The 54,805-nt window shown below is 62.8% G+C and carries 54 protein-coding genes, 1 pseudogene and 1 riboswitch (2 of these 56 only partly in view); of the genes and pseudogenes, 26 read left to right on the forward strand and 29 right to left on the reverse strand.

Going from position 1 to position 54,805, the window contains the following annotated elements; translation table 11 throughout:
- The 3 genes in view from ACZ3GY_RS06255 to ACZ3GY_RS06265 are tightly spaced (at most 19 nt apart) and all read right to left on the reverse strand, a layout consistent with a single transcriptional unit that may run on beyond the window.
- Nucleotides 1-1,092 carry the 5' portion of an LLM class flavin-dependent oxidoreductase gene (locus ACZ3GY_RS06255; protein ID WP_465909349.1) on the reverse strand. It extends 243 nt beyond the left edge of the window, so 1,092 of the gene's 1,335 nt are visible here — the first part of the coding sequence; it begins with the start codon at nt 1,090-1,092; its stop codon lies beyond the left edge, outside the window.
- A gap of 19 nt (nt 1,093-1,111) precedes the next feature.
- Nucleotides 1,112-2,095, reverse strand: coding sequence for an ABC transporter substrate-binding protein (locus ACZ3GY_RS06260; RefSeq protein ID WP_465909351.1), 984 nt, complete (start codon nt 2,093-2,095; stop codon nt 1,112-1,114).
- A gap of 12 nt (nt 2,096-2,107) precedes the next feature.
- Nucleotides 2,108-2,296 (reverse strand): hypothetical protein, encoded by a 189-nt coding sequence (locus tag ACZ3GY_RS06265; RefSeq protein WP_465909352.1) that lies wholly within the window; start codon nt 2,294-2,296, stop codon nt 2,108-2,110.
- 360 nt (nt 2,297-2,656) lie between these two features.
- On the opposite strand from ACZ3GY_RS06265, the gene ACZ3GY_RS06270 reads away from it, so the two are divergent.
- Nucleotides 2,657-3,979 carry an LLM class flavin-dependent oxidoreductase gene (locus ACZ3GY_RS06270; protein WP_465909353.1) on the forward strand — a complete coding sequence of 441 codons (1,323 nt, stop codon included), beginning with the start codon at nt 2,657-2,659 and terminating at the stop codon, nt 3,977-3,979.
- Between the two features lie 412 nt (nt 3,980-4,391).
- On the opposite strand, the gene ACZ3GY_RS06275 is transcribed toward ACZ3GY_RS06270, so the two are convergent.
- From ACZ3GY_RS06275 to ACZ3GY_RS06330, 12 genes and pseudogenes are all read right to left on the reverse strand, one after another.
- Nucleotides 4,392-6,026, reverse strand: coding sequence for a dipeptide ABC transporter ATP-binding protein (locus ACZ3GY_RS06275; protein ID WP_465909354.1), 1,635 nt, complete (start codon nt 6,024-6,026; stop codon nt 4,392-4,394).
- Nucleotides 6,023-6,925: an ABC transporter permease gene (locus ACZ3GY_RS06280; RefSeq protein WP_465909355.1), complete on the reverse strand. Its 903-nt coding sequence runs from the start codon at nt 6,923-6,925 to the stop codon at nt 6,023-6,025. Before ACZ3GY_RS06280 ends, ACZ3GY_RS06275 begins: the two co-directional genes overlap by 4 nt.
- A gap of 2 nt (nt 6,926-6,927) precedes the next feature.
- Nucleotides 6,928-7,878, reverse strand: coding sequence for an ABC transporter permease (locus tag ACZ3GY_RS06285; RefSeq protein WP_465909356.1), 951 nt, complete (start codon nt 7,876-7,878; stop codon nt 6,928-6,930).
- A complete protein-coding gene (locus ACZ3GY_RS06290; protein ID WP_465909357.1) occupies nt 7,875-9,503 on the reverse strand; it encodes an ABC transporter substrate-binding protein in 1,629 nt (542 codons plus the stop codon). The genes ACZ3GY_RS06285 and ACZ3GY_RS06290 overlap by 4 nt, the downstream gene beginning before the upstream one ends.
- A gap of 87 nt (nt 9,504-9,590) precedes the next feature.
- A complete protein-coding gene (locus ACZ3GY_RS06295) occupies nt 9,591-12,098 on the reverse strand; it encodes a TonB-dependent receptor plug domain-containing protein (RefSeq protein WP_465909359.1) in 2,508 nt (835 codons plus the stop codon).
- Nucleotides 12,099-12,300: 202 nt separating this feature from the next.
- The gene (locus ACZ3GY_RS06300; protein ID WP_465909360.1) at nt 12,301-12,432 is read right to left on the reverse strand and encodes a hypothetical protein; all 132 of its coding nucleotides are present in this window, start codon (nt 12,430-12,432) and stop codon (nt 12,301-12,303) included.
- 15 nt (nt 12,433-12,447) lie between these two features.
- On the reverse strand, nt 12,448-13,242 hold the full coding sequence (locus tag ACZ3GY_RS06305; protein ID WP_465909361.1) for an ABC transporter ATP-binding protein: 795 nt from the start codon (nt 13,240-13,242) through the stop codon (nt 12,448-12,450).
- 3 nt (nt 13,243-13,245) lie between these two features.
- Nucleotides 13,246-14,004, reverse strand: a pseudogene (locus ACZ3GY_RS06310) (ABC transporter permease); the annotation flags it as partial.
- A gap of 82 nt (nt 14,005-14,086) precedes the next feature.
- Entirely contained in the window at nt 14,087-14,881 is a 795-nt protein-coding gene (locus ACZ3GY_RS06315) for a class II aldolase/adducin family protein (protein ID WP_042552534.1), read from the reverse strand.
- A 31-nt stretch (nt 14,882-14,912) separates the two neighbouring features.
- Nucleotides 14,913-15,863 carry a D-isomer specific 2-hydroxyacid dehydrogenase family protein gene (locus ACZ3GY_RS06320; RefSeq protein WP_465909362.1) on the reverse strand — a complete coding sequence of 317 codons (951 nt, stop codon included), beginning with the start codon at nt 15,861-15,863 and terminating at the stop codon, nt 14,913-14,915.
- Entirely contained in the window at nt 15,860-17,059 is a 1,200-nt protein-coding gene (locus ACZ3GY_RS06325) for an acyl-CoA dehydrogenase family protein (RefSeq protein WP_465909363.1), read from the reverse strand. The genes ACZ3GY_RS06320 and ACZ3GY_RS06325 overlap by 4 nt, the downstream gene beginning before the upstream one ends.
- 433 nt (nt 17,060-17,492) lie before the next feature.
- On the reverse strand, nt 17,493-18,386 hold the full coding sequence (locus tag ACZ3GY_RS06330) for a LysR family transcriptional regulator (protein WP_463564991.1): 894 nt from the start codon (nt 18,384-18,386) through the stop codon (nt 17,493-17,495).
- Between the two features lie 223 nt (nt 18,387-18,609).
- On the opposite strand from ACZ3GY_RS06330, the gene ACZ3GY_RS06335 reads away from it, so the two are divergent.
- The 8 genes from ACZ3GY_RS06335 (at nt 18,610) to ACZ3GY_RS06370 (ending at nt 25,994) form a co-directional block, all read left to right on the forward strand.
- Nucleotides 18,610-19,359: a GntR family transcriptional regulator gene (locus ACZ3GY_RS06335; protein ID WP_465909365.1), complete on the forward strand. Its 750-nt coding sequence runs from the start codon at nt 18,610-18,612 to the stop codon at nt 19,357-19,359.
- A 2-nt stretch (nt 19,360-19,361) separates the two neighbouring features.
- Nucleotides 19,362-21,086, forward strand: a complete 1,725-nt coding sequence (locus ACZ3GY_RS06340; RefSeq protein ID WP_465910009.1) for a fumarate reductase/succinate dehydrogenase flavoprotein subunit — start codon at nt 19,362-19,364, stop codon at nt 21,084-21,086.
- A 129-nt stretch (nt 21,087-21,215) separates the two neighbouring features.
- Nucleotides 21,216-21,461, forward strand: coding sequence for a 4Fe-4S dicluster domain-containing protein (locus ACZ3GY_RS06345; protein ID WP_042552539.1), 246 nt, complete (start codon nt 21,216-21,218; stop codon nt 21,459-21,461).
- Nucleotides 21,462-21,633: 172 nt separating this feature from the next.
- On the forward strand, nt 21,634-23,052 hold the full coding sequence (locus ACZ3GY_RS06350) for an ABC transporter substrate-binding protein (protein ID WP_465909366.1): 1,419 nt from the start codon (nt 21,634-21,636) through the stop codon (nt 23,050-23,052).
- A 50-nt stretch (nt 23,053-23,102) separates the two neighbouring features.
- On the forward strand, nt 23,103-23,885 hold the full coding sequence (locus ACZ3GY_RS06355) for an ABC transporter permease (protein WP_465909368.1): 783 nt from the start codon (nt 23,103-23,105) through the stop codon (nt 23,883-23,885).
- Entirely contained in the window at nt 23,885-24,739 is an 855-nt protein-coding gene (locus ACZ3GY_RS06360) for an ABC transporter ATP-binding protein (RefSeq protein ID WP_465909369.1), read from the forward strand. The genes ACZ3GY_RS06355 and ACZ3GY_RS06360 overlap by 1 nt, the downstream gene beginning before the upstream one ends.
- Nucleotides 24,736-25,704: a HEAT repeat domain-containing protein gene (locus ACZ3GY_RS06365; protein ID WP_465909370.1), complete on the forward strand. Its 969-nt coding sequence runs from the start codon at nt 24,736-24,738 to the stop codon at nt 25,702-25,704. The genes ACZ3GY_RS06360 and ACZ3GY_RS06365 overlap by 4 nt, the downstream gene beginning before the upstream one ends.
- The gene (locus ACZ3GY_RS06370) at nt 25,701-25,994 is read left to right on the forward strand and encodes a DUF971 domain-containing protein (RefSeq protein ID WP_465909372.1); all 294 of its coding nucleotides are present in this window, start codon (nt 25,701-25,703) and stop codon (nt 25,992-25,994) included. Before ACZ3GY_RS06365 ends, ACZ3GY_RS06370 begins: the two co-directional genes overlap by 4 nt.
- 349 nt (nt 25,995-26,343) lie before the next feature.
- Here the strand turns inward: ACZ3GY_RS06370 and ykgO are convergent, their stop codons facing one another.
- Nucleotides 26,344-26,499, reverse strand: coding sequence for a type B 50S ribosomal protein L36 (ykgO, locus tag ACZ3GY_RS06375; RefSeq protein ID WP_225832077.1), 156 nt, complete (start codon nt 26,497-26,499; stop codon nt 26,344-26,346).
- Entirely contained in the window at nt 26,496-26,756 is a 261-nt protein-coding gene (locus tag ACZ3GY_RS06380; protein ID WP_225832079.1) for a type B 50S ribosomal protein L31, read from the reverse strand. The genes ykgO and ACZ3GY_RS06380 overlap by 4 nt, the downstream gene beginning before the upstream one ends.
- Before the next feature lie 279 nt (nt 26,757-27,035).
- A riboswitch (cobalamin riboswitch) is annotated at nt 27,036-27,231 on the forward strand.
- 174 nt (nt 27,232-27,405) lie between these two features.
- On the opposite strand from ACZ3GY_RS06380, the gene ACZ3GY_RS06385 reads away from it, so the two are divergent.
- From ACZ3GY_RS06385 to ACZ3GY_RS06415, 7 genes are all read left to right on the forward strand, one after another.
- Nucleotides 27,406-28,422 carry an ABC transporter substrate-binding protein gene (locus tag ACZ3GY_RS06385; RefSeq protein WP_465909373.1) on the forward strand — a complete coding sequence of 339 codons (1,017 nt, stop codon included), beginning with the start codon at nt 27,406-27,408 and terminating at the stop codon, nt 28,420-28,422.
- A complete protein-coding gene (locus tag ACZ3GY_RS06390; protein ID WP_465909374.1) occupies nt 28,419-29,453 on the forward strand; it encodes a FecCD family ABC transporter permease in 1,035 nt (344 codons plus the stop codon). The genes ACZ3GY_RS06385 and ACZ3GY_RS06390 overlap by 4 nt, the downstream gene beginning before the upstream one ends.
- The gene (locus ACZ3GY_RS06395) at nt 29,450-30,217 is read left to right on the forward strand and encodes an ABC transporter ATP-binding protein (RefSeq protein WP_465909375.1); all 768 of its coding nucleotides are present in this window, start codon (nt 29,450-29,452) and stop codon (nt 30,215-30,217) included. Before ACZ3GY_RS06390 ends, ACZ3GY_RS06395 begins: the two co-directional genes overlap by 4 nt.
- Before the next feature lie 13 nt (nt 30,218-30,230).
- On the forward strand, nt 30,231-30,665 hold the full coding sequence (locus tag ACZ3GY_RS06400) for a pseudoazurin (RefSeq protein ID WP_465909376.1): 435 nt from the start codon (nt 30,231-30,233) through the stop codon (nt 30,663-30,665).
- A gap of 7 nt (nt 30,666-30,672) precedes the next feature.
- A complete protein-coding gene (locus tag ACZ3GY_RS06405) occupies nt 30,673-31,884 on the forward strand; it encodes an MFS transporter (RefSeq protein ID WP_225832089.1) in 1,212 nt (403 codons plus the stop codon).
- A 187-nt stretch (nt 31,885-32,071) separates the two neighbouring features.
- Nucleotides 32,072-32,590: a DUF5677 domain-containing protein gene (locus tag ACZ3GY_RS06410; protein ID WP_463564978.1), complete on the forward strand. Its 519-nt coding sequence runs from the start codon at nt 32,072-32,074 to the stop codon at nt 32,588-32,590.
- A gap of 72 nt (nt 32,591-32,662) precedes the next feature.
- A complete protein-coding gene (locus ACZ3GY_RS06415) occupies nt 32,663-33,055 on the forward strand; it encodes a hypothetical protein (protein WP_225832093.1) in 393 nt (130 codons plus the stop codon).
- A 79-nt stretch (nt 33,056-33,134) separates the two neighbouring features.
- Here ACZ3GY_RS06415 and ACZ3GY_RS06420 read toward each other — a convergent pair whose 3' ends face one another.
- From ACZ3GY_RS06420 to ACZ3GY_RS06430, 3 genes are all read right to left on the reverse strand, one after another.
- Nucleotides 33,135-34,274: a mechanosensitive ion channel family protein gene (locus ACZ3GY_RS06420; RefSeq protein WP_225832095.1), complete on the reverse strand. Its 1,140-nt coding sequence runs from the start codon at nt 34,272-34,274 to the stop codon at nt 33,135-33,137.
- A 472-nt stretch (nt 34,275-34,746) separates the two neighbouring features.
- Nucleotides 34,747-35,154 (reverse strand): hypothetical protein, encoded by a 408-nt coding sequence (locus ACZ3GY_RS06425; protein ID WP_465909377.1) that lies wholly within the window; start codon nt 35,152-35,154, stop codon nt 34,747-34,749.
- A 190-nt stretch (nt 35,155-35,344) separates the two neighbouring features.
- Nucleotides 35,345-36,349 carry an NADP-dependent oxidoreductase gene (locus ACZ3GY_RS06430; RefSeq protein ID WP_225832099.1) on the reverse strand — a complete coding sequence of 335 codons (1,005 nt, stop codon included), beginning with the start codon at nt 36,347-36,349 and terminating at the stop codon, nt 35,345-35,347.
- 196 nt (nt 36,350-36,545) lie between these two features.
- Between ACZ3GY_RS06430 and ACZ3GY_RS06435 the strand changes: the two genes are divergently transcribed.
- Nucleotides 36,546-37,442, forward strand: coding sequence for a bile acid:sodium symporter family protein (locus ACZ3GY_RS06435; protein WP_465909379.1), 897 nt, complete (start codon nt 36,546-36,548; stop codon nt 37,440-37,442).
- Here the strand turns inward: ACZ3GY_RS06435 and dapF are convergent.
- From dapF to ACZ3GY_RS06455, 4 genes are all read right to left on the reverse strand, one after another.
- On the reverse strand, nt 37,439-38,302 hold the full coding sequence (gene dapF / locus ACZ3GY_RS06440; protein ID WP_465909380.1) for a diaminopimelate epimerase: 864 nt from the start codon (nt 38,300-38,302) through the stop codon (nt 37,439-37,441). The genes ACZ3GY_RS06435 and dapF overlap by 4 nt on opposite strands.
- A gap of 29 nt (nt 38,303-38,331) precedes the next feature.
- Nucleotides 38,332-39,525 carry a benzoate/H(+) symporter BenE family transporter gene (locus ACZ3GY_RS06445; RefSeq protein WP_463564972.1) on the reverse strand — a complete coding sequence of 398 codons (1,194 nt, stop codon included), beginning with the start codon at nt 39,523-39,525 and terminating at the stop codon, nt 38,332-38,334.
- The gene (locus ACZ3GY_RS06450; protein WP_225832106.1) at nt 39,525-40,139 is read right to left on the reverse strand and encodes a LysE family translocator; all 615 of its coding nucleotides are present in this window, start codon (nt 40,137-40,139) and stop codon (nt 39,525-39,527) included. The genes ACZ3GY_RS06445 and ACZ3GY_RS06450 overlap by 1 nt, the downstream gene beginning before the upstream one ends.
- A 96-nt stretch (nt 40,140-40,235) precedes the next feature.
- The gene (locus ACZ3GY_RS06455) at nt 40,236-40,682 is read right to left on the reverse strand and encodes a MarR family winged helix-turn-helix transcriptional regulator (RefSeq protein WP_463564971.1); all 447 of its coding nucleotides are present in this window, start codon (nt 40,680-40,682) and stop codon (nt 40,236-40,238) included.
- An 81-nt stretch (nt 40,683-40,763) separates the two neighbouring features.
- Here ACZ3GY_RS06455 and ACZ3GY_RS06460 point away from each other — a divergent pair, with 81 nt between their 5' ends.
- Together ACZ3GY_RS06460 and ACZ3GY_RS06465 are read left to right on the forward strand one after the other, a co-directional pair.
- Nucleotides 40,764-41,930 carry an aminotransferase-like domain-containing protein gene (locus ACZ3GY_RS06460; RefSeq protein ID WP_465909381.1) on the forward strand — a complete coding sequence of 389 codons (1,167 nt, stop codon included), beginning with the start codon at nt 40,764-40,766 and terminating at the stop codon, nt 41,928-41,930.
- 38 nt (nt 41,931-41,968) lie between these two features.
- Nucleotides 41,969-42,571: a glutathione S-transferase family protein gene (locus ACZ3GY_RS06465; RefSeq protein WP_465909382.1), complete on the forward strand. Its 603-nt coding sequence runs from the start codon at nt 41,969-41,971 to the stop codon at nt 42,569-42,571.
- Nucleotides 42,572-42,810: 239 nt separating this feature from the next.
- On the opposite strand, the gene ACZ3GY_RS06470 is transcribed toward ACZ3GY_RS06465, so the two are convergent.
- Nucleotides 42,811-45,015 carry a heavy metal translocating P-type ATPase gene (locus ACZ3GY_RS06470; RefSeq protein ID WP_465910010.1) on the reverse strand — a complete coding sequence of 735 codons (2,205 nt, stop codon included), beginning with the start codon at nt 45,013-45,015 and terminating at the stop codon, nt 42,811-42,813.
- Between the two features lie 324 nt (nt 45,016-45,339).
- Between ACZ3GY_RS06470 and cadR the strand changes: the two genes are divergently transcribed.
- A complete protein-coding gene (gene cadR, locus ACZ3GY_RS06475; RefSeq protein WP_463564968.1) occupies nt 45,340-45,786 on the forward strand; it encodes a Cd(II)/Pb(II)-responsive transcriptional regulator in 447 nt (148 codons plus the stop codon).
- Between the two features lie 79 nt (nt 45,787-45,865).
- On the opposite strand, the gene ACZ3GY_RS06480 is transcribed toward cadR, so the two are convergent.
- A complete protein-coding gene (locus ACZ3GY_RS06480; protein WP_465909383.1) occupies nt 45,866-46,234 on the reverse strand; it encodes a glutathione S-transferase N-terminal domain-containing protein in 369 nt (122 codons plus the stop codon).
- A gap of 114 nt (nt 46,235-46,348) precedes the next feature.
- Between ACZ3GY_RS06480 and ACZ3GY_RS06485 the strand changes: the two genes are divergently transcribed.
- Complete coding sequence (locus ACZ3GY_RS06485; protein WP_042552673.1) at nt 46,349-46,582, forward strand: DUF3820 family protein; 234 nt, start codon at nt 46,349-46,351, stop codon at nt 46,580-46,582.
- Here ACZ3GY_RS06485 and uspL read toward each other — a convergent pair whose 3' ends face one another.
- Nucleotides 46,583-47,446, reverse strand: a complete 864-nt coding sequence (gene uspL / locus ACZ3GY_RS06490; RefSeq protein ID WP_465909384.1) for a universal stress protein UspL — start codon at nt 47,444-47,446, stop codon at nt 46,583-46,585. It lies immediately after the preceding gene.
- Between the two features lie 154 nt (nt 47,447-47,600).
- Here uspL and copM point away from each other — a divergent pair, with 154 nt between their 5' ends.
- A complete protein-coding gene (gene copM / locus ACZ3GY_RS06495; RefSeq protein WP_465909385.1) occupies nt 47,601-48,275 on the forward strand; it encodes a CopM family metallochaperone in 675 nt (224 codons plus the stop codon).
- Between the two features lie 108 nt (nt 48,276-48,383).
- Nucleotides 48,384-49,043, forward strand: coding sequence for a MiaE family protein (locus ACZ3GY_RS06500; RefSeq protein WP_465910012.1), 660 nt, complete (start codon nt 48,384-48,386; stop codon nt 49,041-49,043).
- Nucleotides 49,044-49,094: 51 nt separating this feature from the next.
- On the opposite strand, the gene lpxH is transcribed toward ACZ3GY_RS06500, so the two are convergent.
- Together lpxH and ACZ3GY_RS06510 are read right to left on the reverse strand one after the other, a co-directional pair.
- Nucleotides 49,095-49,817 carry a UDP-2,3-diacylglucosamine diphosphatase gene (gene lpxH, locus ACZ3GY_RS06505; RefSeq protein ID WP_465909387.1) on the reverse strand — a complete coding sequence of 241 codons (723 nt, stop codon included), beginning with the start codon at nt 49,815-49,817 and terminating at the stop codon, nt 49,095-49,097.
- Nucleotides 49,814-50,308 (reverse strand): peptidylprolyl isomerase, encoded by a 495-nt coding sequence (locus tag ACZ3GY_RS06510; protein WP_465909388.1) that lies wholly within the window; start codon nt 50,306-50,308, stop codon nt 49,814-49,816. Before ACZ3GY_RS06510 ends, lpxH begins: the two co-directional genes overlap by 4 nt.
- Before the next feature lie 180 nt (nt 50,309-50,488).
- Between ACZ3GY_RS06510 and ACZ3GY_RS06515 the strand changes: the two genes are divergently transcribed.
- The 3 genes from ACZ3GY_RS06515 to ACZ3GY_RS06525 all read left to right on the forward strand — a co-directional run.
- Nucleotides 50,489-52,168, forward strand: coding sequence for a glutamine--tRNA ligase/YqeY domain fusion protein (locus tag ACZ3GY_RS06515; protein WP_465909390.1), 1,680 nt, complete (start codon nt 50,489-50,491; stop codon nt 52,166-52,168).
- A complete protein-coding gene (cysS, locus tag ACZ3GY_RS06520) occupies nt 52,168-53,553 on the forward strand; it encodes a cysteine--tRNA ligase (protein WP_465909391.1) in 1,386 nt (461 codons plus the stop codon). The genes ACZ3GY_RS06515 and cysS overlap by 1 nt, the downstream gene beginning before the upstream one ends.
- A 79-nt stretch (nt 53,554-53,632) precedes the next feature.
- Nucleotides 53,633-54,805, forward strand: partial view of a UvrD-helicase domain-containing protein gene (locus ACZ3GY_RS06525; protein WP_465909392.1) — the 5' portion only. 750 nt of this gene lie beyond the right edge of the window; only the first 1,173 of its 1,923 coding nucleotides appear in the window; the start codon lies at nt 53,633-53,635; its stop codon lies beyond the right edge, outside the window.

Here is a 54,805-nt window from a genome sequence, read left to right on the forward strand (position 1 = left end):
GCCGACGAAGTCGCGGTGCGGACGCGAGAACTGCAAGGCGACTTCGCGTAGGGTCAGGTTCTCTTCGCGGGCCTGCTGCTTGATGCGGTCGGAGCCGCCTTTCTGGCTGTTGCTACCCAGGTCGCCGAGGTCGGGGAAAGGCGCGTCCAGATCGTGCTTGGAGAAGTCGTAATCGTTGAACGGACGACCCAGTGCAACGATGGCGTCTTCGATGCTCACCAGCGCGACGGCCTGCTGGTAGCGGCTTTCCACCTCGTCGGCATCGCGGCCGATGATCGGCCGGATGCCCGGCAGGATGAACAGCTCGTCTGGCTTGCGGCCTGCCTTGGCAGCGCGTTGCTTGAGATCCGCGTAATAGGCGCGAGCCTCGCTGAAGGATTCCGGGCTGACGAAGATCGCATCGGCGTTCTGCGCGGCGAAGTTGCGGCCATCCTCAGAGGTGCCTGCCTGGAAGATCAGCGGTTGGCCCTGGCGCGAGCGCTGGATGTTCAGCGGGCCCTTGACCTTGAAGAACTCGCCCTGGTGATTGAGGGTGTGGAGTTTTTCCGGGTCGAAGAATTCGCCGCTCTGCTTGTCGCGGGTGAAGGCATCGTCTTCCCAGGAATCCCACAAACCTTTGACCACGTTCACGTGCTCGCGGGCGATGCGGTAGCGGGTGGCATGCGGCGGGTGCTCGGCCTTGCCGAAGTTGTCGGCGGTGCCGGACAGCCATGAGGTGACCACGTTCCATCCGGCACGCCCACCGCTGATGTGATCCAGCGAGGCGAACTGGCGTGCGACCTGGAACGGCTCGGTGTAGCTCACCGTGACGGTGGCCACCAGGCCGATGTTCTCGGTGACTGCAGCCAGCGCCGAGAGCACCGTCAGCGGCTCGAAGCGGTTGAGGTAGTGAGGGCTGGATTTGGCGTGAATGTGCAGGCTGTCGGCGATGAAGGCGAAGTCGAACTTGGCGCCTTCGGCCAGTTGTGCCTGCTGCTTGTAGAAGCCGAAATTGACGCTGGCATCGGCCAGTGCGTTCGGATGGCGCCACTCGCCCCAGCCGTGGCCGACGCCGTGAATCATCGCGCCAAGTTTGATCTGTCGTTTGCTCATGGAAAATGCTCCTGTCGGTTTACTGAGGTTGCGCCTGGGCAACCGCTTTGCCCGGCTGGTCGGCGCGGGCGGCGTTGAAGCTCGGGTCGAAACCCTGGGATACGTTCACGGCGCGGCTCAGCACGCCCTCTTCGAGATAGATGTCCGAGACCTGCTGCAGGCCGGCGATGACCTCGTCGGTGATTTCGGCACGCGAATGCACGGTGGCCTTGACCGACTCCAGGTGCACCGCGACCGGCAGGCCGGTGACCCGAGCCTGGGCTTCTGCGTAGGCCTGGTGGTGGTCGTTGGCCCATAGGAAGGCGCGCTCGACACGTTTGACGAAGTCCTCGAGCTGCACGCGTTTGCTGTCTACGGCGTTCTGCGTGGCGGCCAGGTAGAAATGGTTGGTCAGCAGGTTGTCGCTGCTGCGCAGGATGCGTGCGCCGTTCTGGGTGATGGCGATGGTGGTGTAGGGATCCCAGGTCGACCAGGCATCCGCGGCACCGCTTTCCAAGGCACTGCGGGCATCGGTGGGCAGCAGGTTGACGAAGGTTACGTCGGAGGTTTTCAGGCCGGCCTCGCGCAGTGCCTGGATGACCAGGAAGTGGCCGATCGAGCCCCGGTTGGTGACGATGCGCTGGCCCTTGAGGTCGGCCACGGTTTTCAGTGGCGAGTCCTTGGGCACCAGAATCGAGGTGGTGTAACGGCCATCGCGCTTGATGATTTCCACCACCTTCAACGGGGCGCCGGCGCCCAGGGCGAACACGTAGGGCGCATCGCCCAGGCCGCCGATATCCACGGCGCCGGCGTTCAGTGCTTCGCCGAGCGGAGCCGCGGCGGGGAACTCCGAGAAGTCGATGGTATAGAGCACGTCATCGAGTTCGCCTGCTGCTTGTAGCAGTAGTTTGATGGTGGATTTCTGGTTGGCGACGCGCAGCGGTTCGAGGTCTGCCGCGCTGGCGTAGCTGCCCATCAGCAGGCTACCGCCCAGCAGGCTGGCGATCAGGGTGCGGATCAACATGAGGTGTCTCCTTCAGATTGTGTTGGCTGTGGCCTGGCTGCGGGCCAGGCCGAAGATTTCTGCCGCGCGCTGGCGCTGGTTGATGTCGCCTGGGCTACCCAGCTGTTTGTCCCTGGCGGAGTCGCGGCGGTACTGAGCTGGCAGGCCGTAAGCACCAATCGGCCGGCGGGCAGGGCGGTTGCTTGGGAAGGGAGGGGGCATGCTCGGTTGCCGATTGCCGCATGTGTGTTGCGAGCCACGCGGGGCGCACAACTGCTTTTCACCAGGCACTGAGGAAATGCTCGCGGTATCCGCGAGGCGGGCGTCGATGTCCGGCTGGTCGGCAGGCAGTCGCAATCTGGAAAAGACGGTCATGTACGGCATGCTCCTGGTGGTCGGTCGTGGAAGACGGCCTCCGCCAGGAAAGGGGTCGGTCTGGGATTGACCTTATCTCTCTAATAAACCCCTGTGAAAGTCTTTCTGGTTCTAAGCTAATTATGTAATTTACTTATCTAATGTATTTTTAAATATCAGTAATAAGTATTTAATGAGGGCTGTTAAAAGGCTTTCGGGATGGGTTGTATGAGTAGCAAAAGGCAGATAAAGCTCGGTGCGGTGCCCATGGGCGTCGGCGGGCCAGGGCGGCATAACCTCTGGCACGATCCGGCGATTCCCGCGGACGCCAGCGTGAACATCGACTGGTTCATCGACCTTGCCCGGCAGGCCGAAGCGGCGTTGTTCGACCTGATCTTCATCGTCGACAGTCAGTTCATCACCCCGGATTCGCCACCCCATTACCTCAACCGGCTGGAGCCCTTGACGCTACTCTCCGCATTGGCCGTCACTACCCGACATATCGGCCTGGTCGGCACCCTGACCACCTCCTACAACGAGCCATTCAACGTCGCCCGCCGACTGGCCTCGCTGGATCTGATCAGCAAGGGGCGAGCCGGCTGGAACGTGGTCACCAGTGGCGATGCCGGAACTGCCGGCAACTACGGACGTGACGAGCACTACGATTACGACACCCGCTATGGCCGTGCCCTCGAACACGTGCAGGTGGTGCAGAAGCTGTGGCAGTCCTACGAGGACGATGCGCTGCCGCGTGACCGCGAAACCGGCCAGTTTCTCGACCGCAGCAAGCTGCATGCGCTGCACCACAAGGGTGAGCATTTCTCGGTGGTGGGGCCGCTGAACATCCAGCGCTCGCCCCAGGGCCAGCCGGTGATCTTTCAGGCTGGCGACTCCCGGCAGGGGCGCGATCTGGGCGCTGGCATCGCCGATGTGGTGTTCACCCACGCGCCGAGCGTGGAGAAGGGCCAGGCGTTCTACCGCGACATCAAGGAGCGCGCACAGCACCAGGGCCGCGACCCGGACGAGATCATCATCCTGCCCGGCGCACAGATCTATATCGGCGATAGCGACGAGCAGGCCCGCGAGATCGAACGGCATTACCACGACATCGACCACAGCTTCGAACAGGCCGTGGCCGAGTTCGGCCGCTCCTTCGGCTGGCATGATTTCCGCCAGTACGACCTCGATGCCCCGTTCCCGGTCGAGGCTCTGGAGTTTGCCCGCAGCAGCTTCTACACCGCCGCCAAGGCCGCTACCGACCAGGCCGTCAGCAAGGGCTGGACGCTGCGCCAGGCGGTCGCCAACGGCCTGACGCTCAGGCCAAACGGCTTCGTCGGCTCGGCCGAAACCGTTGCCAATGAAATGATCCGCTGGTTCGAAGCCCGGGCGCTGGATGGCTTCAACATCTACATCGGCCACCCGGAGCAGTTCAGGCGCTTCACCGAAGAGGTGGTGCCGATCCTGCAGGAACGTGGGGTCTATCGCCGCGAGTACGAAGGCAGCACCTTGCGTGAAAGCCTGGGGCTGGCGATTCCTCGCAACCAGCGTTAGCCAATCCGCTAGTCAATGGTGGACAAAAGAGCGTTGTCACCCTTGTAGGAGGTTCTATGTCAAAGAGCCCCTTGCTTGGGGTTGTAGTCGGCCTCGCTCGCGGGTGAATCGGGGGTACGACAAGGCTCCTCGCTATGGCCACGATCGCATTGTGGGAGCCGCGCCCCCGCGGCGAATGCTGGCCACACCGCAGCTATGCAGAATGGCCACAACCGCATTCGCGCCGGGTCGACGCTCCTACCGGATTGGCATCGCCCCCACTTTCGCGAACACCTAAGTACGGTAGGAGCCCGCTTGCCGGCGAATCAATTGCAGCCATTTCGCAAGATCCGTGGTGCAACCACCCACCGCCCGCAAGCGGGCTCCTACACGATTAGTCGGGCGGTGCATTGCCAGGCCTGGGTCATCGCTGTCAGGCCGCCGCACTGGCCGGATGGCGCCCCGGAATGGCGGCGATCAGTTCACGGGTGTAGTCGCTGGCCGGATGATCGAACACCTGGCTTACCGGGCCTTGCTCGATCATCTTGCCGTTGCGCAGTACCAGCACCTGGTCGGCGACGTTGGCCACCACGGATAGGTCGTGGGACACCAGCACGTAGGCGATGCCCAGCTCGCGTTGCAGTTCGAGGAGCAGGTCGAGGATCTGTGCCTGCACCGAGACGTCCAGTGCCGAGACCGGTTCGTCGAGCAGCAACAGGTCGGGTTTGAGTGCCAGGGCGCGGGCAATGGCGACGCGCTGGCGCTGGCCGCCGGAGAGCTCGCGGGGCAGGCGATCCAGGTAGCTGATCGGAAGGTGCACGCGGCTGATCAGCTCGCGGGCGGCCTGCTCCAGTGCCGGCCCCTTGAGCAGGCCGAAAGACACCAGTGGCTCGACGATGCTGTCGAAGATGGTGAAGCGCGGGTCGAGGGCAGCGAAGGGATTCTGCTGTACCAGTTGCATGCGCTGGCGTAGCGGGCGAAAGGCGCGCCAACTGAGGTCGGTGATGTCCTGCTGTTCGAACAGCACGCGGCCCTGGCTGGGTTTCTCCAGGCCCAACGCGATACGCAGCGCGGTGCTCTTGCCCGAGCCGGACTCGCCGACGATGGCCAGGGTCTGGCCGGGGTAGACCTGCAGGCTGAGGTCTTCCAGCGCCACGAAGCTGCTGTCCTCGTCCTTGACCCGCGGCAGGGCGAAGCGCTTGCCGACGTTGTGCAGGCTGAGGATCGGCGTTGCATCGGCTGCTGTCTGCTCGTGTGCTCGCACCTTGCGGCGGTTGGAAAAGGCCGGTGCAGCGGCGATCAGGGCGCGGGTGTAATCATGTTGAGGCGCCGTTAGGATCTGCTTCGGCGGGCCTTGTTCGACCAGCTCGCCCTGTTTCATGACCAGAATGCGATCGGCACGATCCGTGGCCACGCCCAGGTCGTGGGTGATGATCAGCAGGGAAATGCCACGCTCGGCGACCAGGCGTTGCAGGTGGTCGAGGATGCGCCGTTGTACGGTGACGTCCAGGGCGCTGGTCGGCTCGTCGGCGATGATCAGTCGCGGGTTGCCGGCCAGGGCGATGGCGATCAGCACCCGCTGGCGCATGCCGCCGGAGAGCTCGTGTGGGTACTGGTGGGCGCGCAACACCGGCTTGTCCAGGCCGACCTGCCCCAGCAGCTCGATCACGTCGGCATCGACACCGGGGTAGCGCCGACCCTGGGCGAGAATCAGCGCTTCGCCGATCTGCTTGCCGATGCGCAGGGTCGGGTTGAGGCTGACCATCGGGTCCTGTGGCACCAGGCCGATGGTCCGCCCACGCAGGCCGCGCTTTTGCCGCTCGCTGGCGTGGGTCAGGTCGACGCCATCGACGTGCAGCTCGCCAGCGGTGATCGCCGCGCTGTCGGGCAGCAGGCCGAGAATGGCGTTGGCCAGGGTCGATTTGCCCGAGCCGGATTCCCCGACGATGGCCACCGTTTCACCCTGGGCGACGGAAAAAGACAGGCTCTTCACCGCATCGGTGGTCTGCCCGGCGGAGCGATAGCTGACGGCCAAGTTGCGGATGTCGATCAGTGCGCTGCTGCTCATCGCTGGGTCTCCTCTAGGGTGCGGGCGATATGGTTGAGGCTGAACACCACGGCCACCACGAACAGCCCGGGCAGCAGTGACACCCAGGGTGCGGTGATCAGGAAGTGGCGACCGTTGGCGATCAGCGTGCCCCATTCCGCGGCCGGTGGCGCGGCGCCGAAACCGAGGAACGACAGCCCGGCGGTGGCCAGGATGGCCGCGCCGAAGTCCAGAGTGGCGAGTACCGCCACCGGGCCCCAGGCGTTGGGCAGAATGTGCCGCAGAAGAGTGCGGCCCCAGCTGGCGCCCCCCAGGCGTGCGGCCTCGACATAGGGCAGCGTCTTGACGCGCAGCACTTCGGCGCGAGTGGTGCGGGCGAAGCCGGGAATGATGCCCACGCCCACGGCAATCGCCACCGGGATGGTGCCGAAGCCGATGGCGGTGACGATGGCCAGCGCCAGCAGCAGACCGGGCAGGGCCAGCAATACATCGACGAAGCGCATGATCACCGCATCGATACGCCCGCCGGCGAAGCCCGATAGCACGCCGAGGCCGAGCCCGCCGAACAGGGCGATGCCCACGGCCAGCAAAGCGGCCTGTACCGACAGGCTGGAGCCGTAGACCACACGGGTGTAGAGGTCGCGACCCAGCTCATCGGTGCCGAACCAGTGCAGCGCGTTGGGCGCGGTGAGTTTGTCCGTCGGCGACGTAGCGTAGGGGTCGAAGCCTGTCAGCAGTTGCGGCACCAGTGCCGCTACCAGGGCGAACAGCACCACCGCGAGTGCCAGGCTGAAGCCCGGTTTGCGCAGCAAGGGGCGTAGCGCCGCTGTGGTCCGTTGCAGGCGGCTGCGCCGGCGCCAGGTCAACGCCACGCTGGCCGGTGAGTGGGACAACGAGGAAATGCGGCTATCGGCATTCATGGTCAGGACACCTTTGGCGCATGGGCGATGCGCGGATCGAGGCAGGGGTAGAGCAGGTCGACGATCAGGTTCACCAGCACGAAGGCGGCGGCCGACACGGCAACGATCGCCAGCACCACCGGAATGTCCTGGCGCAGTACCGCCTCCTGAGCGAGGCGGCCGACACCGTTGCGGGCGAAGATGGTCTCCACCAGCACCGCACCGGATACCGTGTTGCCCACCTGCAGGCCGATCAGGGTGAGGATAGGCAGGGCGGCGTTCTTGAAGCCGTGGCGGGCCTGCACCTGCCAGCGACTCAGGCCCTTGGCATAGGCCGTGGCGATATAGGGTTCCTGCCACACGTCCTGAAAGCCGCGTTGCAGTACCTGGGCGTACACCGCCGCACTGGGGATCGCCAGGGTCACGGCCGGCAGGATCAGGCTGTCGAAGCCGCGGCTACCGGTGGCCGGGAACCAGCCGAGGCTGAAGGCGAACACCTGTATCAGCAGCAGGCCCATCCAGAACACCGGCACCGAAAAGCCCAGGGAAGGCAGGCGGGCCATCGCCACTTTCAGGGGCTGCCAGCGCACATAGGCCGTCAGGTAGGCCAGGCCGATGCCGCCGACCATCGACAGCACGATTGCCAGGCCGGCCAGCGACAGAGTCTGCGGCAGGCGCTCGACGAGCAGTTCGCTGACCGGGCGGTTGAGCGACAGCGATTGCCCGAAGTCGCCCTGAATCGCGCCCCAGAGCAAGCTGAAGTACTGCTCGAAAATGCCCTTGTCGAGACCGTAGTAGGCCTGCGCCTTGGCCAGGTCTTCTGGCGACAGCGCATCGGCCTCCATGCCCGAGGCGCTGAGCATGATCGACAGGGTGTCACCCGGCAGCAGGTAGAGGATGAAGTAGGTGATGCTGTAGGCACCCCATAGCACCAGCAGCGCCTGGCCGACCCGGCCGATCAGGTAGCGGTTCATGGTTCACCGACCTCGACGTCGTTGAGCAGCGCGAAGCCCTCGGCGGTCCAGCGGAAGTTCTTCACCCGTTGCGCCGTGGCGGCTTGCCAGAGGCGCTCGGCGATCGGAAAGGCGGACGCCTCGTCGACCAGCAGATCTTGCAGGTCGCCATAGGCCTGTGCGCGTTGTTCGGCCTGCGTGGCGGTGATGCCGGCATCGAACAGGGCCTTGGCCTTGTCCAGCGTCTGTGGCTCGTAGATGTTGGTGGCCAGGGTCGAGCTGTTGGCGGTACGCGGATCGAGGATGGTCTGCAGGATGATCGGATCGGCGCGGGTCATGTAGGTGGATGTCAGGTCATAGTTGCCCTGAGCGTTTGCGGTCGTCCACTCGGCGCGGGTGACCACGGCCAGTTTGAGCTCGATGCCGATCTTGCGCAGTTGATCCTGGATCAGTACGTCGCCGGCGGTTTCCGCACCCTGGATGTTGTAGCTCAGGCTCAGGCGCTTGCCGTCCTTGCTGCGGTAGCCGTCGGCGCCTTTGCTCCAGCCCGCGGCGTCGAGCAGTTGTTCGGCACCCTGCGGGTCGTAGGCGAACTTGTCGCCCTGGTCCTTGAAGTAGGGTGTGGTCACGTCATAGATGCCCTTCACCACCGGGAAGTCGGCGTTGTACACGGTGCTGGCGTAGGTCTTGCGGTCGATGCCTTTCTGCAGCGCCTGGCGCACGTGTTTGTCGGCCAGCAGGCGCCCATCGCGGGTGTTGGGGTACAGGTTCAGCGCAGGGCCCGGCAGTGAGCGGCTCTGGATGGATGCGCCCTTGGACTGCAGCAGCTTGAGGTCCACTTCGGAGAACGGGTTGCGTGGCCAGAGGATGTCGGCCTGGCCCTGCAGGAACAGGCCGTTGCGTACGCTCTCCTCGGGGATGTAGCTGATTTCCACGCCATCCAGATGGGCCTCGCCGCGGTTCTTCACGTTGGCCGAGGGCCAGGCGTAACCCTGACGCTTGACCAGCTTCGCGCCGACTTCGGGCGTGTAGTGCTCGAGCACGAACGGGCCGGTGCCGATGATCTTGCCGAGCGAGCGCTCCTTGGCGCTGAGCGCGTAGGAGGCGGGGGCGAGGATCGACAGGTTGGTGGTGGAAGTGGCCTGCAGGAAGCCGGCGTTCGGCTGCGACAGCACCAGCCTGACGGTGAAGTCGTCGACCACTTCGGCGTGATCGTAGCCCGCCAGGTAGGTGGCGCCGAAGGTGGCGGGAAGCTCGCTGGCCAGGGCCTTGTTGCTGTCGAAGGCGGTCTTCACGGCGTTGGCATCGAAACGTTCGCCGTTGCTGAAGGTGACGTCGTCACGCAGCGTGAAGGTGTAGTTGAGTGCGTCATCGCTGATTTCCCAGCTTTTTGCCAGCCAGGGAATGATCTCGCCGCTGTCCGGATCCTGATCGGTGAGTGACTCGGCGACGTTGCGCAGCAGTACGCGGTGCTCCAGCCAGTACACCTGGAAGGGGTCGACGCTGACCAAGGTGGTGTTATCGCCGAAGAAGGCGATGTTCAGGGTTTTGCTGGCAGCCTCGTCGGTGGAAGGCGAGCAACCTACCAGGCTGAGGGCAAGGGCGCAGGAGGCCAGCAGGTGCTTCGCAAGGCGGTTTTTTTTCATCTCGTCTTCCCACTATTTTGAATGAATTGCATACAAGGGATTCCAGGCAAAATGGCCGCATTGCCCGTAGGCAATGCGGCCTTGTAGTCAGAAGTCGTAGGCGAGTTTGGTGTACCAGAAGCCGCCGCCAGGGTGGAACGGCGTGGTGCCGTAGTTGTATTTGTAAGCCGCCTGAGTGATGCCGTTGTTGTCAGGCTTGACGTTGAAGATGTTGGTGCCGCCAACGCTGACCGTCAGGCTGTCGAACAGCAGGTAGGAGAGATCCAGGTCGGTGATCCACTTGGCTTCGAAGGTGCGATCCTGGGCGGCGTTCTGCTGCCAGGTTTCGACCTTGCCGTAGCGAGTGGTCTGCAGGTTGGCGGCGAAGTTGCCCAGGCTCCAGTTCGCACCCAGCACCCATTTACTGCGTGGCGTTGCGGCGACCACCAGGCCTTCGGAGGCATGCCCGGCCACTTCGATACCGGCGTTCTGCAAGAACGACGGGCTGTCTCGCTTATCGCGAACAGTGGTTTTGTTGTAGTTGAAGGCGGCGCTCCAGCGCACATCGCCCCAGGCGCCGAACTCACTGCGGTGGTCCGCTACCAGGTCGATGCCGCGGGTACGTGTGTTGAACGCGTTGGTGTAGTAGCTGACCCAGGTATTGCGTGCCACGCCCGCCGACTCGAGGATGTCGCCGATCGGTCCGGCGCCACCGCCCGGCGCTGCGATGTTGTCGCTGAGCACGATGCGGTCGTCGATGTCGATCAGGTAGGCGTCGGCGGTGAAGCTGGTACGTCGGGCTGGCTGCCAGGTTAGGCCCAGCCCCAGGTTGCGCGACTTTTCCGGCTTCAGGTCGGATGCACCCAGGGCCTGGCCCAGCGCGCTATCCGGCGTGGCGGTATAGCGCAGGGCAGGGACTGCGTTGCCGTTGGCATCTGCAGCGGTGCGGTTATCGGAAACGGTATAACCGAGCTGAGTCAGAGACGGCGCCCGGAAGCCCGAGCCAAGCGTGCCACGTAGCGCTACCTGATCGGTCAGTTCGTAGCGCGAATTGAGCTTGAAGCTGAAGGTGTTTTCCTTGATGTCGTCATAGTGCTCGAGTCGGCCGGCCAGGCCCACGTACCAGCGCTCACTGAGGTCGAAGCCGAAATCCAGATAGCCTGCGAGGTTGTTGCGTTTGACGTCGGCTTCATCCTCCGGGCGAATGGCCACGACTGCCTGGGCGCCGACCGATGGCTGCGCGCCATTGGCGCCGTTCAACGGGCTACCGACCGGGAAGGTGTAAGGGCCGACACTGTAGGCACGCGGATCGCTGCCTGCGAAGGTTTGGAAACGCTCCCAGCGGTGCTCCAGGCCAGCGGATACCTGGGTTGGTACCGCAAGCCCGAATACGCCGTCGAAGGCGCGGGTGATGTCCAGGTTGTTGACCCACTGCTCGAACTGCAGGGTGGCCAGGTCGTCCCACGAGGTCGGTGAGTCGGGGCCGTAAGTGGGGTTGATGGTCAGGTCGCTGGAGTGCTCGATCTTGTTGCGGCCGTAGGTGGTGGACAGATCCCAATCCCAGTCCGCCACGTTGCCTTTGCCACCAAACAGAAACTGGTAATCCGTGTCCTTGAGGTTGTTCAGCGGGTAGTATCCGTCTGGGAACAGTTCGGGGATCGAGGCCGCGCCCCTGGCCGTGCGCAACTGATTCAGCGCCTCGGTTTTGCGCTCGCCGTAGGTCGCATACGAATACAGTTTCAGATCATCGGCCAATGGCAGCTCGGCGTTGTAAGCCAGGTTGAAGGCCTTCAGATCGGGGTCGCCATTCTTGGTGCTCACTCGATCCCAGGCCGCCTGACGTTCAGGCTCGAAATAGGCTTGCACGGTGCTCGGCGACTTCCCGACCCAGGTTGCCGTGCCGCGCTTGCGAGCATCTGCGGAGAGGTGCACAAAACCCCCTTCGGTGCCCAGGGCAAAGCCGTGGTCTGCGGCGGTTTTAATGGTTTCGCCCTGGCCGGAGAAGAGCTTCCCGTAGCTGGTCTCGACATGGCCGCCAGAGGTATTGCCCTTGAGGATGATATTGATCACCCCGGCGACGGCGTCCGAACCGTACTGGGCCGCGGCGCTGTCTTTGAGCACTTCGATATGCGAGACGGCACTGACCGGGATCTGATCGATGTCTACGGCGTTCGCGCCGCTGTTATCGGTGCTGCCATTGGCGGGTGCGGCGCCGTTATGGCGGCGTTTGCCGTTGACCAGTACCAGCGTATAGGCCGGACCGAGGCCACGGTTGCTCAGCGGGCGGATCGAGGAGTTGACCCCGGCGATGTTGGTGCCGAAGTTGAACGACGGCAGCAGCTTGGAAATCGCCTCGGAGAGCTCGGCGCGCCCGGTCTTGAGCAGTTGCTCGCTGTTGATGATGTCGATTGGTGTTGGGCTGTCGGCCACCGTGCGTTGCTGCCCACGGACACCGGTGGAGATCACGTTGACAGTCTCCAGGCGTGTTTCGCTGCTCTGCGCCTGCACGCCGGGCGCCAGCAGGCAGGCCAGTGAGAGCACCGAGAAGGTCAGCCCGGCACGGGCTGGTGCGCTGCGCAGGTGGCGCAGCCGTGAAGTTGAAAAAGGTCTTGCCATGGCGCTTGTCCCTGTCTGAAAGGCTGGGGCGACTGCCAATGCGGCGTCGCCCGGAAAGGTGTCCACTGCCGTACGCAAGGCGCACGAAACCCTGACGCGCGTTTTCACGTGCGGGCTGTCTTGCAGTGGTGGGGGCGACAAGGCGGTGGTAGGTCGCTCGAGGTCTTGCGGGGTCTGTCCGGTGGGATATCCGGTTAGACGATCAGTGCGGGCGACACATTCGCTCGCCACTGTCTGCTGGCGGCATACCCGGCCAGCCGATCAGGGTGCTGGCGCTGTCGCCATGCAGGTTGTCGAGCAGGCGACTGGCGAGGCGGGAAAGATAGCGTTTCATGATTGGCTTCCTGCCCTAGATGGCAATGGCGCTGAGCGGGTAGCCCGACGCGAGAAAGGGGTTGTGATCGCGGCCGAGGCTTTGCGGGTCGTCCTTTTCCACGCCGAGCAGTGCCAGCAGGCGCGTACGGATGGCGTTGAAACCGGCCAGGCCGTTATCACGCGGGCGGCCCAGATCGACGCGTAGTTCCTCGGCGATGCGCCCGTTCTGCAGCACGATGATGCGGTCGGCGAGCAGAATGGCTTCGTCGACATCATGGGTCACCAGCAACACGGCTGGCGTGTGCTTCTGCCACAGGTCGATGATCAGGCGGTGCATGCGGATGCGGGTCAGCGCATCGAGGGCGGCGAAGGGTTCGTCGAGCAGCAGCAGTTTGGGCTCGCGAACCAGGCTGCGAGCCAATGCCACGCGCTGCGATTCACCGCCGGACAGGGTGGCGGGAAAAGCTTCCAGGCGATGGGCCAGGCCCACCTCGGTCAGCGCCTGGATGGCACGTTCCTTGGGGTTGGCCACGCGCACACCGAGGGTGACGTTCTTCCAGGCGCGCTTCCAGGGCATCAGCCGCGGCTCCTGAAATACCGCAGCGCGGGCTTGCGGGGCGATCAGCTCGCCGCCGTCGATGGGGTCCAGGCCGGCCAGGGAGCGCAGCAGGGTGGTCTTGCCGGAGCCGCTGGCACCGAGCAGGGCGACAAATTCGCCGGGGGCGATATCCAGGTTCAGTTCATCGATCACCCGGTTGTCGCCGAACTGACGCACCACGCCGCGCAGGCTGACGGCCGGCGAGTAGTCGATCTTGCTTTGCGCATTCATGCTTCAGGTCCTTATGAACGAGGGGCGCCAGGCCAGAGCCAGGCGTTCCAGGGTGCGGATCAGGCCGTCGATGAGCAGCCCCAGCAAGCTGTAGATCAGCAGGCAGATGACGATCACGTCGGTGCGCATGAAGTCGCGGGCATCGCTGGCCAGAAAGCCGATACCGGCGGTGGTGTTGATCTGCTCGACGAACACCAGGGCCAGCCAGGAGATCCCCAAGGAATAACGCAGGCCGACAAAGAACGAGGGCAGGGCGCCGGGCAGGATCACGTGCCAGATCAGTTCGCGGCGGTTCAGGCCAAGGGTATTGGCCGCCTCGATCAACTTCGGGTCGATATTGCGGATGCCGGCGAACAGGTTGAGGTAGATCGGAAAGGTGGTACCCATGACGATCAGCGCCACCTTGGTGAATTCGCCGATGCCGAACCACAGGATGAACAGCGGCACCAGGGCCAGGGACGGGATGGTGCGCAGCATCTGCATGGGCGAATCGAGGGCGATTTCACCACGTTTCGACAGGCCGGTAATCAGCGCTGCGGTAACGCCGATCGCCACGCCGATGCCGAGGCCGGTCACGGCCCGCTGCAGGGACACCAGCAGGTGGCGCAGCAGTTCACCGCTGCGCGTCAATTCCCAGAGTGTGCCGCTGATCTCGCTCGGGGCGGCGATCACGCGAGCGGGAATCAGACCGGCCCGCGAGGCGATTTCCCAGAGCAGCAAAATGGCCACAGGGCTGATCAGGCGCAGGACAAAATCCGGCGTGGTCCATTTGCGGCGGCGAGCTGGCTGTACCGTGCGGCTGACGGTGATGCTGCTGGCGTTGGTCATGAAGGTCTCCCGCTGATCAGTGCTTGTAGCTTTGGCCTGAAGCCCGCTCGAGCTGGCGAATCAGCGCGTCCCAATGCAGCTTGATGCCCGGCCCCTTGCCATCGGAAAAACGCGCCGATTGCTGGCGGACCTTCTCGATGGCTTCGGCGGGTGCATGCAGCAGATCGGCATTGCCGCCGGCCTGGGCGGCGATCTGGATGTTGCAGGCGCGTTCCAGCCCATGCAGCTCGCGGAAGGCATGTTCGACGCTGATGCCGCCAGTGAGCAGGCCATGGTTGCGCAGGATGAAGATGTTGCTGTCGCCAAGGTCGGCGACCAGGCGCTCCTGCTCGTCCAGATCCAGCGCCACGCCTTCGTAGTCGTGGTACTTCACGCGGCTGTAGAAGCCCAGGGCATGCTGCGACAGCGGCAGCAGCCCGCCGCGCTGGGCGGATACCGCTGCGCCGTCGCGGGTATGGGTGTGCAGCACCGCCTGCAGATCCGGGCGCGCGCGGTGGATGGCGCTGTGGATCACGTAACCGGCCTGGTTGATACCCAGGTTCAGCGGGTCATCGATGATGGTGCCGTCGACATCCACCTTGACCAGATTCGAGGCCGTGATCTCGTCGAACAACAGGCCGAAGGCGTTGATCAGAAAGTGTTCGTCCGGCCCCGGCACGCGGGCGGAGAAGTGCGTGTAGATATGATCCGTCCAGCGAAACAGCGCAGCCAACTGGTAGGCGGCAGCCAGCTTGACGCGCACTTCCCATTCTTCAGGGCTGACGCGTTCCTGGACGGAAGGAATGCTGTGCAGGGTTGCGAGTGAACTCATGGTAATCTCCAGGCCCTGGTGGGCAGTCTGTTCAGTAACCGCGTCCGATATCGACGAGGTTTTCCAGTTGCGCTTGCGCCTGGAAACGCTGGAAGTTGGCGACGAAATCGTCGACGAACTTGCGTTTGCCATCGGTGGACAGGGCACTGGTATGGGGTGAAATACGTACCCGTGGATGCAGGTACAGCGGGTGATCGTTCGGTAGCGGCTCGGGGTCGGTGACATCCAGGGTGGCGCGGCCGATGCTGCCGTTGTCCAGCGCCTCGAGCAGGGCGTTGTGATCGAGCAGGCCACCACGAGCCAGGTTGATCAGGTGCAGGCCGGGTTTGGCGCTGCCCAGCACGTCGCGGTCGAGCAGGTGGCGGGTATCAGCAGTCAGCGGCGCAACCACCACCAGGTGGTCGGCTTCGGCGAACAGCTGGTGAATGTCGCGGGCGGCCTCGATGCCGGGGATCTCGGCAATGGCGTGCCCTGGGCGACCCAGAGCGATGACGCGCATGCCCAGGGCCAGCGCCTTGTGCGCCAGGCTCTGGCCAATCGAGCCGAGGCCCAGAATACCCAGGGTCGCGCCCTTGACCGGCTGCAGGTAGGTGAAGTGCCAGTCGTCGTTCTTTACCCAGATGTCCGGAAGCTGCTTGGCTGCGCTGAAGATCGCCGCCAGGGCGAATTCGGCAACGTGGTTGGCGTTGGCACCCTTGGCGCTGGCAACCTGCTCTACGTCGAACAGCCAGTGCGGGTAGAAATCGATGCCGGAGGAGGCCAGTTGCACCCACTGCAACGACCACGGCCAGCCGGCTGGCGCGTCCTTGAGTTCGACGCCGCGCACGTTGATGGGGCGTACGATCAGCGTGCTGGCGTCAGCGGGAATCTGCGCCAGGCCTTCCGGGCCAAAGGGGATTTCGACGATGCGCTGGTGCGGCAGGCGCTCGCGCAGATAGGCGTTGGCCTCGGCATCCAGCTGGCTGACGATGGTCTGGCTCATCGTGCTGCCTCCCGAGCCTGAGCGAAGGCGCTACGGCCGACGGCGCTGAGCGCTACGTCGTCCTGCGGGGTGTGGATGCGGCTGCACAGCACGTCACGGAAATGCCGCTCCAGCGGGTTCTTGCGTGACAGCCCCGGGTTGCCGGATGCCTCGATGGCGAGCTCCACGGCACGTATGGCGTTGCTGCTCACCAGTTGCTTGATCTGCCCGGCGTGCGCTGCCTCGACCTGGCCGGCGGCAGCCGAATCGAGCAGGGTGCGGTTGGCGAACAGCAGGGTATCGATGCGCCCGACGATCTCCTGAAAACGCTGCAGGCTCGATAGCGGCGCACCGAGGTTGGAGGGCGTACGTTGTTCGAGAAAGCCCACCAGCCAGTCCCGCGCCGCCTGGGCGACTCCATCGTAGATGGCTGGCAGTAGTACCGACATCCACAGCATGCCTTCGCCATCCAGTTCCGGCCTGGGTGCGCTCCACGGGCTGACGCTGACAGCGTGCTCGAGGGGGATCAGCACGTCGTCGAACTGCACTTCATGGCTGCAGGTGGCGCGCATGCCCAGGTGATCCCAGTCCTCGACGATACGAATGCCGGGGGTGTCGCGATGTACCAGGTAACCGCCAACCAGCGGGTCGGCATCGTCACTGCGTGCCCACACTAGGTACCAGGTCAGGCCGTGGCTGCCAGTCGAATAGATCTTGCGGCCGCTCAGGCGCCAGCCTTCGCTGGTACGCCGGGCGATGGTCGCTGGCAGACCGCCGCGCGCCGGCGTGCCGAGTTCGGGTTCGACGCGAAAGGCGTTGATCAGCGCGCCGTTCTCTACCGCATCGATACCCACCTGGCGACGCAGATGCTCGGGCCAGTTGAGGTTCTGCTGCAGGCGAAAGTGCTGCAGGTACTGCATCACCAGAATCAGTGCCGTCGAGGGTTCGCCCTTGGCCACCGCGCTGATCACCCGCCTCGCGGTAGGCAGATCGGCGCCACCGCCACCCAGCGTCTTCGGCACCGTCAACCCCAACAGGCCATGGTGCTGCAGCAGAGCGAAGTTCTCGGCCGGGAATTCGCCACTGCGATCGTAACGCGCGGCGCTGGCGGCCAGGGTCGCGGTGATTTCATCGAGCAGGCGGGCGAAGCGGGCTTCGTCGCGCTCTGTGGATACGCGATGGGTGGGGAAGGCGAGGGTGTCGGCGTATTGCGTCATGGGTCTCTCATCACTGGCGCAGATGGCAGGCAATGCCTGTTTGATTTCTGAGCGCCCCAGGGTGATGAGGTGGCTTGGATGAGACCGTATTCTTATAGCTTTGCGCTGTAAAATTCTTTTTGGTTCTAAGCTAATTATCAGCTTTTCTGAATTAACAGTTTTACTGTTATGCGTTAATAGAATTTTGTGGCGAGTGAGAATGGCTGTCTAAGCGTTGAGGGCAGCCTGCTTCCAGGCTCATGCCGCTTTGAAGGGATGAGGGAGCGCCTCGTCCGATCATTGGCTGCGTAGACTGCTCCTGGGTATCGATGCGCTCAACCCAGGCTATGGGAATGGGGGAATACGGGCTCGGCTCAACGACCGTAGCCCGGGTCTAGCGAAGCGACACTTGGGGCGATAAGGGCCCGGGAATGGCGTCGCTACCAACTCGGCGCTATTGCGACCGCAAGCGCTCTGCAGCCACATCGCTGAACAGGTTCACGGCGTCCTGCAGGTTGCCCAGGTACTGCGGGTGCAGCAGCCAGAGATCGATCATCGGCTTGAAGTCGCCGACGTTGATCACGTCCAGTTGCTCGCGGTGCCCGCTGCGCTCGAGCAGGGGCGCGGGTACCAGGCCGAAACCCATGCCGCTGGCGACCAGGCCCAGTTGCAGTTCGGTACCGAAGGTTTCCAGATTGATCTGCAACGACAGGCCCTGTTCGGACAGCGCGCGTTGCAGGCCGGCGCGGAAACCACAGCCATCGGGGTTGAGCACCCAGCCCTGCTGGTAGCAGTCCTTGAGCTTGCAGCTGCGCTTGCGCATCGCCCCCTTGGCGGCCACCACCAGCAGCGGCATACGGCCGATGGAGCGGCTGGCAATGCCTTCGGGGAAGATCTTGCCAGCGGGGAAGAGCACCGCGGCGGCATCTAGCTCACCGTTTTCCATGCGCGCAATCAGGCTGCTGCCCCAGCCGTTGATGACCTGGGTCTTGAGTTCCGGGAAGGTTTCGCGAATCTGCTGCAGGGCGTCGAGCAGCACCACGTCGCTGATGGTCTGCGGTACGCCCAGGCGCAGTGCCCCGCTGGGCGAGCCATCGCTGGCGACCAGTTCGCGCAGCGAGTCGATCTCACGCAGGATCGCCTTGCACTGGTCGTACACGCGCAGGCCCATGGGCGTTGGCTTGAGTGGCTTGGTATTACGGTCGAGCAGATTGGCGCCCAGGTCTTCTTCGAAATTCTGCACGCGGCGGGTGATCGCTGGCTGCGTCAGTTGCAGCGCATCGGCAGCCTGCTTGGTCGATTGACAGCGGATGACGGCAACAAATGCATCCATGTCATCGATTTTCATCTCAGGTACTCACATATTAAGGGCAGGAAAAATGCCTCGATAGAATAATCATCTTTGACCGCTTTGGGCACGGCCTTTTCCTTTTCGTGAGTATTCGGCAGCGATCCGGATCGTTGAGATTCTCCGCCATAAGCTTATTTCTTAATCGTATTTCAGATCGGCGCGGTTATTCGTTATTTTCTCGTCACTACTTGTTATGACAAGTTGATCAAGAAGGATTCACATGCCTCAGCTCATACCGCTTTCGCCCGTTCCCCTGTACAGCCAGCTCAAGGAGCTGCTGCGCTCGCGCATTCTCGATGGCACCTATGCGCCGCACAGCCGCATGCCGTCGGAGAACGAACTGGGCCAGACCTACGGCGTCAGCCGCATCACCGTGCGCCAGGCGCTGGGGGACCTGCAGAAGGAAGGGCTGATCTTCAAGATCCATGGCAAGGGCACCTTCGTGGCCAAGCCCAAGGCGTTCCAGAACGTCAGCACCCTGCAGGGCCTGGGCGAGTCGATGAAGCAGATGGGCTACGAGGTGCTCAACAAGTTGCGCAGCCTGCGCCACGTTCCGGCGTCGGCATTGGTTGCCGAGCGCCTGCAGGTGGCAGAGGGCAGCACCGTCACGGAAATCCGCCGGGTGCGGCTGATCAACCGCGAGCCGATCTCCCTGGAAATCACCTGGCTGCCCCATGCCGTGGGCGAGAAGCTGGAGAAAGCCGATCTGGTCACGCGGGACATCTTTCTGATCCTCGAAAACGACTGTGGCATCGCGCTGGGCCATGCCGACCTGGCCATTGACGCGGTGCTTGCCGACAGCGACCTAACCCAGGCACTGGCCGTGGAGGAGGGCTCGCCGATCATGCGCATCGAGCGCCTGACCCACACCGCCGATGGCACACCGCTGGATTTCGAACACCTCTATTACCGTGGCGATGCTTTCCAGTATCGCCTGCGCATCGACCGACAGAAGGGCGCGCAGCCATGAGCATCAACACCCTGGAACAGGAATACGACATCGTCATCATCGGCGGTGGTACCGCTGGCCCCATGGCCGCGATCAAGGCCAAGGAGCGCAACAAGGCGTTGCGCGTGCTGCTGGTCGACAAGGCCAACGTCAAGCGCAGCGGAGCGATCAGCATGGGCATGGATGGTCTCAACAATGCCATCGTGCCCGGCCACGCCACGCCCGAGCAGTACACCAAGGAAATTACCGTGGCCAACGACGGCATCGTCAATCAGGCCGCCGTGTACGCCTATGCCACCCACAGTTTCGAAACCATCGAGCAGCTCGACCGCTGGGGCGTGAAGTTCGAGAAGGATGAAACCGGCGACTACGCGGTGAAGAAGGTGCATCACATGGGCGCCTACGTGCTGCCGATGCCCGAAGGGCACGACATCAAGAAGGTGCTGTATCGCCAGCTCAAGCGCGCCCGGGTAGAGATCACCAATCGCCTGGTGGCCACACGCCTGCTGACCGATGCCGACGGTGCGGTCAACGGCCTGGTGGGCTTCGATTGCCGCACCGCCGATTTTCACGTGATCAAGGCCAAGGCAGTGATTCTCTGCTGCGGCGCGGCCGGACGTCTCGGGCTGCCGTCTTCCGGGTACCTAATGGGTACCTACGAAAACCCGACCAATGCGGGCGACGGTTACGCAATGGCCTATCACGCCGGTGCCGAGCTGGCCAATCTGGAGTGCTTCCAGATCAACCCGCTGATCAAGGATTACAACGGCCCAGCCTGCGCTTACGTGACCGGCCCGCTGGGTGGTTATACCGCCAACAACAAGGGCGAGCGCTTCATCGAGTGCGATTACTGGAGCGGCCAGATGATGTGGGAGTTCCATCAGGAGCTCGAAGGCGGCAACGGCCCGGTGTTCCTCAAACTCGATCACCTAGCCGAGGAAACCATCCAGAACATCGAGGAAATCCTGCATAGCAACGAGCGCCCCAGCCGCGGCCAGTTCCATGCCGGGCGTGGCACCGACTACCGCTCCAGCATGGTCGAGATGCACATCTCCGAGATCGGCTTCTGCAGTGGCCACAGCGCGTCCGGCGTGTGGGTCAACGAGCGGGCGGAAACCTCGGTCAAGGGCCTGTACTCGGCCGGAGACATGGCAGCGGTGCCGCACAACTACATGCTCGGCGCCTTCACGTACGGCTGGTTCGCGGGCAACAACGCTGCCGACTTCGTCGCCGAGCGCGACTACAGCGCACTGGATCAGGCACAGATCGACGCCGAGCGGGAGCGGGTCTATGCGCCGCTGAACCGCGAGCACGGCCTGCCGCCGGCGCAGGTGGAGTACAAGCTGCGCCGCTTCGTCAACGATTACCTGCAGCCACCCAAGGTCACCAAGAAGATGGAGATCGGCCTGCAGCGTTTCGCTGCCATCGAGGCGGATTTGAGCGAGTTGAAAGCCAACAACGCCCACGAACTGATGCGCGCCATGGAAGTCAGCGTTATCCGCGACTGCGCCGAGATGGCCGCCCGCGCCTCGCTGTTTCGCAAGGAAAGCCGCTGGGGCCTGTATCACCACCGGGTCGATCACCCGCAGCGCAATGACGCCGAATGGTTCGTGCACTGCCACCTGAAAAAGGACGAACAAGGCCAGATGGTCAGCTTCAAGAAACCTGTCGAGCCCTATCTGATCGCTCTGGATGATGAAGAGCAGCAGGCCTACAACCGCCTGCGGGTGAAGACCGAAGCGGCCTGAGTAGGGTGGGCTTCAGCCCACCAGATGGCATCACGCCGTGCTTTCCCGGTGGGCTGAAGCGGATCGCCGCGCGGCCCACCCTACAACCTAGAAAAACACGAGAGCCACAGGCTCCGAGGACACCGTGATATGGCCTTCCAGCCCCAGGAAATCCTGTTCCGCAGCAATGCGCCCGTGACCATCGACGAAGACAAGTGCATCGCCCACAAGGGCTGCACCGTGTGCGTCGACGTCTGCCCGATGGACTTGCTGGCGATCAACCCGGCGACGCAAAAGGCCTACATGGCCTTTGACGAGTGCTGGTACTGCATGCCGTGCGAGAAGGATTGCCCGACCGACGCGGTGCGCGTCGAGATTCCCTATCTGCTGCGTTGAGTTGCTACTCAACCCTGTACCGCTGCGCGCTACAGACGCGTAGTCAGAAAAAGAAAAAGCAGCACGCCATCCGGCCAACCACCGGACGCCTGATAACACACCCCTCGTTTCCCACCACTCGTGCAGAGGGCGGAGACGATTCCAATACCTATTGATTCGAGGGGAGACACCCATGCACTTGCGTACCACTCTGGTCGGCCTCGCGCTGGCCATCGGCAGCATTACTGCCCAAGCGCAATCCAACCAGGAGCCGATTCGCATCGCCATCGGCACCCAGGACACCACCATCAACTGCGCTACCGGCGGTTTGTTGATCCGCGAACTTGGCCTGCTCGACAAGTACTTGCCGCGCGACGGCAAGTACAAGGACGCCAAGTACGAAGTGGAGTGGAAGAACTTCACCAGCGGCGCGCCGCTGACCAACGAAATGGTCGCCGGCAAGCTCGACTTTGGCGCCATGGCTGACTTCCCCGGTTCGTTCAACGGTGTGGCCCATCGCGATGCCGGCAAGCAGAGCCTGTTCATCACCGTGTTGTCGGGCAGCACCAAGGGCAGCGGCAACGGCATCGTGGTGCCGGCATCCTCCAGCGTGCAATCGCTGGCCGAACTCAAGGGCAAGACCATTTCCGTACCGTTCGCGTCCACCGCCCATGGCATGCTGCTGCGCGCCGTTGCCGCCCAGGGCTGGGATCCGCAGAAGGACGTGCGCATCATCGCCCAGGCCCCGGAAATCGCTGGCTCGGCGCTGCGCAGCAACCGCATCGAGGCCCACGCCGACTTCGTGCCGTTTGCCGAACTGTTCCCCAACCGTGGCTTCGCCCGCAAGATCTACGACGGCTCCCAGGCGGACGCGCCGACTTTCCATGGTGCGCTGGTGGACGCCGACTACGCCAAGAAGTACCCGGAAGTGGTCACCGCTTACCTGCGCGCCGGCCTGGAAGCTGACCGCCTGTTTGCAGCCGAGCCGGAGAAGTACAGCGAGCTGATCGAGAAAGTCACCGGTATCGAGGCCGAGGTGAATTACCTGTTCCACGGCCCACTCGGGTTGCAGACCCGTGACCTGACCTGGAAGCCCGAGTACCGCCAGGCAGTCACCACCTCCATCGAAACCCTCAAGTTGCTGAAGAAGACCGACAAAGGTCTGAACGTCGAGCAATTCGTCGACGATCAATACATCAAGGCTGCCTTCAAGGCCGAAGGCCGTGATTACGCACAAGCGCTGGCTAACTACGCGCAATTGCCGCTAGAGGCCAAGGACGCAGTTACCGGCCAGCCGATCACCGACTTCAAGCGCGTGGCGCAGATCTGGGTGCGTGGTGAAAGCAAGGTACGCCACTACGCCTCGCCAGAAGCGGCCTTCAAGGCGCTGGCGCAGCTTGAGGAGGAGGGCAAGGACATCCGTGCCATCTACGCCCAAGCCAGCGATAGCGGCATCAAGCTGCTGGCCAACCAGGCCTGGTTCGTGCGTAACGGCAAGGGTGAGCTCAGCGCCTTCCTGCTCAAGGGCCAGGCCGAAGCCTATGCCAAGGCTCACGGTGGTGAAGCGCTGGACTTCGGCAGCGCCAACCAGCGCCTGGTAGCCGCACGCTGACCGGCCCGCTGCGCCACGCCTGGTGTGGCGCAGCACCTTACTGGAGCCTGATGATGACTTCTCTACACCGTTGGCCGTTGCGCCTGGCGTCGCTAGCCTTCTGTCTGCTGTTCTGGCAGGTGGCGACCAGCTCGCGCCTGGATCTGGGGCTGCTCACCTTCATCTACGTGCCCACGCCCGAGTCGGTGGTCGATGCGGCCATCGCGCTGATCGAATCCAGCAGACTCTGGGATCACGTCGGCGCCAGCCTTGGTCGGGTATTCACCGGCTACCTGATCGCCGCCGTGCTGGGCGTCGCCCTGGGCATTGCCATTGGCCGTTCTCGCTGGGCCGAAGACAGCCTGCTGCCGCCGCTCGAAGTGCTGCGGCCGATTCCTGCCGTGGCCTGGATTCCCCTGGCGATCCTGATGTTTCCGTCGTCAGAGTTGTCGATGATCTTCATCACCTTCACCGGCGCGCTGTTTCCGGTGCTGCTCAATACGGTGCACGGGGTGGAGGGCGTCGATGCCCGCTTGATCGCGTCGGCCCGCAGCCTTGGCGCAGGGCGCCTAGCGATCCTCCGTGAGGTGATCCTCCCGGGTGCTGCGCCGAGCATCGTCACCGGCCTGGCGATCGGCATGGGTACCTCCTGGTTCTGCCTGGTCACTGCGGAAATGATCTCCGGGCAGTTCGGCATCGGCTATTACACCTGGGAGTCGTACACCATCCAGAACTACCCGGACATCATCGTCGGCATGCTGCTGATCGGCCTGCTCGGCATGGGCAGCAGCCTTTTGGTCAAACGCCTCGGTAGCCTGCTGACGCCCTGGTATCGCAGCGGAGGGCGTCGCTGATGAGCATTCATGAAACCGGCCTGTCGGCCGGACGCATCGATATCGAGAAGCTGACCATCCGCCTCGGCGAGGGCGCTCAGGCGTTCGAAGCCGTGCAGGCGCTGGACTTCTCCATCGCCGCTGGCGAATTCGTGTGCATTCTTGGCCCCTCCGGCTGCGGCAAGTCGACTTTGCTCGGCGCCCTGGCCGGGCACCTGACGCCCAGCGCCGGTAGCTTGCGAGTCGATGGCCAGGTGGTGGATGGCCCGTCACCGCAGCGCGGTATGGTGTTCCAGCATCACACCCTGTTGCCTTGGCGCAGCGTGCTCGACAACGTTGCCTTCGGCCTGAAGATGCAGGGCATCGCCAAGGCTGAACGGCAGCAGCGGGCACGCGAGTTTCTCAGCTTGGTCGGCCTGCAGGACTTCGCTGCGCGCTGGCCCAATCAGCTCTCCGGCGGCATGCAGCAGCGCGCCGAGATCGCCCGGGTGTTGATCAATCGTCCACGCCTGTTGCTGATGGACGAACCCTTCGGTGCGCTGGACGCGCAGACCCGCAGCAAGATGCAGGAGTTGCTGCTGGATATCTGGGGCAGGGTGCGCACCACCGTGGTGTTCGTCACCCACGATATCGACGAAGCCCTGTTCCTGGCCGATCGCATCTTGGTGATGAGTCCGCGGCCGGGACGGTTCATCGAAGACCTGCGCCTGGACTTCCGCCGTCCGCGGCACGCGGGCCTGTTGACCAGCCCGGAATTCGTACAGCTCAAGCGCCACTGCCTGGAGCTGCTACGCCATGAGGAAGGCCGCGAGCTGCCACGCCTGACGCCGCTCGGGCTGCCCACCGAACATCCGCCATTGCGAGTTGCCCTATGACCTATGTAAGCACCGATAACCCCGACATTCTCGACCTGCTGCCACGCCTGGAAGATGAGGACGCCGGCGTGCGCCGCATCGCCCTGATCGAACTGGCCGACCTGGAAGAGCCAGAAGCCTTGCCCTGGCTGACCCATGCCCTGACCCGGGACGCATCCGCCGATGTCCGCGCCGAGGCGGCTCGCCTGCTGGAAGCCTGGGAGGAGCCCGAGGTGGTAAATGGCCTGTGCGCTGCGCTGACCGATGCCGACGCCCGCGTGCGCGGCGCCGCAGCTCAGAGCCTCAGTGAATTGAAAACCGCCGACGCCGGTCGCGTGGTGCTGCCCTGGGCCAGGCATGCCGACCCGTTCGTGCGGGCCAGTGCCCTGCGAGCCCTGCGCGAGTTGCGGCTGATCGACAGCGTACCCACTGCCGTCGCCGCGCTGCAGGACAGCGATGCCTTCGTGCGCCGTGAAGCGGTAGGTATCCTCGGCTGGTTGAAACAGGTCGATGCGCTGCCCCAACTGGCGCGCCTGGCCAGCGACGATGCCGATACCGAAGTACGCCGCGCCGCCACCGGTGCGCTGGGTCTGGCCAGCGACGACAGCGTGCTGCCGGCCCTGCAGACGGCGCTCAAGGATCGCGAATGGCAGGTGCGTGAGGAGGCAGCCACCACCCTCGGCAAAGTTGGCCAGGCGGGTGCCGGCCCTGCGCTGCTGGAGGCGCTGAGCGACAGCTACTGGCAGGTGCGACTGCGTGCCGTGCGCTCGCTCGGCCGCCTGCGATTCGCGGCGGCGCGTGAGGCGCTGGTGGAACTGCTCGGGCACGCGATCAGCAACCTGCGCAAGGAGTCCGCACTGGCGCTTGGCGAGCTGGGCGACGCTCAGGCACTGCCAGCATTGCTGGCTGTCGAGCACGATGGCGACCCGGAAGTGCGCAAAGCTGTGCGTATCGCCATCGGCCAGTTGCGCCTGCAAAAGCCATGAACCAGGCACCCGTCGCAATACGTAACAGTGCCACGCAAGCGACACTGACCGTGGAGTGGGGGCAAGGGCAGGTACAGGTGCTCGCCCACGGGCGCCTGCGCGCCGGGTGCCCGTGCTCGAAATGCCGGGCGGCCCGGCTGGCGCAGCGCATCGACGTGGCACCGGATGGCGTCCGCATCACGGCAGTCCACCCTCAGGGCTATGGGCTGCAACTGGTATTCGACGATGGCCACGACCGCGGCATCTATCCCTGGAGCTATTTGCGTGAGCTGGGGGAGGTGGCAGGTTGAGTTGGCCGGGCTTGTCGCATGGCCAGGTCGTCACGGCGCCGGCCGCGGGATGACCGCAATCGCATTCGCGCCGAGGGCGACGCTCATACCTAACTGGGGTCGAACATCCATTTTGCAAACACCACCAATACTGTAGGAGCCCGCTTGCGGGCGAATCACCAGGCCAACGCAGATTCAGCAGCAAGGCCACCATCGTATCGCCCGCAAGCGGGCTCCTACAGGCCGGAATCTTCATGCTTTTGCAGGAACCTAGAACATACAAGCCGCTACCCCGCGGCGAATGGTTGTCGCGCCGCGGGCCTGGAGAGACGGCTGCCATTGCGCTGCGCCGAGAGGGTGGTACAGGCACTTAGCCCTTGTTCTTGCGCTGCGGTTTGGGCCGGCCTTGTACGCACTTGAAGCGCGGTTCGGTCTTGCAGATCACGTAAATGCGGCCGCGACGTTTGACGATCTGACAATCGCGGTGGCGCAATTTGGCGGTGCGCAGCGACGCGAGCACTTTCATGAGCGGGCTCCTGCAAAACCGGCGAAGCGCTTGTTGAACCCGGCCACGCGGCCTTCGCTTGCGGTCTGGCGCTGCTGGCCGGTGTAGATCGGGTGCGAGGCGCTGGAGATATCGAGCGTGACGTAGGGGTAGGTGTTGCCGTCGCTGTGCTCGCGGGTTTTGTCGGTGCTGACCGTGGAGCCGATCAGCCAGTAGGCGTCAGCCGAGACGTCGTGGAATAGAACGGGGCGATATTCAGGGTGGATACCAGGTTTCATAAGTGCTCCAATAAATACGTTATAAAGTAACAATATACAGTCTTATTGATTTTGGTTCTCATTTCAAGCCCGAATCTGGATTTTTCCCGCAGGCCTCATCGGCACTCGGATCTTCCAGATCAGACGCTGAAATGAGCGCTGAACTGGACTTGCTAAATTGTTATGTTGTAACAATAATGGCCACCGAAATTAGCCGTACAAGTGCTGCACTGGCTTCCGGCTTGTTGGGATGAATGCGCAGAAACTGCAGCGAAGCGCTGCAGGGGAGCGACCTAATCGTTTAAGATGCCGCCCGCCGGTTTCCGCGAGGAATTAATAGGGAATCCGTCGCCACCTCTGGTGGCCAAACGGAACTGCCCCCGCAACTGTAGGTACTGAGCATCGTTGCATTCGTGTCACTGGGTTCGAATCCGGGAAGGCCGCAGCGTTGCCACGACGTACCAGTCAGGAGACCTGCCGGCACAGGTCTGAGCAGCTGCAGTGCAGCCCTGCTCGGGCGCTGCAATCGAACCAGCCGGCGGGGTGTCCGGGAGGGGCATCCGTAATCACCTTCCTCAGGGACAGGTGCGGCCATGGCCGCTTGGCGTGATGTGTTCTCCAGCCTGCGCACTGCCATTTATGCGTATCTGTTGATTGGGAGATCACCCGCATGACCGTGTCTCGTTTTGCCGTTCTGGCCGCCACCCTTGGCCTGTCTTCGATGGCGCTGGCCGCCAGCCCAACTCAATACCCCCTGACCCTTGAGAACTGCGGCCATGAGCTGAGCTTCGCCGCTGCGCCGAAGAGCGCCGTAACCATTGGCCAGGCCGGCACAGAAATTCTCTATTCCCTCGGGTTGGGCGACCGCTTGGTAGGCACCTCGTTGTGGTTCAGCAATGTGCTGCCCGAGTTCGAGGCGCAGAACGCCAAGGTCGAACGGCTGGCCGATAACGATCCGAGCTTCGAATCGGTGATCAACAAGCGCCCCGGTCTGGTGGCCGTGCAGTTCGAATGGATGGTTGGCGAGCAGGGCGTGGTCGGCACCCGTGAGCAGTTTCACGAGCTGAAGATTCCCACCTACATCATGCCGTCCGACTGCGAGGGCAAGGACAATCTGGTCGGTGCAGACGGTACCCGCCTGCAGCCTTTCCAGATCGACAGCCTGTACAAGAGCGTGCAGCAACTGGCGCAAATCTTCGACGTGCAGGCTGAGGGCGACAAGCTGGTCGCCAGTCTGCAGGACAGGCTCGGCAAAGCGGTCGCCAACGCCGAGCAGCGTCAGGCCAAGCAAATCTCCGCTGCGTTCTGGTTCTCCAGCGCGGACCTGGATCTCGACCCCTACATGGCCGGCCAGAAAGGCGTTGCCGACACCATGATGAAGTCGCTGGGCCTGCGCAACGTGGTCGAGTCCAGCGAAGAGTGGCCGACGGTCGGCTGGGAAACACTGGCCAAGGCCAACCCGACCGTGCTGGTGCTCGCGCGCATGGATCGCCGCCGTTTCCCGGCTGACGACGTGGAGAAGAAACTCGAGTTCCTGCGTAATGATCCAGTCGCCAAACACATGGATGCGGTGAAGAACGGTCGCATCGTGATTCTCGATGCCGACGGCATGCAGGCTTCGCTGCGCATGATCACCGGCATCGAAACCCTGGCCAAGGCCGTTGATGGGTTCGATCTGCAGAAATGATTGCTCGCGGCTCCCGCCTGTTCCTGCTGACCATCATCTGCCTGCTGTTGCTGGCCGTGGCGGTGGTCGTCGGTGTGGCACTGGGTGAAACCCGCATCCCGCTGTCGGTGGTCTTTCAGGTGCTGGCCAACAAGCTGTTCGGGACGGGCTTCTTGCTCGACCCGATCGACGAGGGCATCGTCTGGAACTACCGCCTGACCCGCGCCCTGGTCGCCGCCTGTTGCGGCGCCGGGCTGTCGGTGTGTGGGGTGGTGCTGCAGGCGCTGCTGCGCAATCCACTGGCCGATCCTTATTTGTTGGGGATTTCCGCCGGTGCTTCCACCGGAGCGGTTTCGGTGGCGCTGCTGGGGCTCGGCGCGGGCATGCTGTCGCTTTCGATGGGCGCCTTCATTGGCGCAATCGCCGCCTTCAGCCTGGTCGCCTTGCTGGCGCGGGCAGCGGGTGGCGGCGCGCTGAATGGCACCGGGCAGATCATTCTTGCCGGTATCGCCGGCTCCCAGTTGTTCAACGCGCTCACCTCGTTCCTGATCACCAAATCGGCCAGCGCCGAGCAGGCGCGGGGCATCATGTTCTGGCTGCTCGGCAACCTCAGCGGCGTCAACTGGCACGATGTCGCCCTGGCCGTACCCGTGGCGCTGGCCGGGGTGCTGCTGGTGGCCTGGCATACCCGCGCCCTGGATGCCTTCACCTTCGGTGCCGAATCGGCGGCGTCGCTGGGCGTGCCGGTGCGCCGGGTGCAGGCCACGCTGATCGCCTGCGCGGCGCTGGTCACAGCGGTGATGGTGTCGATCGTCGGCTCCATCGGTTTCGTCGGTCTGGTGATTCCTCACGCGGCACGGCTGCTGGTCGGCGTGCGGCATGGCCGGCTGGTGCCGGTCGCAGCCCTGACCGGCGCGGTGTTTCTGATCGCCGCCGACGTGCTGTCGCGTACGGTGATCAAAGGGCAGGTACTGCCGATTGGCGTGGTCACCGCGTTGATCGGCGCGCCGGCCTTCGCGGTGATTCTGGTACGCGGGAGGCGGGTGCGGTGAGTACGGTGCTGCAGTGCAGCGACCTGGGCTGGTCGGTGAAGGGAAAGACGATCGTCGCCGGCGTCGACCTGCAACTGCGCCAGGGAGAGACGCTCGGCCTGATCGGCCCCAATGGTTCGGGCAAGTCGACCTTGCTCAAGCTGCTGTCCGGTATCCGCACGCCGGGCAGTGGCCAGGTGCACTTGCAGGGCAAGCTGCTGGGTAGCCTGAGTCGCCGTGATGTCGCCCGCCAGTTGGCGTTCGTCGAGCAGCAGGCCGACACCGGTGATGCGGTGACGGTGCGCGATGCCGTCGAGCTGGGCCGCACGCCCTGGCTGTCGGCGCTGCAGCCCTGGTCGGCGGAGGACGAGAAGATCGTCGCTCAGGCACTGGCCGATGTGGACATGGCGGAAATGCCGGAGCGGGCCTGGAGCACCCTGTCGGGTGGTGAACGCCAGCGCGTGCACATCGCCCGGGCGCTGGCGCAGAAGCCGCAGATCCTGCTGCTCGACGAACCCACCAATCATCTGGATATCCAGCACCAGCTGTCGATCCTCAATCTGGTGCGCACGCTGCCGGTGACTACGCTGATCGCCTTGCATGACCTCAACCAGGCCCTTGAGTGCGACCGCCTCGGGGTGATGGAGCGTGGTCGACTGGTGGCGTTGGGGGCACCGGCCGAGGTGCTGACCACCGACCGTTTACGCGACACCTTCGGCGTACGCGCCCGCTACCTGGTCGACCCTGAAGACGGTGCCCGGGTGCTGCGCTTTCAACCTATCTGAAACGAGTCTTTTTATGCGTTTTTCGCCGTTCTTCGCTTTGCTCGCTACGCTTGTATTCGCAGCTCCGGCATTGGCCGAAATCCACGAAGTGAAGATGCTCAACCGTGGGGAGTCCGGTTCGATGGTCTATGAACCGGATTTTCTGGCCATTGCCCCAGGTGACAGCGTCAAGTTCATCGCCACGCATCCGACCCACAACGCCGCCAGCATCCCCGGATTCCTGCCGGAGGGGGCCGAGCCGTTCAAGGGCAAGATCAACGAAGAGGTCGAAGTGACCTTCAGTGAAGCAGGGCTCTATGGCATCCAGTGCATTCCTCACCTGGCGATGGGTATGGTGATGCTCATTCAGGTCGGTGATCAGCCGGTCAGTGAGGCGCAGATTCCCGCGCAACTGCCGGCGCGGGCCAAGCAGCGGCTGGAGCAGATCGTCCAGCGCGCGAGTAAATGAGCCAGCCATGAGCCGAGTGCTGGATACCTTCGCCAGCCTGTCACCCGCCGCCCGGGTGCTGGTGCTCAACAGCCTGGCGTTCAACTTCGGCTTTTACATGCTGGTGCCGTATCTGGCCGGGCACCTCAGCGAGAGCCTGGGGCTGGCGGGTTGGGCGGTCGGCCTGGTGCTCGGCATCCGCGTGTTCAGCCAGCAGGGGTTGTTCCTGTTCGGTGGCTTGCTGGGTGACCGCATCGGCTACCGTCGCGCCATTCTCATCGGTTGCCTGGTGCGCTGCGTGGGGTTTGCCGTGCTCGGCTTCTCGGAAAGCCTGGCGGTTCTGCTGCTGGCCGCCTGCGTTAGCGGTTTCGCCGGTGCGCTGTTCACGCCTTGTGCCCAGGCCTACCTGGCCGACGAGTGCCAGGACATGCAGCAGCGCAAGCGCGCATTCGCTCTGCAGAACATGGCCAGCACCGCGGGCATGCTGCTCGGGCCGCTGGCAGGTCTGCTGCTGATCGGCATCGATTTCGCGGTATCCGGCAGCGTGGCAGCCGGGCTGTTTCTGCTCATGACCCTGGTGCAGTGGCGCTTCCTGCCGAGCAAGGAGCTGGTGTCCGGTGACGAGCCGGTGACCATGCTGCGCCAGTGCCTGGACATGCTGCAGCAGTGGCCATTCTTGCGCTTCGCCGTGTTGGCGGCAGCCTATCCACTGCTGTTCCATCCACTTTATCTGGCGATCCCGGCCTACAGCCACGCCCACGGCGGCGGGCAGGCATGGATCACGCGGGTATTCGTTATCACCGCGTTGGTCGGCGTGTTGCTGCAGATGCCCCTCAGCGCGCTACGCCAGCGTTGGCTCAGCGAGGGACAGGGCATGGGCCTCGGTCTGGCGTTGATGGCGGTTAGCTACGCGCTGCTGGCCGAACCTTTCGCCAGTCTGTTGACCCCGTATTGGGCGGTTCTGCTGATGGCCGCTTTGCTTAGCCTCGGCAGCCTGCTGGTGCTGCCGCTGCTGTCGGCCCACGTGCCTCATTACGCCCGGCGCGGGCAACTAGCCGCCTATTACGGCTTCTTCGCCGGTGTGGGCGGGCTGGCGGCGTTGTTCGGCAATGTGCTGATCGGCCGGCTACTGCCCGCTGATCAGGCGCCGCCGCAGGTACTCTGGTGGGCGCTGGTCTGTATCGGTCTGGCTGCTGCTTTCGGTCTGGCCCGGCATATGAGTTCACTCAAAGAGCCCTGATGAACAGGCTGTACCCACGCCTGCTCGCTACTACCACTTTCTGCCTCTCGACACCGGTCACCGCCGCCGAAAGCGCCCAGGTGCAGAACGTCGCCTTGATGGCGAATAGGCTCTAAGCTGAGTGGCGTTGAACAGACTTCAGATCGCTAATGACGGTTGGATCATTAATTCGCAACGAGGAGGTCGTATGACACAGGAAAGAGTCAGGCTAAGGGATATGATCTTCAGCGCTAATGAGTTGGTTGAGCGGCTGGAGGGTCGTTTTATCGCCGCCCATGAGAAGGTAGCGCTGAAGTTTCTGGAAAACATCATCTCCAACTCGGATGCCGTTCTGCTGTTGATCAACAATGACTTCGATAGAGAGGCCGCAGCGGTCAACCGAATAGCTATCGAGCATCTGATCAATCTGGCAGCCTTGATCAAGAAACCCGAGCATCTCGATACTCTGCTGTTGCAAGGTAAGAATGATATCGCCAAAACCCTCAGAATGGTTACCGATGAGGATCAGCAATCAGGTGCTGAGGAGGCGCCCGACGTCATGCTGCTGGGCTCACGATATGACAGTGCCTATCGAGAATTGTCGGCCACCTATGCACACTCCACCATCGCCTCAATAAGCACCCATCCCGATGGTGCGCAAACACTGGAAAACATGACCAAACTCATCAGCCTGGGGATTGGTTTTTTGGAGAATAGCCAGGCTTGAATAGATTGCTGCTAGCCATAGGGTAAGAACGTGGTTCAGTAGAAACGTGTATGAACCCCCTTGGAGATGCTTGTGTTGTTGTTTCGTCAGTTAGCGGCGGGTGGTTTTCTGTTGTTGGCTTTTACGTCGTCTGCTCATGCCGCTTTTACGCTGCCTGGCGACGCCATGGGCTGCACTCGCAGTGCCACGATGCTCAATTGCACGGATCGTTTCGGCAATCACTACGGCATCGTTCAGCGCGGTAACGACACGCTGATGCGTGGCTTCGATGTCATCAGCGGGCAGACCTGGGCGCAGACCAGCACCACCTATGGGCGCCTGCAGCTGTTCACCGGTGTCAGCAGCAATGGTGAGCTGTGGGTGGGTTCCAGCCGGCGGATCGGCTGGAACGTGGTTAGCCGGCTTTCCAGCTCCAAGGGCGAGAGAGACCGGGTCAACTGCAACCGCATGACGGGTTGCCGCTAGGCCGGGCAACGACGGCTTTCGACAGCGAGGCGTTGGCCATGGCGGGTGGAGAACCTTTACGGTTTTCCACCCACTGGCTTCAGCTGAAACGTGGCAGTCGCTGATCGCGCTCGGCCGAATCGTCCTGCTGTTCGTGCTGCGGCAAACCGGCGACTTTCAGCGTCGGCATCTTTTCACCCACCAAACGCAGATCGCGACGCGGCAGGGCGAAGCGCACATCCAGTTCGCGCAGGGCATCGAGCAGTTGCAGGTTGATCTCCTGCTGGATGTCCATGTACTGGTTGTAGTCCGAGCTCTGCACGATGTAGACCACTTCGAAGGTCAGCTGGCTCTCGTCGAAGCCGAGAAAGTGCGCGCGGTCGAATTTGGCCTTGGGGGTGGCACGGATGATGTCGCCGACCTTTTCCGATACCTGGCGAACCTTGTCGCTCGGGGTGTCGTAGCTGACCCCGAATTTGAAGACGATGCGTCGCGTGTCCATGCGCTTGTAGTTGTGCACGATCTGGCGCAGCAGGTCGGCGTTGGCACACACCACCTGTTCGCCGCTGAGGCTGCGGATGCGCGTGGTTTTCAGGCCGATATGTTCGATGCTCCCGGCCACTTCGCCGAACACCACGAAATCGCCGATCTCGAATGGCTTGTCGACGCCAATCGATAGCGAGGCGAATATGTCGCCGAGTACCGTCTGCACCGCAAGGGCAATCGCAATACCGCCGACACCCATGCTGGCCACCAAGGCGGTGATATCCACACCCAGGTTGGCGAGGATCGACAACAGCATTACCGACCACACCACGATCAGCACCATGATGCTGATGATGGTGGTCATCACCGGGTTGAAACCGATGCTGCCATTCTTGCCGACGACCAGGCTGCGCGCCCACAGGCGCACGCCGGTATCCACCCACAGAGCGATCTGCAGGGCGAGGGCGACGAACCAGGTGTGGCTCAGGGCGGCCTGCCAACTGCCGGGCAGATCCGGCAGGCGCAGGGCCAGCAGCAGCGAGAAGGCGAGCAGCAGCAAGCGGCTGGTACGCCCGATCACCACTGCGACGAAATGCTGCCAGTTGCCGTCCTGGCCTTTTGACCACGTGACAAGGCGCTTGTGCACGATGCCGACTACGGTGCGCAGCACGGTGTAGATCACGGCGGTAGCGATCACCACGATGCCGACGCCGAGCCATAATTCGCGATCGAACCAGATGTTCCACTGTTCCATTCGGGGTTCTCCTGATAAAGCCGATACAGGTTTCTGTAGGCCTCAGGGCTGAGAAGTTCCCATCAATGGTCCGCCGGTTTTCCTCTGGCGGCGCGCCAGCGTGTGACAAACGGAGGTCTGAGCTATGGTGTACAGGCGATCAGCGGCGAGGGCTTCAGGTGACGTTCAGTCACACCGGACGCGACCTGCTGTGCCGCGAGTCAATGGCACTCTTGCCGCGTACGCGGTACTGAGCTGTTAAACCTGATGCGAGCACCATGTATGCTCGCCTGGAGGATGACGTGACTTTTTATAGCCTGGATCTGCTGCTGATTCTGCTTCTGGTCACCGCACTGTTCACCGCCTTGCCGATCATCCTCATGCGCAGCCTTTGACGTTCTGCGCAATCATCGATCCGCTCGCCGATCGGCGGCGTATCGATGCTTCGGAACTCCGTTCGCTATCGTTGCCGATGGCCAGGGACTGACTTGTTTCAGCCTGCAGCGGACTGCCCGAGCAATTCGTGAAAACGCGAGGGTTCGACCTGCTGAATCAACAGCAGGGCGCCGACGGTACTCGCCGGGGTGCCTGGTAGATAGGCCGCAGGTATGACGCTGGGCAGTCGAGCCTGCCACGCGGCGATCAGCTCGGTAGGTTCCTTACCGTTGGCGATCAGGTCATCGAGGTCAATCTGCACGCCCATATTGGCCGCCAAGCGCATGGATCGCCGCAGCAGCACTTCAGCCATCTCGTGCTGCTCAACCGGGCTGGATGTCTGGTAGCTCGCCAGCCATTCGGTTATGGGCCGACGGCACTGCGCCGCACCGCCGCGCAGATAGTGAAACAGTAGGTAGGCGGCACCTACCAGCATGATGGCGATGACAGTGAAGACGAGTTCCATCAGGGCTCCTGGCGTGAAGGATCAGCCGGCCCCGATGGGCGAACAGCATGGCGGCGAAACTACCCGAACTGTCAGCAACGACTCAAGCCATTTAATGGCTCATAGCCATCTTTTTTTGGTTTGTTATCACTGCGTACAGGTTGCGAGTCGTCACCGGCGAGCGGCAGGAGTGCCGCTCGCCGAGCGGGTCTCAGACCTTGAGCACCAGCTTGCCGAAGTTTTCACCTTTGAACAGCTTGAGCAGGGTTTCCGGGAAAGTTTCCAGGCCCTCGACCACGTGCTCCTTGGATTTGACCTTGCCGCTGGCCAGCCAACCGCCGATTTCTGCCGCTGCACTGGCGAAGTTGGCCGCGTGATCCATCACCACGAAGCCCTCCATGCGTGCGCGGTTGACCAGCAGGGAGAGGTAGTTGGCTGGACCCTTGACCGCTTCCTTGTTGTTGTACTGGCTGATGGCGCCGCAGATGACGATGCGCGCCTTGGGGGCGAGGCGGCCGAGTACTGCATCCAGGGTGTCGCCACCGACGTTGTCGAAGTACACATCGATGCCTTTCGGACACTCGCGCTTGAGCGCCTCGGGCAGCGACTCGCTCTTGTAGTCGATGGCCGCATCGAAGCCCAGTTCATCGGTCAGGTAGGCGCATTTTTCCGCGCCACCGGCGATGCCGATGACCCGGCAGCCCTTGAGCTTGGCGATCTGCCCGGCAATGCTGCCCACCGCTCCGGCTGCACCGGAAAGCACCACGGTGTCGCCGCTCTTCGGCGCGCCGACGTCGAGCAGGGCGAAGTAAGCGGTCATGCCCGTCATGCCGAGGGCCGACAGGTAGACCGGCAAGGGTGCACGCTGCGGATCGACCTTGTAGAAGCCCCTAGGCTCGCCGAGGAAGTAGTCCTGCACACCCAGGGCGCCGTTGACGTGATCGCCGACGGCATAGTCCGGGTGGTTGGACGCAATCACTTCACCGACGCCAAGCGCGCGCATCACATCGCCTAGGCCAACCGGCGCGATGTAGGACTTGCCCTCGTTCATCCAGCCGCGCATGGCCGGATCCAGCGACAGGTAGAGGTTCTTGACCAGTATCTGCCCGCTGCCAGGTTCGCCGACCGGTTTTTCCACGTAATCGAACGTATCGCGGCTGACCATGCCGGTCGGGCGCTTGGCGAGCAGAAACTGGCGGTTGAGCTGAGTGGACATGGAAAAACCTCCGTTGAAATAAGCAGTGGTGATAATCCTCACCGGGGTATTGGACAAGGATGTCGCAGTGGCCGAATGTCTATCGATCCATCGAACTGATGGGGCTGGGTTTGCTGCAACGCCCCATGCGCGGGCTGACGATTGCCCGCTACAGTGTGGATCAGGATCACGGAAGTCTGACCACGGAGATGTATCGATGACTGCAAGTCCTTTGCTGAGCGTGTTTCTTCCCCTGGCTCTGGGCATCATCATGCTCGGCCTGGGCTTGTCCCTGACCCTGGCGGATTTCGCCCGGGTGGTGAAGTACCCCAAGCCAGTGCTGATCGGCCTGTCCTGCCAATTGCTGCTGTTGCCGGTGGCCTGTTTCTTCATGGTGCAGGCATTCGGCCTGGCGCCAGCCCTGGCCGTGGGCATGATGCTGCTGGCCGCGTCGCCCGGTGGTACCTCCGCCAATCTGTATAGCCACCTGGCCCATGGCGACGTCGCACTGAACATCACCCTGACTGCAGTGAACTCGGTCGTCGCAGTGCTGACCATGCCCTTCATCGTCAACCTGTCGCTGGCCTACTTCATGGAGGGGGATCAGGCGATTCCACTGCAGTTCGCCAAGGTGGTTCAGGTTTTCGCCATCGTGCTGGGGCCGGTGGCCATCGGTATGTTCCTGCGCAGCCGCTTTCCCGGTTTCGCCATGCGTATGGAAAACCCGGTGAAGATCATCTCGGCGCTGTTCCTGCTGCTGATCATCATCCTGGCACTGGTCAAGGACTGGCAGACCGTGCTCGATTACGCGCCGGTAGTCGGTGCCGCGGCCCTGGCATTCAACCTGCTGAGCCTGGCGGTGGGCTACTTCGTGCCACGTCTGCTCAAGCTCAGCCTGCGGCAGGCCATCGCCATTGGCATGGAAATCGGCATCCACAACGGCACCCTGGCCATCGCCCTGGCGCTCAGCCCGGTATTGCTGAACAACAGCACCATGGCGATTCCCGCTGCGCTGTACAGCATCATCATGTTCTTCACCGCCGCGGCGTTCGGCTGGTGGGTGAATGCGGCCCATGGCAAGCAGCTGGCGACGGAGGCTGAGCGTAGTGCCTAGAAATGAGCGCTTCGGGTATGGGCCTCAGGTAGTTCGGTGCTGGGCGTACTGGCCAATACGCTATCTGCGATAACGCCGGAAAAGCAGTGCGCTACCGGCCCGGTGAGAAATACCGGGCCGCTGCCATCCCAGTGAACCGTCACTGTTCCGCCATCACATTCCACGTCGACGGTGTCGTCCAGCAGGCCGCGGCGCATGCCGTTGACCGCGGCACCGCAGCAGCAAGACCCTGAGCCGAGGGGAATGCCGCCGCCGCGTTCCCAGATGCGCAGCCTGATGCGTTTGCGGTCGATGATCTGCACGAAGTGCACGTTGGTTTTGCGGGGGAACAGCGGGTTGATCTCTAGCGCCGGCCCGAGTGTGGCGATATCCAGCGCTGCCAGGTCATCGACGAAATAGGTGCAGTGCGGATTGCCCATGCTGCAGGCCGCTGGGGCGCCGGCGAGCGGCAAAGCTGCGGTGTCGTGCTCCTCTGCCAGAGGGATATCCGCCCAGTCGAACAGCGGCTCCCCCATGCTCACGGCAATGGCTCCATTGCTGATCCGCTCGCAGGTCAGCAGACCACGGTTGCTGCGCAGTACCAGCCTGGTGCTGTTCGACTCGCGCATCAGCAGGTCTGCAACGCCGCGCGTCGCGCTACCGCAGGCATCCAGCATCGAACCATCGGCGTTCCAGAACGTCAGGCGTGCGTCGGCATCAGCGCAATCAAGTATTACCGCCAGTTGATTGAAGCCGATGCCGCAGTTGCGATCACCCAGGCGTCGAGCCAGGGCGCCTGCCACTGGGTTGGTCGAGTTGCGTGAGTCGACCACCACGAAGTCATCGCCGTTGGCGTGCATCTTGTGAAAGCTCAACGGCATGTCTGGGGCCTTAATATGTTCATCGCCGCTCAGGCACGTTTGCCGCCATTGAGCAGCGCCAGGGTCAGCAAGCCTGCGACGATGCCCCAGAACGCCGACCCCACCCCGAACAGGGTCATCCCCGAAGCGGTGACAAGAAAGGTGATCAGCGCCGCTTCGCGTTCCTTGGGTTCGCTCATGGCCTGGGTCAGGCCACCAATGATCGAGGCGAACAATGCCAGTGCGGCGATGGACAGGATCAGCGCCTTGGGCAAGGCGGCGAACAGGGCGGCGAGGGTGGCGCCGAACAGCCCGGCGATGCCATAGAACACCCCGCACCAGATTGCTGCCGTGTACCGCTTGCGCGGATCTTCATGGGCCTCGGGGCCGGCGCAGATCGCCGCGCTGATGGCTGCCATGTGAATACCGTGGGAGCCGAAGGGCGCCATCACGATCGACACCAGGCTGGTGGTAGTGAGCAGCGGCGAGGCTGGAACGTCGTAGCCATTGGCGCGCAGCACCGCCATACCCGGCAGGTTCTGCGAGGCCATGGCGACGATGAACAGCGGGATGCCGATGCTGATCGCTGCAGCGATGGAAAAGCTCGGTGTAGTCCATTCCGGGGTCGCCAGCTGCAGCTCGAACTGGGAGAAATTCAGCAGCCCCAGGGTGCCAGCCAGCACACAGCCAACCAGCAGCGCAGCCAGTACGGCGTAGCGGGGCAGCAGGCGTTTGCCCAGCAAGTAGGCGAACAGCATGGCGATCACCAGCAGGGGCTGCTGCTCGGCGGCCACGCAGATTTCCAGCGCGATCTTGAACAGCACGCCGGCCAGCAGAGCGGCGGCGATGGAGCCGGGGATGCGCCGCATGATGCGGTCGAAGCTGCCGGTCAGGCCGCAGACCAGAATCAGTGCGGAGCACAAGATGTAGGCGCCTATGGCCTCGCTGTAAGGCACGCCGGGCAGGCTGGTGATCAGCAATGCCGCGCCGGGGGTCGACCAGGCGACCATGATCGGCGCGCGGTAGCGCAGGGACAGACCGATGCAGGTCACCGCCATGCCGATCGACAGCGCCCAGATCCACGAGGAAATCTGCCCGGCGCTGAGCCCGGCAGCCTGGCCCGCCTGGAACATCAGCACCAGAGAGCTGGTGTAGCCCGTGAGCATGCCGATGAAGCCGGCTACCACGGCGGAGGTCGAGGTGTCGGCCAGCGGGCGCAGGCGAGGGCGGCTGCTTTCGAGCATCACAGCACTCCTTTCATGTCGGCGAAGATCGGGTACAGGGAGGCCACCAGCAGCACCGCCATACCGATATTGAAGGCGCGCAGCACGCGGGGGTTACGCAGCCAGTTGCGCAGCAGCGAGCCTGCCACCGTCCACAGCCCCACGCTCGGGCAGTTGACCAGCGCGAACAGCCCGGCGATCAGCAGCACGTTGACCAGGAAATTTTCCTGCGGCGTGTAGGTGGTAATAGCGCCGATGGCCATCACCCAGGCCTTGGGATTGACCCACTGAAAGGCGGCGGCCTGGAGAAAGGTGAAAGGCTTGCCGCGTTCGCCCCCCGTGCTGTCCGGAGCACCAGAGCCGGCGATCTTCCAGGCCAGGTAGAGCAGGTAGGCCGCGCCCAGGTAGCGCAGTACGGTGTACAGCGCCGGCACTTGCTCGAACACCTGGCCCAGGCCGAATCCTACGCACATCACCAGCACCATGAAGCCGAGGCTGATACCGAGCATGTGCGGCACGCTGCGACGCAGGCCGAAGTTCACCCCGGAAGCGAGCAACATCATATTGTTGGGGCCAGGCGTCACCGAGGTGACGAAGGCAAAGGCGATGAAGGCGATCAGCAGTTCCGGGGTCATGGCGAAGTCTCGAAGTTGAGCCGCCACGATAAGGGCTGCCAGCGTGGCCGTCGCGGTACAGCGGCGGCTATAAGCAACCATACAGTTGCGTGCCCATCACTCCGGTGTTCGACCTGTACCGCTCAATGCCTTGTTCACTGCCAGCCAGCCATCCACCGCGTGCTTGCCGCTTTCGTCGAAGGCGCGCTGCAGCAGTTTTACCTGCTCGCGGCGCAGCGCCCGCTCCAGATTGGCGCCCTCGGCAGTGAGACCGAGCAAGCGTTTGCGCTTGTCATCTTCGGCGGGGACGCTTTGCGCCAGATTCATTTCCTGCAACTGGCGCAGCGGAATGCTCAGCGCCTGTTTGCTCACGCCGAGGTAGCCGAGCAACTCCTTGACGCTCAACCCGGGGTGGCGGGCGATGAAAAACAGGATGCGCTGGTGCACTCGCGACAGTCCCCGGCGCGCGAGCATTTCGTCGGCCTTGGCGGTGAACGCCTGGTAACCAAAGAAGAAGGCTTCCATGGCTGCTTGCTGAGCAGCTGAATTTTTAAGGTCAATCATATTGACGTATATGTCTCGAGCGTCGTACTTTCGGTCAACCAGTTTGACTCAATTCTCCCGACTTATCACCCGGTGACCTCCATGGCCTTCTCTGAACGCATCACCCGTCTGAAAAGCTCCCTGATCCGCGAAATTCTCGCTGCCGCTCAGCGTCCGGAGGTGATGTCGTTCGCCGGTGGCCTGCCTGCCGAGGAGATGCTGCCAGCGCTCGATTGGTCGCAGATGCCCGTCAGCATGGGCCAGTACGGCATGAGCGAGGGAGAGCCGGCGCTGCGTGAAGCCATCGCCGCCGAAGCGAGAGCGCTGGGCGTGCCGTGTGAGGCGAGCCAGGTGCTGATCGTCAGCGGCTCGCAGCAGACCCTCGACCTGGCCAGCAAACTGTTTATCGATCCCGGCACCAAAGTACTGCTTGAGGCGCCGACCTACCTGGCTGCCCTGCAGGCCTTCCAGCTGTTCGGCGCTGACTGCATCGCCGTGCCGCAGGAGGCCGATGGCCCGCAATTGCAGGCACTCGAAGAGCAGCTGGAGCGCCAGCGCCCGGCGTTCGCCTACCTGATCCCGACGTTCCAGAACCCCAGCGCCGTGCGCTACAGCGAGGCCAAGCGTGACGCTGTGGCGGCCCTCTTGGATCGTTACGAGGTGACGCTGATCGAGGATGAGCCCTACCGCGAGCTGGTGTTCGACGCTGGTAGCGCCACGCCGATCGTCAGTCGCCTGCGCAAGGCCAGCTGGATCTACACTGGCACTGTCTCGAAGACGCTGTTGCCTGGGCTGCGCGTCGGTTACCTGATCGCCACGGCGGATCTGTACCCGCACCTGCTGCGTCTCAAACAATCGGCGGATCTGCATACCAACCGCGTGGGCCAGTGGCAAGCGCTGCAATGGCTGGGCACCGAGCGCTACGCCGAGCATCTGGCCGAGCTGCGAAATTTCTATCGCTTGCGGCGTGATGCGATGCAGGCGGCGCTCGTCGAACATTTCAGTGATCTGGCTGAGTGGCAGATTCCCCAGGGCGGTCTGTTCTTCTGGCTGCGCCTCAAGCAGCCCCAGGACACCCGTCTGCTGCTCGACGCGGCGCTGGCCCAGAACGTGGCATTCATGCCCGGCGAGCCGTTTTTCATCGACCCGGATCGCGAGCACGGTTACCTGCGGCTGAACTTCAGCCACGTGGCACCGGAGCGTCTGGGTGAAGGGCTGCGCCGGCTGGCAGGTGTGGTGCGTCAGGGACTGGCCGCGAACGCGGCGTGACTATTGGCTAAAGAGGCATCGGGATTCAGGAGGCGAACATGTACAAGGTTTATGGCGACTACCGCTCTGGCAACTGCTACAAGGTCAAGCTGATGCTGACCCTGCTCGGCAAGCCGTTCGAATGGGTACCGATCGATATTTTCAAGGGCGAGACACAGAGCCCCGAGTTCCTGGCCAAGAACCCCAATGGCAGGATTCCGGTGCTGGAGCTGGAAGACGGCTCGTACCTGTGGGAGTCCAACGCCATTCTCAATTTCCTCGCCGATGGCAGCGAGTTCCTACAGACCGAACCACGCCTGCGCACCCAGGTGCTGCAGTGGCAGTTCTTCGAGCAGTACAGCCATGAGCCCTACATTGCCGTGGCTCGTCGCATTCAGTGGCTCGAAGGCATGCCGGCTGCACGCGCCGAAGAATACAAGGTGTGCCAGGTGCGCGGCCACAAGGCGCTGCGAGTCATGGAACGGCAGCTGGAGCAGACCCCGTATCTGGTCGGCGACCGTTATTCCATCGCCGATATCGCCCTGTACGCCTATACCCACGTGGCCCACGAAGGCGGTTTCGACCTGAGTGCTTATCCGGCAGTCAACGCCTGGCTGGCGCGTGTCGCCAGCCACCCAAAACACGTGACCATGCTGGGCTGATCGCCTTCTTTTGATGGGTTTGACCTACGTGGCCCGACCCATCCTTGCCGATTAATCTAGAGAGCGACTGCAATCCATGTGGGAGCAGGCGGGGACGCCTAGTCCATGCCCGCGAGGCTGTCGTGCGCATGGCGCGCTCCCACGATAAGTCCGTGGGATAGGCAGCCGCGTAGGATGGGTGAAACCCATCAATTGCCGATGGGTTGCACCCATCCTACGCAGTTCGGCCTTCTCGATATTTACTTGCGCAACAACCGCAGCCCGTTGAACACCACCAGCAGACTTACGCCGACATCAGCGAACACCGCCATCCACATGGTGGCGTGGCCGCTCACGGTCAAACCCAGAAATACCGCCTTGATACCCAGCGCCAACACGATGTTCTGCTTGAGAATCGCGGCCGTCTGCTGAGACAGATGAATGAACGCCGGAATTTTGCGCAGGTCGTCGTCCATGATCGCCACGTCGGCGGTTTCGATGGCCGTGTCGGTGCCGATCGCCGCCATGGCGAAGCCGACATCGGCGCGGGCCAGGGCAGGGGCGTCGTTGATGCCGTCGCCGACCATGGCGACCACGCCTTTCTGACTGAGCAGACCTTCGACGGTCGCCAGCTTGTCGGCGGGCAGCAGGTCGCCGCGGGCTTCATCGATGCCGACCTGAGCGGCGATGGCTTGGGCGGTGTGCTGATTATCACCGGTGAGCATCAGGGTCTTGATACCCATTTCATGCAGGGTGGCGATGGCCTCACGGCTACTGGCCTTGAGCGTGTCGGCGACCGCGAAGAGCGCCAGGGCGCGTTTATCGTCGCTGAGCAGAATCACCGTCTTGCCTTCACGTTCCAACCCATCGAGTCGGATTTCGATCTCCGGCGAGCACAGGCCCAGCTCTTCGAGCAGACGATGGTTGCCCAACTGGTAGCGCTGGCCATCGATCACACCGCTTACACCGCGCCCAGGCAGCGCCTCGAATGCCTGCACTTCATCGAGAACGACACCTTGCTCCTGCGCCGCCTTGGCGACTGCCAGAGACACTGGGTGATCGGAACGGGCGGCCAGGCTGGCCGCAAGTTTGCGGCAGGCATCGGCATCGCCTTCCAGGGCCTGATAGTCGGTTTGTACCGGTTTGCCGTGGGTGAGGGTGCCAGTCTTGTCCAGCGCCAGGTGGGTGATGTGCCGGCCGTTCTCCAGGTACACGCCGCCCTTGACCAGGATGCCCTTGCGCGCCGCCGCCGCCAGACCGCTGACGATGCTTACCGGCGTGGAAATCACCAGCGCGCAAGGGCAGGCGACCACCAGCAGAACCAGCGCGCGATAGACCCACTCGAACCAATCACCATTCATCAGCAGCGGCGGCACCACTGCCACGGCCAGGGAGAGCAGGAAGACCAGCGGGGTGTAGATGCGGGCGAAACGATCGACGAAACGCTGGGTCGGTGCCCGTGCGCCCTGGGCTTCTTCCACTGCCTTGATGATGCGTGACAGCGCGCTGTTGCTGGCGGCGGCGCTGACCTGGTAGTCCAGTGCGCCGCTTTGGTTGATGGTGCCGGCGAATAGGGTATCGCCCACGCTTTTCTCGATGGGCAGGCTTTCCCCGGTGATCGGCGACTGGTCGACCGTCGAGTGCCCTTCGAGCACCTGCCCATCTAGGCCGATGCGTTCGCCGGGGCGCAGCCGAACCACGCTGCCGATGGCAACCTGTGTGACTTCCATTGTCTGCCAACTGCCGTCGGGCTGACGCACCGTGGCCTGCTCCGGGGTCAGTGCCATCAGGCCGCGAATAGCGTTGCGCGCGCGATCCAGGGATTTCGCCTCGATCCGTTCGGCGATGGCGAACAGCACCATGACCATTGCCGCTTCCGGCCACTGGCCGATCAGTACGGCGCCGGTCACGGCGATGCTCATCAGCGCATTGATGTTCAGATTGAGATTCTTGAGGGCGATCCAGCCTTTCTTGTAGACATCGAGCCCGGCCGTAAGGATCGCACCCAGCGCGATCAGCGCGACCACCCACTCCGGCGCGGTGTCGGTGAAGTGCACCAGCTCGGCCATGAAAGCCGCTACGCCAGCCCCGATCAGCCGCCAAGGTAGCCCGCCGCTGGGCGGCTCGGCAGTGATTGGCTGGCTGTCGTCGCCTTCGGGCTGCGGGGTGAAACCCAGCTCACGTATGGCCTGTAACGCCGGCTCGAGGGCATCCGGGCTGTGGCGAATGGTCAGCACCCGCTGCATCAGATTGAATTGCAGTGCTTCGATGCCGGGCTGCCGGGCGAGCTTGTCGGTGATCAGGCGCTCCTCGGTTGGGCAGTCCATCTGCTCGATGCGCACTCGAGTCTCCGCGGCCAGCGGCACAGCCTGCATGCCCAGGCTGGCGATGGCCTTGACCAGCAAGGGCGCGGCGCCCGCCTGGTGCTCGACGAGCAGCGTGCGGTTGAGCAGGTTGAAACGCATGGCGTGCACCTCGGGCAGGTGCTGCAGCTTGCCGCGAATCAGGCCTTCTTCTGTCGGGCAGCACATCTGTTCGATGCGCAGTGTGCTGCTTTCCATCGCAGCGCTGGCGTGGGCGGCCACCGGCTCGCTGATCCCGGTGATCAGCGCGCTGCCAGAGTCGCAGCATGGCGACGCAGTCTCGGCAGCGCAGCACGAGTCCTGGGTGCGAGAGGGCTTGGGGGTTTGGTCGTGATCGCAACAGTTGGCCATGGGTCTCTCCAAATAACCTGTTGCAGAGTGAACACCCTGTAGCCACTATAGGGTCAAGCGATCGAGGAGAAGAAAATGAAAATTGGCGAATTGGCGGCAGTCACCGGTAGCCAGGTGGAGACCATTCGGTATTACGAGCGCGAAGGACTGCTGCCTGCGCCGCAGCGTAGCGAGGGTAATTATCGGCTGTACCGGCCGGAGCACGTCGAACGGCTGACGTTCATTCGCAACTGCCGCACCCTGGACATGACCCTCGACGAAATTCGCGAGCTGCTCAGCCTGCGCGGCCGGCCAGCGGAAAACTGCGAAGCCATCAATACCCTGATCGATGAGCATATCGAACACGTCAATGCACGCATCGCCAGCCTGCAGTCGTTACAGGGGCAACTGGTCGAGCTGCGCAACAGTTGCCTGGCGGATCAACAATCGTCGCCCTGCGAGATCATTCGTCAGCTCAGTACCAGTGACAATCTGCATGCCGAGAAGGATGTGTCCCATGTCGGGCGCAGCCATCAGCATTGAGGCGCGCCTAAAAACCACCTGGATTGAAAACAGCCTGGACTACCTCGCCTACGTTTTTTAAAGGCGTCCTACGGGCGCCTCAGGCCGCGAAGCGCTGATCCAGATAGGCTGCAATGGCCTTGGATTCGTACAGCCAGGTGCTCTGGCCATTTTCTTCGATACGCAGGCACGGCACCTTGATCTTGCCGCCCTGGCTCTCCAGCTCGCTGCGCGAGGTGGCGTCGTTCTTGGCGTCACGCAGGGCGACAGGCACATTGAGGGTATGCAGCTTGCGGCGAATTTTCACGCAGAACGGGCAGGCCTTGAACTGGTAGAGCGCCAGATTGCCCGCGGCCTGGTCGACGGCAGCCTGTGCTTCGGACGCACGCTTCATCTTGGCCGGACGGGTGGCGAGGTCGCCGAGAACGATCAGTTGGCCTAGGCCGAGGCGCAGTGCCTTGATAATCATGGGGAGTACCTGCAAGTGTGAACGGCGCGCAGCTTACCCGAGTTGAGCGTCCGGCCCAACCGCCTGGCGGTTGCGGCATAATGACCCGCCCACGCAAACCTGACGGCCGATGTGATGAAACCCGAAGACCTGAAATTGTTGGTGAGCCGAGAAATGCCCTTTGGCAAATACAAAGGCCGACTGATCGCCGACCTGCCGGGACATTACCTGAACTGGTTCGCCCGTGAAGGCTTCCCGAAGGGCGAGATCGGTCAGTTGCTGGCGCTGATGCAGGAGATCGATCACAACGGCTTGTCGTCGTTGCTCGATCCCTTGCGCAGCAAGCCAAGGCAACCGTTTCGCGAGTGATCAGCGCTCGCTGAGTTGCTGCTCCAGGTGCTCGATGATGCTGTCGGGTTTGAGCACCAGAATGTCACTTTCCAGTGCGTCGAGAATCACCTCGGCGGTGTTGCCGATCAGCGCACCACTGAACCCTGTGCGCGCGACGGTGCCGATCACCGTGACGGCCGCGCGCAACTGGTGGGCGAAATGCGGGATCAGCACATCGGCCGGGCCTTCGGCGATATGCAGGTGCCCGTCGTCGATGTCATAGGTCTGCTGAAACTCCAGGCACTGCTGACGGTAGCTGTCCTCGATCGTTTCGCGCAGCTGGAAGGTCGGATCGGCGGCTGCCAACATCGGCGATGGATGGGCGCTGAGCACGTGCAGTTCGGCTTTTGCCAGGTTGGCGATGTCATAACCGTGATCGACGATGCGGGTATGCAGCGCGCGATGCTCATCGTCGATATTGCCCACGTCCACGGCGGCCAATACCGTGCCGCCGGTCCAGGGCGTCTGCGTTTTCACCAATAACACCGGGCAGGGGCAGTAGCGCAGCAGCTTCCAGTCATCGGGCGTCAGCAGGGCTTTTTTCAGCGGGTTGTCAGGCATGTGCTGCTTGATCACCAGGCCGCAGCCCTCGGCCTGCTGCACGGTGCTGACCGTTTCATGCAGGCTGCCATGCCACGCCTGCTCGGTGCTGACGCTGTAGCCATCCTGCTGCAGTGCATTACTGAGCAGGCGCAGGTGGCCCCTGTGTTCGCCCGACTCATCGCAAATCAGCAGGTGCAGATGAGACTGCGTCACGCCAGCAATCAGCCTGGCGCGTTTCAGGGCAAGTGCGTCCAGATGATCCGGCTGGATGACAACGAGAATGCTGCGGATGGCTTGCATGGGGTTTCCTCGGCATGTGGCTTGCCCTATTCACTATAGTTGGCCTGTTGCGCCTATGACCGTGGCCTGGTGACGCAAGCCGCAGCGGCATCTTGACCTTCCCGTCGTGGCAAGGTGTAGGTTCTGACCTCTATTAAATGGTCGAGGATCGTCAATGAAAGCCAAAGCGCTAGGTTTACTGCTGTTTGTCGGGGCGTCCGTGCTGACCGCCGGCATGGCGACTGCCCAGGATGCAGCCAATGGCCATGGGGGCGGGCATGCCGCGCACTCGGCCGAAGGCCAGTCGGCGAATGCCAGTGCCTCGACGGCCGCCTACCGCGCGATCAACGACAAGATGCACAAGGCAATGGCCATCACGCTGACCGGCAGTGCCGACGTGGATTTCATGCGCGGCATGATTCCCCATCATCAGGGCGCCATCGAGATGGCCAAGGTCGCGCTGCAGTACGGCAGCGACGCCAAGGTGCGTGCCTTGGCCAATGAGATCATTGCCGCGCAGGATCAGGAAATTGGCCTGATGAACAGCTGGTTGGCCACTAACGCCGGGCGATACGAGGCCGCTGTCAACGCCGACAAGAGCGCTGAAGCCAAGGCTGCATTCGAAGCGGTCAACCATCGTATGCACGGTGCCATGGCCGTTGATTTCAGCGGTGACGCCGATCAAGACTTCATGCGCGGGATGATTCCTCATCATCAGGGCGCCATCGAGATGGCCAAGGTCGCATTGGCTTACGGCTCCGACCCGCAAGTGCTTAAGCTTGCCAGGCAGGTCATCGCCGCGCAGGAGCAGGAAATCACCCAGATGAACGCTTGGCTGGAAAACAACTGAGTCGTTCCCATCCACGCTGTGCGCGGGCCGATAGACAGGACGCGCCGCTCTGGCGGCCCTATAATGGCCGGCTTATCAAATAGCCAGCCGCCAGAGCCCATACCCGTGTTGTTTCCAGCCACTGCTCCCGATCAGCCATCGCCCAGCCGCCGCAGCGCCACGCCCAGCCTGCCGGAAATCCATGAATTTCTCGGTTGCCGCACGCCTCAGGCTTGGGTCGATTCTGCCCTGGCCAATCAGGACATCATGCTGATTGACCATAAAAACTGTGAATTCAAAGCCGCCAGCACGGCGCTCAGCCTGATCGCCAAGTACAGTTGCCACGCGGATTTGATCACCATGATGTCGCGCCTGGCTCGTGAGGAACTGGTTCACCACGAGCAGGTGCTGCGCATCATGAAACGCCGCAGGATCGGGCTGCGTCCGGTTTCCGCCGCGCGCTACGCCTCCGGCCTGCGCAAGGGCATGCGCAATCATGAGCCCTACAAGCTGGTCGATACCCTGGTCGTCGGCGCATTTATCGAAGCGCGCAGTTGCGAACGCTTTGAAGCGATCGTGCCGCACCTGGATGAAGAACTGGGCAAGTTCTACTTCGGCCTGCTGAAAAGCGAAGCGCGGCACTTTCAGGGTTACCTGAAGCTTGCCTATCAGTATGGCGATGCGGCAGATGTCGATCAGGCCATCGAGCGGGTGAGGGCGGTGGAGCAGGAGCTCATCGAGTCGCCGGATACGGAATTTCGCTTCCACAGCGGCGTTCCGCAGGCGTAGACGGGCTTCGTCGCGAGATAATTCCCGCTCGACGCCGGGCTACCTGCTGTTTCAATCCAGGGCGAAGGCGCTCTGGTTGAAGCCGTTTTCATCGATCTGCAGCGCCCAGCCCTGTTTATCCCAGTCGCCCAGGACGATTCGCCGTGCCGATTGGTCATCGATCAGCAAGTCGTGGGTGGCAGGGCGGTGGGTGTGACCGTGAATCAGTGTGCGCACGCCATGGGCCGCCATCACGCGCTGCACTTCTTCTGGCGTGACATCGACGATGTCGCTGGCCTTCATGCGCGTCTGCGAGCGGCTTTCCGAGCGTAGCTTGCGCGCCAGCTTGTGGCGGATGCGCAGCGGCAGGTTGCGCAGAATGAACAGGCTGATGGGGTTGCGCAGCAGGCGGCGCATCTTCATGTAGCCGACATCCAGGGTGCACAGGCTGTCGCCGTGCATGAGCAGCACCTTCTCGCCAGCGAGGCGCACTTCGTGAGGATCGCCGAGCAGCGTGCAGCCGGCCTCGCGACAGAATGCGTTGCCGAGCAGGAAGTCACGGTTGCCGTGCATCAGGTAGACGCGCGTACCGCTGTCGCTCAACCGGCGCAGCGCTTGGGCGATGCTGCGCTGAAAGGGGGTCATGGCGTCGTCGCCAATCCATACTTCGAAAAAGTCGCCAAGGATGTACAGCGCCTCGGCCTGGGGCGCCCGGTGGGCGAGGAAATGCAAGAACGCCCGGCTGATATCCGGGCGCTCCTCTTCAAGATGCAGGTCGGAGATCAGCAGGATCACTCGACGATCTCGGCCTTCTCGATGATCACGTCTTCAGCCGGAACGTCCTGATGGCCGGATTTCATGGTGGTGGCGACGCCCTTGATGGCTTCGACCACGTCCAGGCCTTCGACCACTTCACCGAACACCGCGTAGCCCCAGCCCTGTACGGTCTGTGCGCTGTGGTCGAGGAAGGTGTTGTCGGCGACGTTGATGAAGAACTGCGCGGACGCCGAATGCGGCTCCATGGTGCGGGCCATGGCCACGGTACCGGTTTTGTTGCTCAGGCCGTTGTTGGCTTCGTTCTTGATCGTCGCCTTGGTCGGCTTCTGCTTCATGCCCGGTTCGAAACCGCCACCCTGGATCATGAAGTTGCCGATCACGCGGTGGAACACAGTGCCGTCGTAGTGGCCGCTCTTCACGTATTCCTTGAAGTTGGCGACGGTGGCGGGGGCCTTGTCTTCGAACAGCTTCAGGGTGATGACGCCGTGGTTGGTGTGCAGCTTGATCATGTGTTTATCGCTCTGTCGAGAAAATCGCGGGCTGCTCCCGGTTCGGTATGGACATTTATGTCGCCCGGAGGTCAGGAGCAGGCACCAAGGCCTGTCAGGGTATTGACAGCTTGGGCTATGATAAGCGCTTTGTTTTAGTCGGCCTACCCTGTGCCGCAATCCGCACGCGCTAAGGACACCATGAGCAAGCCCACCGTCGAAAAAGCCGCCAACTTCCTGCGTCCCCTCGTTCAGGCTGATCTGGACGCTGGCAAGCACGCCAAGATCATCACCCGTTTCCCGCCGGAGCCCAACGGCTACCTGCATATCGGCCATGCCAAGTCGATCTGCCTGAATTTCGGCCTAGCCCAGGAGTTCGGTGGCGAGTGCAACCTGCGTTTCGACGACACCAATCCGGCCAAGGAAGATCAGGAATACATCGACGCCATCAAGGCCGACGTCGAGTGGCTGGGCTTCAAATGGGCCGGCGAGGAGCGTTATGCCTCCAATTACTTCGACCAGCTGCATGACTGGGCCGTCGAGCTGATCAAGGCCGGCAAGGCTTATGTCGACGACCTGTCGCCGGACGAAGCCCGCGAATACCGTGGCACCCTGAATACCCCCGGTAAGGACAGCCCGTACCGCGAGCGCAGTGTCGAGGAGAACCTCGATCTGTTCGCCCGTATGAAGGCCGGCGAGTTCCCGGATGGCGCCCGTGCCCTGCGCGCCAAGATCGACATGGCGTCGCGCAACATGAACCTGCGTGACCCGATCCTCTATCGCATTCGCCACGCCCATCACCACCAGACCGGCGACAAGTGGTGCATCTACCCGAGCTACGACTTCACCCATGGCCAGTCGGATGCCATCGAAGGCGTGACCCACTCCATCTGCACCCTGGAGTTCGAGGATCATCGCCCGCTGTACGAATGGTTCCTGGCCAATCTGCCAGTGCCGGCGCAGCCGCGTCAGTACGAATTCGCCCGGCTGAACCTGAACTACACCATCACCAGCAAGCGCAAGCTCAAGCAACTGGTCGACGAGAAGCACGTCAACGGCTGGGATGACCCGCGCATGTCGACCCTGTCCGGCTACCGTCGCCGTGGTTACACACCGGCTTCGATCCGCACCTTCTGCGACATGATCGGCGTCAACCGCGCCGGCGGCCTGGTCGACATCGGCATGCTCGAGTTCGCCATCCGCGAAGACCTGGATGCCAACGCGTCGCGCGCCATGTGCGTGCTCAAGCCGCTCAAGGTGGTGATCACCAATTACCCGGAAGGCAAGGTCGAGAACCTGGAGCTGGCGCGCCATCCCAAGCAGGACATCGGTACCCGCGTGCTGCCGTTCTCCCGCGAGATCTACATCGACGCCGGCGACTTCGAAGAAACCCCGCCGGACGGCTTCAAGCGCCTGGTTCCTGGCGGCGAAGCGCGCTTGCGCGGTAGCTACGTGATCCGCGCTGACGAAGCGATCAAGGATGCTGCCGGCAATATCGTCGAGCTGCGCTGCTCCTATGACGAGAACACCCTGGGCAAGAACCCGGAAGGCCGCAAGGTCAAGGGCGTGATCCATTGGGTTCCGGCAGCCGAGAGCGTCGAGTGCGAAGTACGCCTGTACGACCGCCTGTTCCGTTCCGCCAACCCGGAGAAGGCTGGTGACGATGGCGAGCAGAGCGGCAGCTTCCTCGACAACATCAACCCGGATTCGCTGGTGGTGCTCAAAGGTTGCCGCGCCGAGCCGTCGCTGGCCCAGGCTGCTGCCGAAGATCGCTTCCAGTTCGAGCGCGAAGGCTACTTCTGCTTGGACGCCAAGGATTCCAAGCCGGACGCATTGGTCTTCAATCGTACCGTCACCCTGCGTGACTCCTGGGGTCAGTAATGGCGCTTTCCATCTACAACACCCTTAGCAAGAGCAAGGAAGTCTTCAAGCCCTTGGTCGGTAACCAGGTGCGCATGTACGTGTGCGGGATGACCGTCTACGACTTCTGCCACCTGGGCCACGGTCGCAGCATGGTCGCCTTCGACGTGGTAACACGCTGGCTGCGCCATAGCGGTTACGACCTGACCTATGTGCGCAACATCACCGACATCGACGACAAGATCATCAATCGCGCCAACGAAAACGGCGAGGCCTTTGAGGCGCTCACCGAGCGAATGATCAGTGCGATGCACGAAGACGAAGCGCGGCTGAACATCCTCAAGCCTGATCAGGAGCCGCGCGCCACCGATCATATCGCCGGCATGCACGCGATGATCCAGACCCTGATCGACAAGGGGTACGCCTACGCACCGGGTAACGGCGACGTGTACTACCGTGTCGGCAAGTTCGAAGGTTATGGCAAGCTGTCGCGCCGCCGCGTGGAAGATCTGCGTATTGGTGCGCGCATCGAGCCGGGCGAATCCAAGCAGGATCCGCTTGATTTCGTTCTTTGGAAGGCAGCCAAGCCGGGCGAGCCGAGCTGGTCATCGCCTTGGGGCGACGGTCGTCCGGGCTGGCACATCGAGTGCTCGGTGATGTCCACCTGCTGCCTTGGTGAGTCGTTCGACATTCATGGCGGCGGTAACGACCTCGAGTTTCCGCACCATGAGAACGAGATTGCCCAGAGCGAGGCTGCCACTGGCAAGCCTTACGCCAACTCCTGGCTGCACTGCGGGATGATCACCATCAATGGCGAGAAGATGTCCAAGTCGTTGGGCAACTTCTTCACCATTCGTGAGGTGTTGGAAAAGTATCATCCGGAAGTAGTGCGCTACCTGCTGATCGCCAGTCACTACCGCAGCCCGATCAACTATTCCGAAGACAACCTGCGCGAGTCCAAGGCGGCCCTGGAGCGCTTCTACAATGCGTTTAAAGGGTTGCCAGAGGCCTCCCCGGCTGGTGGCGAAAGCTATGTCGAGCGCTTCAGTGCGGCGATGAACGACGATTTCAATACCGCCGGTGCCTGCTCGGTGATGTTCGAATTGGCGCGTGAGGTCAATCGCCTGCGAGACAGCGACCTGCAAACTGCCGCTGCGCTGGGCGCACGCCTCAAGGAACTGGGAGGCTTGCTCGGTGTGCTACAGCTGGAGCCGGATGCTTTCCTCAAGGCCGGCGCTGAAGGCAAGGTCGATGCCGCTGAAGTGGAAGCGCTGATCGCCGCACGCTTGCAGGCGCGTGCCGATAAAAATTGGGCGGAATCCGACCGCATCCGTGATCAGATCACCGCTCTGGGTGTGGTGCTCGAGGATGGCAAAGGTGGCACCACCTGGCGACTCGCCGAGTAAGCGAGCGTCGCAACGAAAAGGCCGCTGATGCGGCCTTTTCGTTTCCAGAAGCCTGCATCCAATTCGCTATGGGAAAACCATGCTGACGCGTTACAAACTGCTGCTTTCCACCACGCTGGCCCGCTATTTTCCGCGTACTGCCGCTTATCTTGCGGCTGAAAAGCATGCTGCGGCTGAACGGCTGAAGGCTGCACCGAAAGCCAAAGGCAAAACCATCTCTGCCAAAAAAGCTGCAGCTCCAAAACGCGCAGGGAAGGGCGCAAGCTCCGCAACAAAAAAGCCCGTTAGGCGCACGAGCGCCGGTATCTACTCGGCTGCAGCGATGAAAATCAGCTCGGCTCAGGAGCAGGCCATGCGTGACACCGTCGCGCGAGCCGTTGCTGCCGGGGTGGTCGGTGCGCCCTCCGACGAGCAGTGGGCGATGATCCTGGGGCGCGCGCCATTGACGCGCATCTTTGCCGGTGCAGGATCGGGCAAGTCGACGACGCTGGTGCTGCGTGTGGTCTTTATGCTCTGTCACCTGAACATCGAGCCCGAGCGGTTGACGGTGATTTCCTTTACCAATGCATCCTGCGTCGAGCTGCGCGAGCGGCTGCTCAAGGTGCTGGGGTTCTGGTCGTCGCCGATCGACGAGCGGGCGGTACAGCAGTGCGTGCGTACCTTTCACTCCGCCATGGGCGTGCTGGCCCGTCAGGTATTGGGCAATCCAGGCTGGTTCGAGCAGCTTGGTGATCGACAGGCCTCGTCCAGCGAGCCCGATAATCCGCTGGCCGGCGGTCGTCTGGGGGCTGCGCAGGGGCGGCTGCTCAAAGAGGTCTACCAGGCGTGCTACGCCGAGAGTCCGGCGTTTCGCTCGCAGGTTCACGCTTTGTTAGGCTCGCCCGCGCCGGATGAGCAGAAGCCTTTACCCAAGGCGCCAGTGCAGCCATTCAGGCTGGCGGGCGAGCTGCATGCTGCACCGTTGTTCGAGGTGTTCTACGGGCAGGCAGGCTTTATCGAAAGCATCGGCATTCGCATCGACCAGCTGGCGGTGGTCGCGGTGCCTTGTTCGGATCAGGAGCGCTTTTTTCTCCTCGCCTTGCAGGCTTTCTGGCAGGCACTGCAGCAGCGTCTTGGCGAACAGGGCCTGATGACCTTCAACGGCGCCTTTCAGCAACTGACGCAGATGCTTGATGAAAGCGACGGGCGGCTACCCGCCGAGGCGCTGGCGAACTTCTCCCATCTGTTGATCGACGAATTTCAGGATATCTCA

The sequence above is a fragment of the Pseudomonas sp. PME37.24/006 genome, assembly GCF_055556635.1.

What these genes read in the sequence shown, in the direction of transcription:
- ACZ3GY_RS06260 (WP_465909351.1), bottom strand. Translation starts at nt 2,095, where the DNA reads ATGTTGATCCGCACCCTGATCGCCAGCCTGCTGGGCGGTAGCCTGCTG.
- ACZ3GY_RS06265 (WP_465909352.1), bottom strand. Translation starts at nt 2,296, where the DNA reads ATGCCCCCTCCCTTCCCAAGCAACCGCCCTGCCCGCCGGCCGATTGGT.
- ACZ3GY_RS06270 (WP_465909353.1), top strand. Translation starts at nt 2,657, where the DNA reads ATGAGTAGCAAAAGGCAGATAAAGCTCGGTGCGGTGCCCATGGGCGTC.
- ACZ3GY_RS06275 (WP_465909354.1), bottom strand. Translation starts at nt 6,026, where the DNA reads ATGAGCAGCAGCGCACTGATCGACATCCGCAACTTGGCCGTCAGCTAT.
- ACZ3GY_RS06280 (WP_465909355.1), bottom strand. Translation starts at nt 6,925, where the DNA reads ATGAATGCCGATAGCCGCATTTCCTCGTTGTCCCACTCACCGGCCAGC.
- ACZ3GY_RS06285 (WP_465909356.1), bottom strand. Translation starts at nt 7,878, where the DNA reads ATGAACCGCTACCTGATCGGCCGGGTCGGCCAGGCGCTGCTGGTGCTA.
- ACZ3GY_RS06290 (WP_465909357.1), bottom strand. Translation starts at nt 9,503, where the DNA reads ATGAAAAAAAACCGCCTTGCGAAGCACCTGCTGGCCTCCTGCGCCCTT.
- ACZ3GY_RS06295 (WP_465909359.1), bottom strand. Translation starts at nt 12,098, where the DNA reads ATGGCAAGACCTTTTTCAACTTCACGGCTGCGCCACCTGCGCAGCGCA.
- ACZ3GY_RS06300 (WP_465909360.1), bottom strand. Translation starts at nt 12,432, where the DNA reads ATGAAACGCTATCTTTCCCGCCTCGCCAGTCGCCTGCTCGACAACCTG.
- ACZ3GY_RS06305 (WP_465909361.1), bottom strand. Translation starts at nt 13,242, where the DNA reads ATGAATGCGCAAAGCAAGATCGACTACTCGCCGGCCGTCAGCCTGCGC.
- ACZ3GY_RS06315 (WP_042552534.1), bottom strand. Translation starts at nt 14,881, where the DNA reads ATGAGTTCACTCGCAACCCTGCACAGCATTCCTTCCGTCCAGGAACGC.
- ACZ3GY_RS06320 (WP_465909362.1), bottom strand. Translation starts at nt 15,863, where the DNA reads ATGAGCCAGACCATCGTCAGCCAGCTGGATGCCGAGGCCAACGCCTAT.
- ACZ3GY_RS06325 (WP_465909363.1), bottom strand. Translation starts at nt 17,059, where the DNA reads ATGACGCAATACGCCGACACCCTCGCCTTCCCCACCCATCGCGTATCC.
- ACZ3GY_RS06330 (WP_463564991.1), bottom strand. Translation starts at nt 18,386, where the DNA reads ATGAAAATCGATGACATGGATGCATTTGTTGCCGTCATCCGCTGTCAA.
- ACZ3GY_RS06335 (WP_465909365.1), top strand. Translation starts at nt 18,610, where the DNA reads ATGCCTCAGCTCATACCGCTTTCGCCCGTTCCCCTGTACAGCCAGCTC.
- ACZ3GY_RS06345 (WP_042552539.1), top strand. Translation starts at nt 21,216, where the DNA reads ATGGCCTTCCAGCCCCAGGAAATCCTGTTCCGCAGCAATGCGCCCGTG.
- ACZ3GY_RS06350 (WP_465909366.1), top strand. Translation starts at nt 21,634, where the DNA reads ATGCACTTGCGTACCACTCTGGTCGGCCTCGCGCTGGCCATCGGCAGC.
- ACZ3GY_RS06355 (WP_465909368.1), top strand. Translation starts at nt 23,103, where the DNA reads ATGATGACTTCTCTACACCGTTGGCCGTTGCGCCTGGCGTCGCTAGCC.
- ACZ3GY_RS06360 (WP_465909369.1), top strand. Translation starts at nt 23,885, where the DNA reads ATGAGCATTCATGAAACCGGCCTGTCGGCCGGACGCATCGATATCGAG.
- ACZ3GY_RS06365 (WP_465909370.1), top strand. Translation starts at nt 24,736, where the DNA reads ATGACCTATGTAAGCACCGATAACCCCGACATTCTCGACCTGCTGCCA.
- ACZ3GY_RS06370 (WP_465909372.1), top strand. Translation starts at nt 25,701, where the DNA reads ATGAACCAGGCACCCGTCGCAATACGTAACAGTGCCACGCAAGCGACA.
- ykgO (WP_225832077.1), bottom strand. Translation starts at nt 26,499, where the DNA reads ATGAAAGTGCTCGCGTCGCTGCGCACCGCCAAATTGCGCCACCGCGAT.
- ACZ3GY_RS06380 (WP_225832079.1), bottom strand. Translation starts at nt 26,756, where the DNA reads ATGAAACCTGGTATCCACCCTGAATATCGCCCCGTTCTATTCCACGAC.
- ACZ3GY_RS06385 (WP_465909373.1), top strand. Translation starts at nt 27,406, where the DNA reads ATGACCGTGTCTCGTTTTGCCGTTCTGGCCGCCACCCTTGGCCTGTCT.
- ACZ3GY_RS06390 (WP_465909374.1), top strand. Translation starts at nt 28,419, where the DNA reads ATGATTGCTCGCGGCTCCCGCCTGTTCCTGCTGACCATCATCTGCCTG.
- ACZ3GY_RS06400 (WP_465909376.1), top strand. Translation starts at nt 30,231, where the DNA reads ATGCGTTTTTCGCCGTTCTTCGCTTTGCTCGCTACGCTTGTATTCGCA.
- ACZ3GY_RS06405 (WP_225832089.1), top strand. Translation starts at nt 30,673, where the DNA reads ATGAGCCGAGTGCTGGATACCTTCGCCAGCCTGTCACCCGCCGCCCGG.
- ACZ3GY_RS06410 (WP_463564978.1), top strand. Translation starts at nt 32,072, where the DNA reads ATGACACAGGAAAGAGTCAGGCTAAGGGATATGATCTTCAGCGCTAAT.
- ACZ3GY_RS06420 (WP_225832095.1), bottom strand. Translation starts at nt 34,274, where the DNA reads ATGGAACAGTGGAACATCTGGTTCGATCGCGAATTATGGCTCGGCGTC.
- ACZ3GY_RS06425 (WP_465909377.1), bottom strand. Translation starts at nt 35,154, where the DNA reads ATGGAACTCGTCTTCACTGTCATCGCCATCATGCTGGTAGGTGCCGCC.
- ACZ3GY_RS06430 (WP_225832099.1), bottom strand. Translation starts at nt 36,349, where the DNA reads ATGTCCACTCAGCTCAACCGCCAGTTTCTGCTCGCCAAGCGCCCGACC.
- ACZ3GY_RS06435 (WP_465909379.1), top strand. Translation starts at nt 36,546, where the DNA reads ATGACTGCAAGTCCTTTGCTGAGCGTGTTTCTTCCCCTGGCTCTGGGC.
- dapF (WP_465909380.1), bottom strand. Translation starts at nt 38,302, where the DNA reads ATGCCGTTGAGCTTTCACAAGATGCACGCCAACGGCGATGACTTCGTG.
- ACZ3GY_RS06445 (WP_463564972.1), bottom strand. Translation starts at nt 39,525, where the DNA reads ATGCTCGAAAGCAGCCGCCCTCGCCTGCGCCCGCTGGCCGACACCTCG.
- ACZ3GY_RS06450 (WP_225832106.1), bottom strand. Translation starts at nt 40,139, where the DNA reads ATGACCCCGGAACTGCTGATCGCCTTCATCGCCTTTGCCTTCGTCACC.
- ACZ3GY_RS06455 (WP_463564971.1), bottom strand. Translation starts at nt 40,682, where the DNA reads ATGATTGACCTTAAAAATTCAGCTGCTCAGCAAGCAGCCATGGAAGCC.
- ACZ3GY_RS06460 (WP_465909381.1), top strand. Translation starts at nt 40,764, where the DNA reads ATGGCCTTCTCTGAACGCATCACCCGTCTGAAAAGCTCCCTGATCCGC.
- ACZ3GY_RS06465 (WP_465909382.1), top strand. Translation starts at nt 41,969, where the DNA reads ATGTACAAGGTTTATGGCGACTACCGCTCTGGCAACTGCTACAAGGTC.
- ACZ3GY_RS06470 (WP_465910010.1), bottom strand. Translation starts at nt 45,015, where the DNA reads ATGCGTTTCAACCTGCTCAACCGCACGCTGCTCGTCGAGCACCAGGCG.
- cadR (WP_463564968.1), top strand. Translation starts at nt 45,340, where the DNA reads ATGAAAATTGGCGAATTGGCGGCAGTCACCGGTAGCCAGGTGGAGACC.
- ACZ3GY_RS06480 (WP_465909383.1), bottom strand. Translation starts at nt 46,234, where the DNA reads ATGATTATCAAGGCACTGCGCCTCGGCCTAGGCCAACTGATCGTTCTC.
- ACZ3GY_RS06485 (WP_042552673.1), top strand. Translation starts at nt 46,349, where the DNA reads ATGAAACCCGAAGACCTGAAATTGTTGGTGAGCCGAGAAATGCCCTTT.
- uspL (WP_465909384.1), bottom strand. Translation starts at nt 47,446, where the DNA reads ATGCAAGCCATCCGCAGCATTCTCGTTGTCATCCAGCCGGATCATCTG.
- copM (WP_465909385.1), top strand. Translation starts at nt 47,601, where the DNA reads ATGAAAGCCAAAGCGCTAGGTTTACTGCTGTTTGTCGGGGCGTCCGTG.
- ACZ3GY_RS06510 (WP_465909388.1), bottom strand. Translation starts at nt 50,308, where the DNA reads ATGATCAAGCTGCACACCAACCACGGCGTCATCACCCTGAAGCTGTTC.
- ACZ3GY_RS06515 (WP_465909390.1), top strand. Translation starts at nt 50,489, where the DNA reads ATGAGCAAGCCCACCGTCGAAAAAGCCGCCAACTTCCTGCGTCCCCTC.
- cysS (WP_465909391.1), top strand. Translation starts at nt 52,168, where the DNA reads ATGGCGCTTTCCATCTACAACACCCTTAGCAAGAGCAAGGAAGTCTTC.